The sequence below is a fragment of the Corynebacterium sp. KPL2680 genome, assembly GCF_040225675.1.
Classification (GTDB): domain Bacteria; phylum Actinomycetota; class Actinomycetes; order Mycobacteriales; family Mycobacteriaceae; genus Corynebacterium; species Corynebacterium rhinophilum.
The window spans coordinates 1-57102 of record NZ_JBEHFM010000016.1 but is presented as its reverse complement, the minus strand read 5'-3'; the positions used below and the strand labels follow the sequence as shown (position 1 = coordinate 57102).

At 59.8% G+C, this 57102-nt stretch carries 55 protein-coding genes, 3 tRNA genes and 1 pseudogene; 18 read left to right on the top strand and 41 right to left on the bottom strand.

Features of this window, described 5'->3' with window-relative positions; all coding sequences use genetic code 11:
* From ABRP66_RS08900 to ABRP66_RS08890, 3 genes are all read right to left on the bottom strand, one after another.
* Positions 1-825 (bottom strand): IS481 family transposase (locus ABRP66_RS08900; protein WP_349838593.1); only part of this gene is annotated, 825 nt, incomplete at its 3' end.
* A gap of 189 nt (positions 826-1014) precedes the next feature.
* Positions 1015-1959: an MsnO8 family LLM class oxidoreductase gene (locus ABRP66_RS08895; RefSeq protein WP_349838592.1), complete on the bottom strand. Its 945-nt coding sequence runs from the start codon at positions 1957-1959 to the stop codon at positions 1015-1017.
* Positions 1960-1979: 20 nt separating this feature from the next.
* Entirely contained in the window at positions 1980-3185 is a 1206-nt protein-coding gene (locus tag ABRP66_RS08890) for a L,D-transpeptidase (protein WP_284771066.1), read from the bottom strand.
* 210 nt (positions 3186-3395) lie between these two features.
* Between ABRP66_RS08890 and ABRP66_RS08885 the strand changes: the two genes are divergently transcribed.
* Positions 3396-3468, top strand: a tRNA-Lys gene (locus ABRP66_RS08885).
* 104 nt (positions 3469-3572) lie between these two features.
* Here the strand turns inward: ABRP66_RS08885 and ABRP66_RS08880 are convergent.
* The 5 genes from ABRP66_RS08880 to ABRP66_RS08860 all read right to left on the bottom strand — a co-directional run bounded on the left by ABRP66_RS08880 (position 3573) and on the right by ABRP66_RS08860 (position 8259).
* Positions 3573-4340 carry an ABC transporter ATP-binding protein gene (locus ABRP66_RS08880; protein WP_349838591.1) on the bottom strand — a complete coding sequence of 256 codons (768 nt, stop codon included), beginning with the start codon at positions 4338-4340 and terminating at the stop codon, positions 3573-3575.
* Positions 4331-5383 (bottom strand): FecCD family ABC transporter permease, encoded by a 1053-nt coding sequence (locus tag ABRP66_RS08875; protein ID WP_349838590.1) that lies wholly within the window; start codon positions 5381-5383, stop codon positions 4331-4333. Before ABRP66_RS08875 ends, ABRP66_RS08880 begins: the two co-directional genes overlap by 10 nt.
* On the bottom strand, positions 5383-6561 hold the full coding sequence (locus ABRP66_RS08870; RefSeq protein WP_349838589.1) for an ABC transporter substrate-binding protein: 1179 nt from the start codon (positions 6559-6561) through the stop codon (positions 5383-5385). Before ABRP66_RS08870 ends, ABRP66_RS08875 begins: the two co-directional genes overlap by 1 nt.
* Before the next feature lie 83 nt (positions 6562-6644).
* Positions 6645-7922: a glutaminase gene (locus ABRP66_RS08865; protein WP_005277820.1), complete on the bottom strand. Its 1278-nt coding sequence runs from the start codon at positions 7920-7922 to the stop codon at positions 6645-6647.
* A 58-nt stretch (positions 7923-7980) separates the two neighbouring features.
* A complete protein-coding gene (locus tag ABRP66_RS08860) occupies positions 7981-8259 on the bottom strand; it encodes a DUF3618 domain-containing protein (RefSeq protein ID WP_005277817.1) in 279 nt (92 codons plus the stop codon).
* Positions 8260-8356: 97 nt separating this feature from the next.
* Between ABRP66_RS08860 and bcp the strand changes: the two genes are divergently transcribed.
* The 3 genes from bcp to ABRP66_RS08845 all read left to right on the top strand — a co-directional run bounded on the left by bcp (position 8357) and on the right by ABRP66_RS08845 (position 10517).
* A complete protein-coding gene (gene bcp, locus ABRP66_RS08855; RefSeq protein ID WP_349838588.1) occupies positions 8357-8824 on the top strand; it encodes a thioredoxin-dependent thiol peroxidase in 468 nt (155 codons plus the stop codon).
* A 4-nt stretch (positions 8825-8828) separates the two neighbouring features.
* On the top strand, positions 8829-9446 hold the full coding sequence (locus ABRP66_RS08850; RefSeq protein WP_284771061.1) for a TetR/AcrR family transcriptional regulator: 618 nt from the start codon (positions 8829-8831) through the stop codon (positions 9444-9446).
* Between the two features lie 84 nt (positions 9447-9530).
* A complete protein-coding gene (locus ABRP66_RS08845; RefSeq protein ID WP_349838585.1) occupies positions 9531-10517 on the top strand; it encodes an HNH endonuclease signature motif containing protein in 987 nt (328 codons plus the stop codon).
* 21 nt (positions 10518-10538) lie between these two features.
* Here ABRP66_RS08845 and bioD read toward each other — a convergent pair whose 3' ends face one another.
* Positions 10539-11213, bottom strand: coding sequence for a dethiobiotin synthase (bioD, locus tag ABRP66_RS08840; protein ID WP_349838584.1), 675 nt, complete (start codon positions 11211-11213; stop codon positions 10539-10541).
* Positions 11210-12484, bottom strand: a complete 1275-nt coding sequence (locus ABRP66_RS08835) for an adenosylmethionine--8-amino-7-oxononanoate transaminase (RefSeq protein ID WP_284785583.1) — start codon at positions 12482-12484, stop codon at positions 11210-11212. Before ABRP66_RS08835 ends, bioD begins: the two co-directional genes overlap by 4 nt.
* A 41-nt stretch (positions 12485-12525) precedes the next feature.
* Between ABRP66_RS08835 and ABRP66_RS08830 the strand changes: the two genes are divergently transcribed.
* Positions 12526-13920: a peptide MFS transporter gene (locus tag ABRP66_RS08830; protein ID WP_349838583.1), complete on the top strand. Its 1395-nt coding sequence runs from the start codon at positions 12526-12528 to the stop codon at positions 13918-13920.
* Between the two features lie 4 nt (positions 13921-13924).
* Here ABRP66_RS08830 and ABRP66_RS08825 read toward each other — a convergent pair whose 3' ends face one another.
* The 5 genes and pseudogenes from ABRP66_RS08825 to pflB all read right to left on the bottom strand — a co-directional run bounded on the left by ABRP66_RS08825 (position 13925) and on the right by pflB (position 19370).
* Entirely contained in the window at positions 13925-14830 is a 906-nt protein-coding gene (locus ABRP66_RS08825; RefSeq protein ID WP_284771057.1) for an SPFH domain-containing protein, read from the bottom strand.
* Positions 14831-14886: 56 nt separating this feature from the next.
* Positions 14887-16124: pseudogene (locus ABRP66_RS08820) on the bottom strand (alpha/beta fold hydrolase).
* A gap of 11 nt (positions 16125-16135) precedes the next feature.
* Positions 16136-17005: a pyruvate formate-lyase-activating protein gene (gene pflA, locus ABRP66_RS08815; RefSeq protein ID WP_005277788.1), complete on the bottom strand. Its 870-nt coding sequence runs from the start codon at positions 17003-17005 to the stop codon at positions 16136-16138.
* A gap of 2 nt (positions 17006-17007) precedes the next feature.
* Positions 17008-17259 carry an autonomous glycyl radical cofactor GrcA2 gene (gene grcA2, locus ABRP66_RS08810; protein WP_255716700.1) on the bottom strand — a complete coding sequence of 84 codons (252 nt, stop codon included), beginning with the start codon at positions 17257-17259 and terminating at the stop codon, positions 17008-17010.
* Positions 17260-17282: 23 nt separating this feature from the next.
* Positions 17283-19370 carry a formate C-acetyltransferase gene (pflB, locus tag ABRP66_RS08805; protein WP_284850420.1) on the bottom strand — a complete coding sequence of 696 codons (2088 nt, stop codon included), beginning with the start codon at positions 19368-19370 and terminating at the stop codon, positions 17283-17285.
* Positions 19371-19680: 310 nt separating this feature from the next.
* On the opposite strand from pflB, the gene ABRP66_RS08800 reads away from it, so the two are divergent.
* Complete coding sequence (locus ABRP66_RS08800; protein WP_284771054.1) at positions 19681-21588, top strand: solute carrier family 23 protein; 1908 nt, start codon at positions 19681-19683, stop codon at positions 21586-21588.
* Between the two features lie 52 nt (positions 21589-21640).
* Here ABRP66_RS08800 and ABRP66_RS08795 read toward each other — a convergent pair.
* Positions 21641-21722 (bottom strand) — tRNA-Leu (locus tag ABRP66_RS08795).
* 96 nt (positions 21723-21818) lie between these two features.
* Between ABRP66_RS08795 and ABRP66_RS08790 the strand changes: the two genes are divergently transcribed.
* Together ABRP66_RS08790 and ABRP66_RS08785 are read left to right on the top strand one after the other, a co-directional pair.
* Positions 21819-22331: an MreC domain-containing protein gene (locus ABRP66_RS08790; protein WP_284783362.1), complete on the top strand. Its 513-nt coding sequence runs from the start codon at positions 21819-21821 to the stop codon at positions 22329-22331.
* Between the two features lie 3 nt (positions 22332-22334).
* A complete protein-coding gene (locus ABRP66_RS08785) occupies positions 22335-22685 on the top strand; it encodes a DUF3817 domain-containing protein (protein ID WP_284783350.1) in 351 nt (116 codons plus the stop codon).
* Here the strand turns inward: ABRP66_RS08785 and rdgB are convergent, their stop codons facing one another.
* The 8 genes from rdgB to clpS all read right to left on the bottom strand — a co-directional run bounded on the left by rdgB (position 22686) and on the right by clpS (position 28039).
* On the bottom strand, positions 22686-23288 hold the full coding sequence (gene rdgB / locus ABRP66_RS08780; RefSeq protein WP_284864796.1) for an RdgB/HAM1 family non-canonical purine NTP pyrophosphatase: 603 nt from the start codon (positions 23286-23288) through the stop codon (positions 22686-22688).
* Entirely contained in the window at positions 23282-24010 is a 729-nt protein-coding gene (rph, locus tag ABRP66_RS08775) for a ribonuclease PH (protein WP_237801525.1), read from the bottom strand. Before rph ends, rdgB begins: the two co-directional genes overlap by 7 nt.
* Before the next feature lie 15 nt (positions 24011-24025).
* Entirely contained in the window at positions 24026-24787 is a 762-nt protein-coding gene (locus tag ABRP66_RS08770; protein WP_349836060.1) for an MBL fold metallo-hydrolase, read from the bottom strand.
* Positions 24788-24859: 72 nt separating this feature from the next.
* The gene (gene murI / locus ABRP66_RS08765) at positions 24860-25639 is read right to left on the bottom strand and encodes a glutamate racemase (RefSeq protein WP_284852508.1); all 780 of its coding nucleotides are present in this window, start codon (positions 25637-25639) and stop codon (positions 24860-24862) included.
* Complete coding sequence (locus ABRP66_RS08760; RefSeq protein ID WP_284852507.1) at positions 25639-26271, bottom strand: rhomboid family intramembrane serine protease; 633 nt, start codon at positions 26269-26271, stop codon at positions 25639-25641. Before ABRP66_RS08760 ends, murI begins: the two co-directional genes overlap by 1 nt.
* A gap of 13 nt (positions 26272-26284) precedes the next feature.
* Positions 26285-27199, bottom strand: coding sequence for a P1 family peptidase (locus tag ABRP66_RS08755; RefSeq protein WP_284852506.1), 915 nt, complete (start codon positions 27197-27199; stop codon positions 26285-26287).
* Entirely contained in the window at positions 27199-27735 is a 537-nt protein-coding gene (locus tag ABRP66_RS08750; RefSeq protein WP_284783340.1) for a DUF2017 domain-containing protein, read from the bottom strand. The genes ABRP66_RS08755 and ABRP66_RS08750 overlap by 1 nt, the downstream gene beginning before the upstream one ends.
* A gap of 4 nt (positions 27736-27739) precedes the next feature.
* Positions 27740-28039, bottom strand: a complete 300-nt coding sequence (gene clpS, locus ABRP66_RS08745) for an ATP-dependent Clp protease adapter ClpS (protein WP_034654354.1) — start codon at positions 28037-28039, stop codon at positions 27740-27742.
* 143 nt (positions 28040-28182) lie between these two features.
* Between clpS and ABRP66_RS08740 the strand changes: the two genes are divergently transcribed.
* Together ABRP66_RS08740 and ABRP66_RS08735 are read left to right on the top strand one after the other, a co-directional pair.
* Positions 28183-29511, top strand: a complete 1329-nt coding sequence (locus ABRP66_RS08740) for a nicotinate phosphoribosyltransferase (RefSeq protein WP_284783339.1) — start codon at positions 28183-28185, stop codon at positions 29509-29511.
* A gap of 18 nt (positions 29512-29529) precedes the next feature.
* Positions 29530-31494: an ATP-dependent DNA helicase gene (locus ABRP66_RS08735; protein WP_284785549.1), complete on the top strand. Its 1965-nt coding sequence runs from the start codon at positions 29530-29532 to the stop codon at positions 31492-31494.
* On the opposite strand, the gene ABRP66_RS08730 is transcribed toward ABRP66_RS08735, so the two are convergent.
* The 4 genes from ABRP66_RS08730 to nrdF all read right to left on the bottom strand — a co-directional run bounded on the left by ABRP66_RS08730 (position 31460) and on the right by nrdF (position 36391).
* On the bottom strand, positions 31460-32182 hold the full coding sequence (locus tag ABRP66_RS08730) for a peptidyl-tRNA hydrolase (protein ID WP_349838580.1): 723 nt from the start codon (positions 32180-32182) through the stop codon (positions 31460-31462). The two genes, ABRP66_RS08735 and ABRP66_RS08730, sit on opposite strands and share 35 nt — an antisense overlap.
* Positions 32175-33296, bottom strand: a complete 1122-nt coding sequence (gene serB, locus ABRP66_RS08725) for a phosphoserine phosphatase SerB (RefSeq protein ID WP_349838579.1) — start codon at positions 33294-33296, stop codon at positions 32175-32177. Before serB ends, ABRP66_RS08730 begins: the two co-directional genes overlap by 8 nt.
* Positions 33297-33377: 81 nt before the next feature.
* Complete coding sequence (gene ctaD / locus ABRP66_RS08720; protein ID WP_349838578.1) at positions 33378-35072, bottom strand: aa3-type cytochrome oxidase subunit I; 1695 nt, start codon at positions 35070-35072, stop codon at positions 33378-33380.
* A gap of 329 nt (positions 35073-35401) precedes the next feature.
* Entirely contained in the window at positions 35402-36391 is a 990-nt protein-coding gene (nrdF, locus tag ABRP66_RS08715) for a class 1b ribonucleoside-diphosphate reductase subunit beta (RefSeq protein ID WP_239269910.1), read from the bottom strand.
* 130 nt (positions 36392-36521) lie between these two features.
* On the opposite strand from nrdF, the gene ABRP66_RS08710 reads away from it, so the two are divergent.
* A complete protein-coding gene (locus ABRP66_RS08710) occupies positions 36522-37208 on the top strand; it encodes a FadR/GntR family transcriptional regulator (RefSeq protein ID WP_284771046.1) in 687 nt (228 codons plus the stop codon).
* Here ABRP66_RS08710 and nrdE read toward each other — a convergent pair.
* From nrdE to ABRP66_RS08685, 5 genes are all read right to left on the bottom strand, one after another.
* Positions 37205-39367 carry a class 1b ribonucleoside-diphosphate reductase subunit alpha gene (nrdE, locus tag ABRP66_RS08705; RefSeq protein WP_284771045.1) on the bottom strand — a complete coding sequence of 721 codons (2163 nt, stop codon included), beginning with the start codon at positions 39365-39367 and terminating at the stop codon, positions 37205-37207. The genes ABRP66_RS08710 and nrdE overlap by 4 nt on opposite strands.
* Positions 39368-39421: 54 nt before the next feature.
* Complete coding sequence (gene nrdI / locus ABRP66_RS08700; RefSeq protein WP_284771044.1) at positions 39422-39853, bottom strand: class Ib ribonucleoside-diphosphate reductase assembly flavoprotein NrdI; 432 nt, start codon at positions 39851-39853, stop codon at positions 39422-39424.
* A 24-nt stretch (positions 39854-39877) separates the two neighbouring features.
* Complete coding sequence (gene nrdH, locus ABRP66_RS08695; protein WP_284771043.1) at positions 39878-40117, bottom strand: glutaredoxin-like protein NrdH; 240 nt, start codon at positions 40115-40117, stop codon at positions 39878-39880.
* A 369-nt stretch (positions 40118-40486) separates the two neighbouring features.
* The gene (ykgO, locus tag ABRP66_RS08690) at positions 40487-40609 is read right to left on the bottom strand and encodes a type B 50S ribosomal protein L36 (RefSeq protein WP_003847162.1); all 123 of its coding nucleotides are present in this window, start codon (positions 40607-40609) and stop codon (positions 40487-40489) included.
* A 127-nt stretch (positions 40610-40736) separates the two neighbouring features.
* The gene (locus ABRP66_RS08685; protein WP_349838577.1) at positions 40737-42086 is read right to left on the bottom strand and encodes a sugar porter family MFS transporter; all 1350 of its coding nucleotides are present in this window, start codon (positions 42084-42086) and stop codon (positions 40737-40739) included.
* Positions 42087-42113: 27 nt separating this feature from the next.
* Here ABRP66_RS08685 and nadE point away from each other — a divergent pair, with 27 nt between their 5' ends.
* On the top strand, positions 42114-42935 hold the full coding sequence (gene nadE / locus ABRP66_RS08680) for an NAD(+) synthase (protein WP_284771041.1): 822 nt from the start codon (positions 42114-42116) through the stop codon (positions 42933-42935).
* On the opposite strand, the gene ABRP66_RS08675 is transcribed toward nadE, so the two are convergent.
* Positions 42932-43669, bottom strand: a complete 738-nt coding sequence (locus ABRP66_RS08675) for a fructosamine kinase family protein (protein WP_284771040.1) — start codon at positions 43667-43669, stop codon at positions 42932-42934. The two genes, nadE and ABRP66_RS08675, sit on opposite strands and share 4 nt — an antisense overlap.
* Positions 43670-43836: 167 nt before the next feature.
* Between ABRP66_RS08675 and ABRP66_RS08670 the strand changes: the two genes are divergently transcribed.
* Positions 43837-44682: a GDSL-type esterase/lipase family protein gene (locus ABRP66_RS08670; RefSeq protein ID WP_284771039.1), complete on the top strand. Its 846-nt coding sequence runs from the start codon at positions 43837-43839 to the stop codon at positions 44680-44682.
* 44 nt (positions 44683-44726) lie between these two features.
* Positions 44727-45524: a GDSL-type esterase/lipase family protein gene (locus tag ABRP66_RS08665; RefSeq protein ID WP_349838576.1), complete on the top strand. Its 798-nt coding sequence runs from the start codon at positions 44727-44729 to the stop codon at positions 45522-45524.
* 61 nt (positions 45525-45585) lie between these two features.
* Here the strand turns inward: ABRP66_RS08665 and ABRP66_RS08660 are convergent, their stop codons facing one another.
* The 4 genes from ABRP66_RS08660 to ABRP66_RS08645 all read right to left on the bottom strand — a co-directional run bounded on the left by ABRP66_RS08660 (position 45586) and on the right by ABRP66_RS08645 (position 47949).
* On the bottom strand, positions 45586-46410 hold the full coding sequence (locus ABRP66_RS08660; RefSeq protein WP_284854035.1) for a cutinase family protein: 825 nt from the start codon (positions 46408-46410) through the stop codon (positions 45586-45588).
* A gap of 173 nt (positions 46411-46583) precedes the next feature.
* A tRNA-Ala gene (locus tag ABRP66_RS08655) sits at positions 46584-46656 on the bottom strand.
* A 76-nt stretch (positions 46657-46732) separates the two neighbouring features.
* The gene (locus tag ABRP66_RS08650) at positions 46733-47449 is read right to left on the bottom strand and encodes a DsbA family protein (RefSeq protein WP_284771036.1); all 717 of its coding nucleotides are present in this window, start codon (positions 47447-47449) and stop codon (positions 46733-46735) included.
* Between the two features lie 53 nt (positions 47450-47502).
* A complete protein-coding gene (locus ABRP66_RS08645; RefSeq protein ID WP_284771035.1) occupies positions 47503-47949 on the bottom strand; it encodes a MauE/DoxX family redox-associated membrane protein in 447 nt (148 codons plus the stop codon).
* Positions 47950-48034: 85 nt separating this feature from the next.
* Here ABRP66_RS08645 and ABRP66_RS08640 point away from each other — a divergent pair, with 85 nt between their 5' ends.
* The 4 genes from ABRP66_RS08640 to ABRP66_RS08625 all read left to right on the top strand — a co-directional run bounded on the left by ABRP66_RS08640 (position 48035) and on the right by ABRP66_RS08625 (position 52077).
* Positions 48035-48337, top strand: a complete 303-nt coding sequence (locus ABRP66_RS08640) for a fluoride efflux transporter family protein (RefSeq protein WP_239270137.1) — start codon at positions 48035-48037, stop codon at positions 48335-48337.
* A complete protein-coding gene (locus ABRP66_RS08635; protein ID WP_239270136.1) occupies positions 48334-48693 on the top strand; it encodes a fluoride efflux transporter FluC in 360 nt (119 codons plus the stop codon). The genes ABRP66_RS08640 and ABRP66_RS08635 overlap by 4 nt, the downstream gene beginning before the upstream one ends.
* 62 nt (positions 48694-48755) lie before the next feature.
* Positions 48756-49955 carry an alpha/beta hydrolase gene (locus tag ABRP66_RS08630; protein WP_284771034.1) on the top strand — a complete coding sequence of 400 codons (1200 nt, stop codon included), beginning with the start codon at positions 48756-48758 and terminating at the stop codon, positions 49953-49955.
* A complete protein-coding gene (locus ABRP66_RS08625; RefSeq protein WP_284771033.1) occupies positions 49942-52077 on the top strand; it encodes a bifunctional lysylphosphatidylglycerol flippase/synthetase MprF in 2136 nt (711 codons plus the stop codon). Before ABRP66_RS08630 ends, ABRP66_RS08625 begins: the two co-directional genes overlap by 14 nt.
* Here ABRP66_RS08625 and ABRP66_RS08620 read toward each other — a convergent pair.
* The 3 genes from ABRP66_RS08620 to ABRP66_RS08610 all read right to left on the bottom strand — a co-directional run bounded on the left by ABRP66_RS08620 (position 52074) and on the right by ABRP66_RS08610 (position 56442).
* On the bottom strand, positions 52074-54617 hold the full coding sequence (locus tag ABRP66_RS08620; RefSeq protein WP_349838573.1) for an ABC transporter permease: 2544 nt from the start codon (positions 54615-54617) through the stop codon (positions 52074-52076). The two genes, ABRP66_RS08625 and ABRP66_RS08620, sit on opposite strands and share 4 nt — an antisense overlap.
* Positions 54618-55346, bottom strand: a complete 729-nt coding sequence (locus tag ABRP66_RS08615; RefSeq protein WP_349838571.1) for an ABC transporter ATP-binding protein — start codon at positions 55344-55346, stop codon at positions 54618-54620. It lies immediately after the preceding gene.
* Between the two features lie 124 nt (positions 55347-55470).
* Entirely contained in the window at positions 55471-56442 is a 972-nt protein-coding gene (locus tag ABRP66_RS08610) for an HNH endonuclease signature motif containing protein (RefSeq protein ID WP_349838570.1), read from the bottom strand.
* Positions 56443-57102: the final 660 nt, after the last annotated feature.

Genomic DNA, 57102 nt, shown 5'->3' with positions numbered 1-57102 from the left:
GAGGAGTTGTTGCAGTTCAGCAATGGTATGGGCGGCTGGTCGTGCGGCGAGCCATTTTTTAAGGGTTTGGTGGAATCGCTCAATTTTTCCTTGGGTTTGCGGGTGTCCTGGCCGTCCGTTTTTCTGTTGGATTTTGTGTGTGGTCAGGACTTTTTCAAAGGCATTTCTCCCGCCTTTGCGCCCGGCTAGCCGGGCAGTAAATACTAAGCCATTATCGGTGAGAGTGGATGCTGGCGGGCCGTATGTGTTGATCAGGCGGGTTAATTCTTGTGCTACCTGTGGGCCGCTAAAGCCGGCTCGTGCGGTAATAGATAGCAGGTAGCGGGAGTGATCGTCGAGGAAATCCAGCACGTCGACGCGGGTGTTATCTGCCAGATAGATGTAGGTGATATCAGCCTGCCAGCATTCATTGGGCATGGCGGCTTCAAAGCGGACAAATGAGCTTTTAGGCTTCTTCTTCGGTGCTGGGGTGATAAGGCCTTCAGCGTTGAGGATGCGGCGGATTGTTGATGTTGATGGGCTGCGGTGGCCGTCTTTTTCTAGGTGGAAGGAAATGGTGTCTGGCCCGGCATCGAGCCCGTGGCGAGTTAATTGCTTGCGGATAGCGATGATTTCTTTACGCAGCTTGTCAGGCACTGCCTGTGGATGGGTATGCGGGGCACGAGAGCGAGGCGCGATGGCGTCGGCGCCGCCGGCGTCAAAGGCGTTGAGGATCTGATAGACGCGCTGGCGGGAGATTCCAAAACGCTGGGCGACTTTAGAGGGGCTGCGGCCCTGTTTGCGGACTGCCTTGACGATGGCCATGTTGCGGTTGGGACTATTCATAGTGTCAAACATGTCGCGACTGATGAGTAAAACATCACCCGACACGGCCAGGTAACCCTAAGCGTCAACTATGTCGCGACTGACCTGTCAACCATCACGACCACTTACCCAGGAACAGACTGTCAAATAAGTCATGAATTCGGACACCGTCAGCCACCCCAACGTCCCGAGCCTCGCGCTCGGGATTTTTTATATCTCCACCACCATTTCCTCCGAGCGGGCCCTGCCAGCGAGATCCGGCATATCTCCGGTAATCAGGAACTCATCGACACCCAGCTGCTTGCCGATGTCCCTTAGTTCCTCCCCCACGTCCTCCACCGTCCCCCAAACATCGTGGCTCAGGGACTCGTCGATGCGGCGCTGTTGCTGACTCGTCAGGCCCTCTAGATCCAATTCGCGGGCCGGGCGCAGCGGCGCGAATTCCCCGGTGGACTGGGCCATGACCTTTGCATAGGACTCCGGCAGCAAAAGGTCGCGCGCTTGGTCCGCGGTATCGGCGACGGCGATATTGAGGGAGGAGATGATAGGTGGGGCATCGGCAAGCGCATGCTCGCGGTAGAGCCGCGCCGCCTTTTCCTGCATCTCTACGGGCCCGCCCAGGATGACGCCCAATCCCAGCCGCGCGGCCACCGTAACCGACCGGAAGCCGGCGAGGATATAGAGGGGCGTGCCCGCGTACTCGGGCCGCACCGTCACCGCCTCCTCGCCGTGCAGGTAGCGCAGCAGGGTCTCGACCTCGTTCTCGAACTGCGGCTTGAGATCTAGCGGATCGCCCTGGCGCAGCGCCTTGCGCACCGGCTCCGTAAAGCCCACCGAGGAGCCCAACCCAATATCAATCCTGCCCGGGTATAGAGCTTCCAAGAGGTTGATTTGTTCCGCGACCAGAAACGGCGGATGGTTGAACACCATGATGCCTGCGGTACCCACGCGAATGCGTTGCGTGCGCGCCGCCACGTGCGCAGCCAACATGCCCGGCTGGCCCGCGGGGATGCCCGGCACCCCGTGGTGCTCGGCGAGGAAAAACCTGTGAAAACCCAGCCGCTCCACATGCTGCGCATGCTCGGCTACCCCATCGAGTGTGCCTGCCGCTCCGCGGTCCAAAATAGAAAAGCGCATGGCCACCACTGTAGCCATGCGCCTAAAAATTGTACGGATTATTGGTTAGCGTCCGCGTTGCCCTTAGACCATTCCTCCCAGGACATATTCCAATCGCCCAAGCCGTCCATAGGGTTGAGCGTCTCGCCATAAGTATTAAATACGTGGACGATATCGCCGCGCTTGACGGTGTTCTGGAACCACTGCGCAGCCTCTGGCGTGACGTTGATGCAGCCGTGGGAGGTATTGGAGTTACCCTGCGCCCACACGGACCACGGTGCAGCGTGCACGTAGATGCCCGAATAAGACATTTGGGTAGCCCAGTCCACCTCGGTGCTGTACCCGCCCGCCTCGTGCGGCAACCCGAAGGTCTCAGAATCCATCAGCAGCGACTGGTGTTGATCACCAATGACGTAACGCCCATTCGGGGTGTCAAATTGGTAATCGCGCCCCAGCGATACCGGAATGGTGCGCAAGAGCTCCTTGTTCTTGTAGACCTTCATGGTCTTGGTGGCATTATCCACCAGCGTGACGGTGCGATCCCCGATGGTGAAATCCGTCCCGGTATTTTCCCCACCGTAGATTCCGCCACCGAGATCCTTGCCGTACTGATCGACCTTGACCTCAACCTTGGTGCCCGGCTCCCAATACTCCTTGGGGCGCCACCGCACCTCTTGGTTGTTCACCCAGTAGAACGCGCCTTCCACCTCCGGGTTGGTCTTGACCGTAATCGTGTCCTCTGCCGCCTTGCGGTCGGTGATATAGGTACCGAAATTGACGCCGATTACCTGGCCCACGCCCACCTCGGAGCCCGGGATAGGCGTCATCGCCACCTGGGCGACACCTGCCGCCTGGGAGGTGGAAAAGCTCAAGTTCTTCTTATTTCCATCCTTATCAGTGGCCACGATGGAATAGGTGTGGTTATAGCCAAGATCCTCGGCCGTGGTCCACTTCTTGCCGTCCTCAGAGAGTTTTTCTTCAACTTCCACGCCCAGCTCATTGGTCATGGTCACGCTCTTGAGCTCGGTGGTGGATTCCACGGTGACGGGCTTGGATGGATCGACGTCTTCTGCTCCATCCTTCACGGAGGCGGAAAGCTTCGACTTTTCTTTCTGCTCAGATTTCTCTGCTGAGCTCGAAGTAGTTTCCTTTTCCTCCGGGCGGTTTTCGGCGGCGGAATCAACGGAACACGAGGCTACTACCAGGGAAATGCACGCAATGCTCGCAGCAGCAATGCGGCGGGAATTAGAGAGGGAGTTAATCACTAAGTAGACCTTAGAAAACACAGTAGTTCGTTCAAGACCAATCCAGACTATCGCCTTGCCACCCCAAATACCAGAAACAAGCGCACCATTGTCCAAACTGTTATACTCCCCCGAAAACACGCTATGACCAGTCGATTTTACAGTTTTTCAACCGGGGTGCTAGAGTTTCTACTCGTTGCACAGAGAGCCACACGGCAGGACGTCAACACTGCGCCATTAGCTCAATTGGCAGAGCAACTGACTCTTAATCAGTGGGTTCGGGGTTCGATTCCCTGATGGCGCACAACAGCGAAATCGCGAGGTATATTCCTCGCGATTTTTTCGTTTTCAAAGTTCGCTTTCAAAGCTAGCAAAAAGGCCGAGCATTTCGCTCGGCCTTTGCTTATCTTACTGCTTATTTACGCGCTGGGGCGCGACGACGGGAACACCGCGGTGCTCCACGATGTCCGCCTCTACCCCATAGACGCTTTCCACCAGCTCGCACGTGAGCACGTCTCCAGGCGCGCCCTGGGCGCGGATATGGCCCGATTTGAGCACCACCAGTTGGTCACACATACGCGCGGCCAGGTTGATGTCGTGAATGGCCACCAACCCCAGGCTGCCCTCGCGCCTAGCCTTCTCGCGCACCTCCTCGAGGACGAAGAACTGGCGATGCAGATCGAGCGCAGACGTCGGCTCGTCCAAGAGCATCAGGCCAGGATTTCCCACCAGCATCTGCGCCACGGCCACGAGCTGGCGCTGGCCGCTAGATAGCTCGTTGAGGTAGCGCGAGGCAATGGCATCCAGCCCCATCGCGTGCAGCACCTCGCCGCTGCGGGTGATGGGATCCTCGCATGCTTCCCGACGCGCCGCGATCAGCACCGTCTCAAACGCCCGCAGCGCCGCGGTGCTGGGCAGATCCTGCGGGACGTAGCCGATGAGCTGGCGGCGGTGCTTGCCCCGCGGGCTTTCGCCATCCACCAGAAAATCCACCTCGCCTTTGTACCCGCGGTGCACGCCGGCAAGGGACTTGATCAGCGTGGTCTTGCCGGAGGCGTTGGGCCCTAGCAGGCCAACCAACTGGCCGCCTTGCAGCGTATCCACGTCGACCGCTTCGAGCACGGTGTGCTTGCCGTAGGCTGCGCTAATACCGCGCAGGGTGAGTTCTACGTCCACAGCGCCCTCCTTCGAGTCATCACGATGGCAATAAAGAACGGCACTCCCAAGAGCGAAGTCACAATGCCGATCGGAATAGCCAGCCCAGGCTTAATCATCAGGCTCGCCGCGTGCGCCGCGCACATCACGGCCGCACCGGCAGCCATGGAAGCAGGCACGAAGTAGCGCTGATCCTCGCCCACCAGCATGCGGGCGATGTGCGGGCCCACGAGGCCGATAAAGCCGATGATGCCGGCGAAGGCCACCGTCGTTGCCGCCACGAGGGAGACTACGATGAGCACCACCACGCGCAGCCGCGCGGTATTAATGCCCATGGCGGCGGCGCGGGCATCGCCAAGCCGCAAGGCGGTAAGCCGCCAAGACAGCGCCCACAAAATGGGCAGGGCAACCAGCAGCACGCCCGCCAGCACGCCGTTGGCGACCCAGTTGGCGCGCGTAAGCGAACCCATGGACCAAAAGACGATCTGCTGCAGCGCCTCGGCCGAAGACTGGTATTGGATGAGCGCGAGCATGGCCTGGAAGAAGACCAAACCAATGCCGAGCAGCACCATCGTCTCTGCCTTCGCACCGCGGATAATGGCAGCCACGACGATGATCGCCGTCGCCACCGCCGCCGACAGCCACGCCACCAACGCCAGGTTGAACTGCGGCTGGGTCAGCAGCTGCCACTTCAGCACGATGGAACTAGCACCACCGAAGGCCGCCGCGGCGGAAATGCCGAGCGTAAACGGCTCCGCCAGCGGGTTATTCAAGATGGTCTGCATCTCCGCGCCGGCCAGCGAGAGGCTGACGCCGATGAGCAGGGCCATGACGGCCATCGGCAAGCGCAGCTTCCACAGCACCGTATGCGTCTGGTCATCCAGGCTCGAGGGCTTCACGATGCCCCTGATGACCTCGCCGGGGCTGATGTCGATGGCACCGACGAAGTTGCTGACCACAAACGCCACCGCCGCGATAAGACACAGGCCCGCGACGATGCTAATGCGCTGCCAGGTGAGCTTTTTGTGTTGCTGCGTAAGGGCAGCTACCTCCGCGCTCACCATTAATTCGTGCTAAAGAAGGTTCCCTCGCCAGCAACCGGCGAGTACTTTTCTTGCGCTTGCATCCACTGCTTGTCGATGTCCATATCCTCATACGCCTCCGGGTTGATCCACTTCGCGATCTGCAGCAGCGCTAGGTAGTTGAACGGCGAGTTGTAGAATTGGTGCCACATGCTGTGCAGGTTGTGGTCCTTGACCGCGCGCAGGTTCTCGAATCCTGGCTGGTTGCTCGGCAGCTTGGCGATGCTCGCCTCCGCTTCATCTTCGCCGATGCCATAGCCCACCGCAGCGTAGCCGACGGGGTTGCCCTCATCGTCCTTCTTATCGGACCAGTCGCCGCCGGTCGCAATCACCATGTCTGGATCCGATTCGAGGACCTTTTCTGGGGTCACGGCACCGGATTCGCCCGGGATGATGCCGTCGGCCACGTTTTCGCCGCCGGCCTCGTTGACCAGCTGCGAGATATTGGAGTTATTCCAGGAGCCACAGCAGTCCATGACGCCGGCCGCGCGCCAGACGAAGGTCTTGGGCTTATCCTTTACCTTGTCCGCGCGCTCCTTGACCAGATCCACGGTCTTTTGCCACTCTTTGTTGAATTCCTCGGCGCGCTCTTCTTTGCCGAAGATCTCACCGAAGATTTCCATGGACTTGGTGGTGTTTTCCAGCGGCTTGGCGCGGAAATCGGTCACGGCGTACTTAAGGCCCGCCTGGTCCATCTTTTCGGTCAATCCCGCCTCTTGCGAAGCGTCATACTGGTCCTTGGACAGCACGATGAGGTCTGGGTCCAGGCTCACCAGGTTTTCCACGGTGACATCGCCCTTGCTGATGGCGCCGACTTCCGGCAGTTCAGTGACCTTGGGCAGCTTTTCTTCCAAGACGTTGTAGTAGTCCGGTACGTTTTTCTTCAGATCGGATCCGATGCCCACGACTTTATCCAGCGGGTCTTCAGTGTTGAGAATGCCGGTGGCGAAGATGGAGCGGCCCTCGCCCAATAGAACGCGCTCGGGGGCCTTGTCGAGTTCTACGTCGCGGCCCGCGAGGTCGGTGAAGGACAGGGCGGCATCGTCGCTGCCGCTGCTGCTGTTGGTGTTGTTGGTGGTTTCTTCGGCGGCGCTGCAGCCTGCCAGTACGGTGGCGGAGGCCGCTACCACGGCCAATACCCTGGGGAATCTATATGCCATTTTGAGTCCTTGGTCGATCGGGATCCTCGATACGAGGATAAGGGCGAACCTATCCTAGCCTAACCAGGTAAGGTGACCCAAACCTAAACTGCTTCCTCGGCAATTGCGTAGTCTTCCGGCTCGCCCTTGGGCACCTCGGTGCCGTCCGCCATGGTGCGATCTTCCAATTCGCCATCCGGATCCACGATGGCGATATCGAAGCCGGCCTCGCGGATGCGCCGGAGGCCTTCCTTCAGCATGCGCCGGCCCATCCGGTTGGATCCGGTGATATGAGATAGCTCCAGCACCACCGTGCCCTCGCCGAATTCGCATTCGGTGAGCTGATGCAAGATGGTCTCCGCTGCGTTGAAATTGATAAGCCCCTGCAGGAAGATCACCGTGAGGTCGTCCTCGGTTTCCATCCTGCGCACCGGGTGCACGCCGTAGCGCTCATCGGTGGACATCAAGTGCAGTCCCATGTCCTTCGATAGCAAGGTCAAGGCATCCACGCCGCGGACGGAGTTGCCCTCCTTATTGAGCCGCGGCGAGAAGGTCGCCACCCCCAATTGGCCGGGCAGGGTACCCAGCAGGCCGCCCGAAACGCCGGACTTCGCTGGGATTCCGACCTCGGCCATCCAGCGCCCAGCGCCGTCGTACATGCCCGCAGAGCTCATGACAGAAAGCGTCAGGCGGCAGACATCGGCATCAAGGATCTTCTCCCCCGTCACCGGCTGCGTGCCACCATTGGCCAGGGTGGCAGACATCACGGCGAGGTCGCGCACCGTGACCTTAATCGAGCACTGCTCCACGTAAGTCGAGACGGCATCGTGGGCCTCGTCCTGGATGATGTCGTAATTGCGCAACATGTGCGCCAAAGACAGGTTCCTATCGGAGACCTGCAGCTCGGAATCGCGCACCTTTTCATCAATCTTCAACTCGCGGCCCGCCAGCCGCGAAAAGTAGCTGCGCAACTGTTCTACGCGCTCGGCCGGATCCGAATCCACGCCGTTAATCAGCTGCGTTACTGCAATCGCGCCCGCATTGATCATCGGGTTCACCGGCCGGTGGTCATAGCGGTTCAGCGAAAGTTCGTTGAAGGCCTCGCCAGACGGCTCCATACCAACGATCTCACGCACCGCATCCAAGCCGAGCTCCTGCAGCGCTAGAGCATACGCAAAGGGCTTCGACACGGACTGCAAGGTAAATTCCACCTCTGCATCGCCAGCGGAATACACGTGCCCCGTCGTGGTGCAGATGGCCACGCCGAGGTAGTCCGGTTCCGCCTTCGCGAGCTCGGGAATATAGTCCGCCACCGCGCCGCTGCGGTTTCCTCGCACCTGGGTCAAAATTTCCTGCAAATAAAAAGGAATTGGAGTTTTCATCGCAACTTAGCATACGAAAAAAGCCCCCACGGCGCGCGTGGGGGTAAGGCGGGGAAAATTAGTGGCGCTCAGACAGCAAGCGCTGCAATTCCTTCAGGTCGCTCTTGCGACGACGCGAGCGGAACACGGAATAGGCAATCAGCCCAGCAACGGCCGCGCCGACGCCACCGAGCACCAACTGAACGTTGCGGTCCTGCAACTTTTCGGTGGCGGCGTTCTTGGCGTCATCGACGAGGTTTTGCGGCTTGCTGCGATCCGCAATTTCATCCAGGGTGCTAGCCAGCTGGCGCCGGGTGCGTTCGATATCGCGTTGAATATCTTCAATATTGCGTGCCACGGAATTCTCCTCTTAGCTTAAGTTTCGCTCTTAACGAGCTTATCTTACCGTGCAGGGCCTCCCCCGCGCAGGCCGGGGAGCACGTAAAGTAGGTCCCATGACTGAAACTCGTTTGAACGTAGGAGATACTGCCCCCGCTTTTGCGCTTGCCGATGCCACCGGCAACACCGTTTCCCTTTCCGATTACGCAGGCCAGCGCGTGCTTGTGTACTTCTACCCGCGCGCCAATACCCCAGGCTGCACCAAGGAAGCCTGCGATTTTCGCGATTCCTTAGAAGAGCTCAATGACCTCAATATCGCGGTGGTAGGCATCTCCCCCGATAAGCCCGAGGCGCTGGCGAAGTTCCGCGACGATCACGATCTCAACTTCCCGCTGCTTTCTGATCCAGATAAGTCCATCATGACCGCGTATGGCACCTTCGGGGAGAAGAAGAACTACGGCAAGGTGGTCCAGGGCGTTATCCGTTCCACCTTCCTCGTGGAGCCGGATGGCACCATCGGCCAGACCCACTACAACGTGAAGGCCACCGGGCACGTCGCGCGCGTGATGAAGGGCCTCGAGTAAGCCGGTGGAGGAAATCCTCGTCCCGCGGCGTCGGCCAGCGCAGGCGCGCAGCCGGGAGCGCTTTGCACGCATCGTACAGGCGGCGCGCGCCGTGCTTGTCGATGTCGGCTTCGAATCCTTCACCTTCGATGAAGTAGCCCACCGCGCCGAGGTTCCGATCGGCACGCTGTATCAATTCTTTGCCAATAAATACGTGCTCATCTGCGAGCTCGACCGGCAAGATACCGCCACCAGCCTGGCCGAAATCGAGCGCTTTTCGCGCCTCGTGCCAGCCCCACAGTGGCCGGATGTCTTGGATGAATTCATCGACCACCTCGCGCGGATGTGGCGCGAGGACCCCTCCCGGCGCGCCGTTTGGCACGCCATCCAGTCCACCCCAGCGACGCGGGCCACGGCGGCCGATACCGAGCTGCAGCTCTTGGAGCCGCTTGCCGAGATCCTCCGCCCCCTTGCCACCGAGCACAGCGATGCGCAACGCATTGAGCTGGCGCGCTTCCTTATCCACACCGTGGTCTCGCTGCTTAATTACGCCATTTCGGGCGATCCCGACAAGTTCGATTCCGTGGTCATGGAGCTAAAGCGCATGCTGATTTCGTATCTCTTTGCGGTGGCCGCGGGATAAGTTTGTAGACGTTTATACAAGTTATCCACAGGCGGGCGCTGGGCGCGATTGGCGCCGCGGCAGCGCGCGCCTAGATTTGCAGGCATGAACGCACTGCAGGCCTATGCCACCCAGATTTCCTCGGCGATGGATATCCTCGCCGAGGCCCACGGCATGCCTGAACGCGACCTCATCGAGCTCGGCCTGCCGGATGTCGAGGCCCGCGAACTGCTCACGCTGGCTGAAGTTTATTTCGGCACCACCTCCTTTAGCCGCAAGCAGCGCCTTGCCGCCGCGGGCGCGCGCCACCACGATCTGGTGACGCTGAAGCTCATCGAGAAGTACGCCACCCGCGCGGCCACCAAGCGCGCCGCGTGGAACCTGCGTGTAGAGCTGTGCCGGCAACACGGACCGGCTTCTGAGATCGCCCGGCTCGCTAAGAAGCGCCTGCGCGAATGGCGCCCGCGCCGCCGGCCGCCGCGCGAGGGCGTACAACTCCTGCGCCGCCCGGAAGGCCCGTGGACGATGCGCATTACCGCGCCCTCATCCTTCCTCGCGGATCTTGATTCCGCCCTCGACCCCGATGACCCACTCGCGTCTTTCCGCGAGCTCCTCCGCGGCGAGGGCGCTGCCACGGTACAGACCACGACGAACGTGATTATCCCGCTCAACGCGCTGGACCAAATACTGGAAGGCGATGGCGACGAGGTCACGCTTCGGCTCACCAACGGCTCGACCATTACCGGCGCGCAGCTTGTAGAGCGCACCTTCAGCGAACACGGCCTAGCCACGCTCATCCACCCGGTGAAGGGCCCGGTCAACCTGTATCGGACCTCGCGCTTTGCCTCGGAAAAGCAGCGGCTGATGGCTGCCGCCGAAAACCCCACCTGCCCGTGGCCGCCGTGCAATCACCCGGCGGATAAGTCTCAGATCCACCACCTGCAGGCGTGGAAGCACGGTGGGATGACCAACGCGGACAACCTCACGGTGTGCTGCCCGTATCACAACGGGGTGAACCAAGACGATCCCAATGCCCCTCCCCTGCGCGGTCGCCTTGCCCGGGTAAACGGCAAGGTCCGCTGGGTCCGCTAGCGCTGCCTCATCGAGGTAGCGCTACTCGGCGTGCGCAAGCAGCTGTGCGCACATATCAGCGGGAAAGTGCGCCCCAGCCATCAGGGTGAAGTCCTCTCGGCCGAGCGCACCCGCCCCCTCTGGCACGCTGCCCCACAACCGGCAGCCCGTGACGGCCGGAAGCTCGTCCACGTTCAGCCTCGTCGCCAAGTCCGGCTTCTCGGGCAAACTGCCACCGATAAGCCCCAGCACGTTAATCCCGCGCCGCTGTGCTTCCCGGACGGTGAGCTCTGCAGCGTTGAGGCTGCCGAGTCCGAGGGAGGTGACGATGAGGAGATTGGTGGCAACATCGGCAAGCGTGTAATCATCGGCCAAACGCACTAGCAGCCCGCCGGCGCCTTCCACCAGCACTACGCGGCCTAGTGCGTCCAACCCCGCCACCCAGTCCCTGAGCTCCTCTTTAGTCGGCGGAGTCATGCCCGCCCGGCGCGCCGAGAGGTTCGGTGCTAGCGGTTCGGGAAAGCGCGCCATCTCCGTGATCTCGACCCCGGCCAGGTCCCGCACCGTCGCCGCATCGCCGCTCTTGTCCGACTCGCCGGTCTGCAGGGGCTTGGCATAGACGACCTCGCGCCCGCTCTGGGCAAAGGCGCTGGCGAGCGCCGCCGTGGCCACCGTCTTTCCCACGTCGGTATTGGTGCCGGTGACAAAGATAATCATCGCTTTCCTCCTACCACCGCCGCGCGCACCCCGCGGCAAATCTGCGCGACCTCGTCCTCGGTGCTGATAAACGGCGGCATGGTGTAGATGAGGCGGCCAAACGGGCGCAGCCACACGCCCTGCTCCATCGCCGCATCCGTGGCGCCTGCCATATCGACATCGCGCTCCATCTCCACCACGCCAATAGCGCCCAGCACGCGCACGTCTGCCACGCCCGGCTCATCCTCCAGCCCGGCAAGCCCCGTACACAACTGCTTCTCGATGCTCCCAACCTGCCCCCGCCACGTTCCTTCCAGGATCATGGCGGTAGCCTCGGCCGATACCGCGCAGGCCAGGGGGTTGGCCATAAAGGTAGGGCCGTGCATCAGCGCGCGCGGGTGCATGCCCTCGGCAACGCGGGCGGTAGCAAGCGTGGCCGCCATCGTCATGAATCCACCGGTCATTGCCTTGCCCACGCACATGATATCCGGAACCACACCGGCCGCCTGGGTGGTAAAAAGCTCCCCGGTGCGGCCAAATCCCGTGGCGATTTCATCCGCGATCAGGACGATTCCGTGGCGGTCACAGATTTCGCGCGCCCCGCGCACCAACTCGTGATCGTGGAAACGCATGCCGCCGGCGCCTTGGACGACGGGCTCGATGATCAAGGCCGCGACCTCGTTCGTAATGCAGCCTTCCAACTCCCGCAGGTAATCCGCGCGCATCTTCTCGCTCGCCCCGCGCGTGGGCGGTGCCGGGGCGAAAATCTGCTGCGCCAGGGTGCCGGTCCACATCGAGTGCATGCCGCCATCGGGATCGCACACGCTCATCGCGGCAAACGTATCGCCGTGATAGCCCGAGCGCCACGTCAACATCTTCGTGCGCTCTGGGTGGCCGATCCCCTGCTGGTATTGCAGGGCCATCTTGATGGCGACCTCCACCGAGACCGATCCCGAATCCGCATAAAAGACCTGCGCGAAGTCGTGGCGCGTGAGCTCCATGAGATTGGCCGTCAGCCGCGCAGCCGGTTCGTGCGTAAGCCCGCCGAACATCACGTGGCTCATGCGGTCGATCTGTTCCTTGGCAGCGGCGGTAAGCCGCGGGTGGCTGTGGCCATGGGCGGCGGCCCACCAGGAGGACATGGCGTCGATGAGCTGGGTGCCATCGGCAAGCGTGAGGTGGACGCCCGCGGCAGACTCGACCACGCGCGTGGGCGCGCCAGGTTCGGCGTAGGGGTGCCAGATGTGGTGGGCATCGATTGTCGCTATGTCTTTAGTAGAAATATCCACCAAATTAGATCTAGCACACACTCTCGGCCGCTATAGTCCTTTTTATGAAAGTTCTTGAACGGCGTTCAATTCGCCGCTTACCCGTGGTTTTGCCGGCAATTGCGGGCATCGAAATGTGGGAGCGCTTCAGCTTTTATGGCATGCAAGCCATCCTCGCGTACTACCTCTACTCCACCTCCGGTGGGCTCGGCATGGCGCAAACGCAGGCCACCGCGCTCGTCGGCGCGTACGGCAGCCTGCTCTACCTCTTTACGTTTGTGGGCGGCTGGGTTAGCGACCGGCTCTTGGGCGCCAAGCGCACCCTACTTACCGGCGCCGGGCTGTTGGTGTGCGGGCACTTTGCCCTCTCGCTCGTCCCCGGCACGGCGGGGCTCATCATCGGGCTTTTGCCGCTCGCTCTCGGCTCGGGGCTGCTCAAGACCGCCGCGATTACGATTCTGGGCGCCGCTTTTCCCGCCGAGGCCGGCGCGCGCGACGGGGCCTTCCAGATTTTCTACCTCGGCATCAATGTCGGCGCGCTCTTTGGCCCCATGCTCACTGGGTGGCTGGCCGAGGAATACGGCTACCACGCCGGATTCTTCGCCGCAGCGGTGCTCATGTGCTGCGGCTGCGCCGCCTACGGCGCACTGCGGAAAAAGATAGACGTTCCGTCGCGCCCACCACACCCCACCCAGGCCCCGGGTAAGGCGGGGCTGATCGCGCTGGCGGCGCTTGTAGCCGACGTGCTGCTCGTCATCACCGTCTCCCCAGGCACGCTGACCGTGCTGCTTCTTATCGCCACGGTAGCGGCTGCGGCCGGGATTTTTGCCAGCATGCTGCGATCCCCGCAGGTCACCGCGGATGAGCGGCGCCGCATCCTGGATTTCATTCCGCTCTTCGCCTGCTCGACAGCCTACTGGACCCTGCAACCACAAATCTACGGCGTGCTTGCGGTCTATTCGGATCAGCGCCTCAACCGAACCATCGGCGGATTCGAGATCCCACCGGCTTGGACGCAATCGCTCAACCCGCTATTTATCCTGCTGCTCTCGCTGCCCTTGGCCGCGGGCATGACGCGCTGGGCCAACTCGCGGCGCGCGCTCATGGGCTGCGGCATCATCTTCGCCGGTGCAGGCATGTTCCTCCTGCTGCCCTTTGTGGGCGGCGGAGAAAATTCCACGCCGTTTTTGGTACTAGCGGGCACCATCTTTTTGATGTCACTCGGTGAGCTCTTCATCGGCCCAGTGGGCATGGCCGCATCCGCCGCCCACGCACCGCGGGCCTATGCCACTCGCTCTTCCGCGCTGTACTTCCTCACCATGGCCATCGGCACCTCGCTGGCCGGATCGATGTCGCAGCTGTACGATCCCACCTCGGCATCCGCCGAAACGACCTACCTCCTCATCATGGGCGGCGTCCCCATCATCTTGGGGCTAATGCTCCTCCTGCGGCGCAGGTAGGCCCTTAATGCCCGGCGGACTCATCCAGGGCGCGGTCCGCCATCAGCACGTCACGCATACCGCTGAATAGATCGCCCATTCCCTGCGGGTTGGACGGCATGTAGAGCACGGAGGCTTGGCCGTTATTCGAGACATCGACCATCGCGTCGAGGTACTGCGATACCAGCATGAGGACTTCGGGAGATTCCTGCACCCCGGCATCACGCAGGAGCTCGTATTGCTGGGCGATGCCCTCCACAATCTCCTTGCGCTGCTCGGCAACACCCCTACCCTGCAGCTTCTTCGCTTCTGCAGCGCCCTCGGCTTCTTTGACCACGCGGATCTTTTCCGCCTCCGCCTGGGCGATGGCCGCCTCGCGCTCGCGCTGCGCCGCGTTAATGGAGTTCATGGACTCGCGCACGCGGGAATCCGGGCGGATATCGGTCACCAGCGTATTGACGAAGTTCCAGCCGTATTCGGCCATATTATCCCGCAGTGAGGCCGCCACGTTCTGCGCGATGGTGTCCTTAGAGGAAAAGGACTCGTCCAAGCCCATATTCGCCACCGACGAGCGCACATTATCTTGCACATAGGCCACGATCTGCTGCTCGTGGTTGGAGAGCATATAAAAGGCCTCGCGTTCGCGGCCTTCTACCACCTCGTACTGCACCGCGACCGGAATTTGGACGAAGACATTGTCCTTCGTCTTGGTTTCCACCATTACGTCCAGTTGGCGCACCTGCAGCGAAATCTTATCGCGCACGCGGTCAATCCAAGGCATCTTGAAGTGCAACCCCGCGTGGGCGACTGTCTGGAATTTACCCAACCGTTCCAAGATGGCCGCCTCGCGGGTACGCACGATGTAGTAGCCATCAAATACGGTGGCGAGGACCAGCAAGATGATGATTCCGATGATGATTAAGCTAAACATTCCCTCTCCCTAACTACGAGTGTGAAATTAATTTTCGCACAGGCAGAAAGCATTCGCTAGTGGTCATCGATAAGCGCAAAGAGCTTGCCCATCACCTCCGCGCCGTTCTCGCCGATGCCATTGTGCTGGTACTCATTCGTCACCCACGGGCGCACATCGCCCAAATGTGCCGCGGTGGCCAAGGATTCCTCCAGCGGAACGAAGATATCGTCGAGGTAGATGGCGGCGGCGGAGGTGGGGGCATCGGCAAGCGCATAAGGCGCCGTAAATTCCCGCTCCGCCAGCCCCTGCGCTCCCTCCTTGAAGGCCTGCAGCGCCGGATCCTCATCAAACTGCCACGGGAAAATGTGCTCACCGGTCAGCCAGGTGCCGGACTCGGCAAATTCCGGGAACTCCTCCCGCACGCGGTGCGCCGACCACTGCGTCGCCGCCTGCCCGCCGCTGCCGGCATAAATGGACTCGTGGATAGCCGCATAAAGCGGCGCCTCCGCAAAGCTCACGCGCTCGCCGATGCCCCACAGGAAATCATCCCGCAGCACCTTCTCTCCCCGCACGGTGCGGAAGGGCTCTTCCAGGAGGTAGGCCAATCCGTCGAAGCCCGTGCCCCGCCCCAAATCGGTGCCGATGGTGCGAAAGCGCAGCGAGGACAGCCGCTCGCCGGTGTGCAGGCGCTCATCGGAATTATCAAGGTGGGCGATGATTTCCTCGACGCGCCGCTGCACCCAAGGGAACTCGCGGAAGAAACGCTCCTGGCGGGCTTTGAGCTTGCTAAAAGTCGCGCGGTAAAGGTGATCCGCGCCCTGCAGCGTGGGGATGCCGCCGGTGAAAACGCGTGCTTGACGGACTCGGGCGCCTGAGATAGGTACGCAGTGATGCAAAAGCCGCCAAAAGACTGGCCAAATAGGGACCAAGTCTCCAGCCCCAGGTGTTCGCGCAGGCGCTCGGCATCGCGCACGATATTGTCCTGGCGCAGCAAGGCCAGGTGTTCTGCGCTGCGCTCTTCTGCGGGGCTCAGCCTATCGATGCGGTGCGAACGCCCCGTGCCGCGCTGGTCGAGGAGGATGACGCGATAGCGCTCGAGCGCCTTGCCGATAAGCCCCGTCGGTTTGACTGGCCGCGGGGCCGGAAAGCCAGGGCCACCCTGCAGATACAACAGCGCCGGCAGGTCCTCGCCGCCGGGCGGGATTATTTCGCGGGCATAGAGAGCAAAAGTCCCGCGCGGATTGTCATAATCCCACGGGACTTCCAGGGTGTGTTCAATAATATCGTGGCCGAAGCGGCGGTAGTGAGTCATGCCCACCCAGGTTAGTAAACCTCTAGGCCCTTCGCGCGGAAAACGTCGCGGACTTTTTCCACGTCCTCCGGTTTCGGTGGCTTGGTATCTGCCAAGTGGTAGGTCATATCGAGCCCCTCCCACTTGTCCTTGCCCATATTGTGGAAGGGCAGGACCTCGACGCGCTCCACATTGGATTTCCACCGCGCCACGATGGAGGCGACGTTTTCGACGTTCTCGGCCGAATCCGTCAGGCCCGGTACGACGACGAAGCGAATCCACACCGGCTTGCCTATCGCGTTGAGGCGGTCACCAAAATCGAGCGTGGGCTGCAACTGCCGCCTCGTTACGCGCTGATAGGTTTCCTCATCGCCCGACTTCACGTCCAGTAGCACCAGGTCGATATTGTCTAGATCCTCATCGCGCAGGCGCGAGCCTAAGAAACCGGAGGTATCGATGGTGGTGTGGATGCCGGCGTCGTGGACTTCCTTGAGGACGCGGCGAGTAAAGGCAATCTGGAAGAGGGGCTCACCACCAGAGATGGTCAGGCCGCCACCGGAAGCTTGGAAGATGGGCTTATAGCGCTTAATACGTTTGACCACATCGTCGACCCGCTCCAAGGTGCCGGTCTTCATCTCCATGGTGTCCGGGTTATGGCAATACTGGCAGCGCAGGGGGCAGCCGGACATGAACATGGTCATGCGGGTGCCCGGGCCGTCGACGGCGGTTACCAGCTCCCAAGAGTGCACGAGGGCAATATCGCCGGTGCGGCGCGCCTCCATGAGCTCGGGGCGGGTAATCTCATCGAGTTCGTGGTCGGTTCCCAGGCCCGCGGCAACACCGCGAACGCGCTCGCCGGATTCCGGCGACAGGGTGACCACACCAGTAATGCCATCAGCCATGATTATGAACCCTGGTGGAAGGTGCGGGAGATGACGTCAAGCTGCTGCTCCTTGGTGAGCTTGACAAAGTTGACCGCGTAGCCAGAGACGCGAACGGTGAGGTTCGGGTACTTCTCTGGGTGCTCGACGGCATCTTCCAGCGTGGACTTATCCAACACGTTGATATTGGCGTGGTACAGGCCAGAGTTCATCTTGTGCTCGTCGCGGCTGGCCTTCATGTCTGAAAGGCGTTCTGCAAAGGTTGGGGTTGCCATAATGGTTCTCCTTGTCGTGATTCTTATTGTTCCATGATGAAGCCGGCATCCAGCACGCCGACTAGGTTGGTGATGCGCTCTTCTGGGGTGCGGCCCAATCCGGACGGGGTGATGGTATTGGTCAGCGAGATGCCGTCCAGGGCATCCTTGTAATCCAGCTTGCCCACCGACAGCATGGAGGCGACCATGCCGTGGTTATCCGCACCGTTTTCGGGGTTAGCCCCCGGGGAGAAGGGAGTGCCGGCCTTGTGGCCTGACGGGAAGGAACCTGTTGCCTTGCCGTAGACCACGTTAGAGGTAATGGTCAGCACGGACTGGGTGGGGATGGCATTGCGATACATCGGGATGGCCTTAATCTTTTCCATCACGGTGTGCACGATGGTGGCAGCGATGTCATCGGCGCGGTCATCGTCGTTGCCGTAGAACGGGAACTCGCCCTCAGTGATGTAATCCGTAATCAGTCCGGTCCCATCGCGGACCGGGGTGACCTTGGCGTACTTGATGGCAGAAAGCGAATCGGCAACGATGGATAGTCCCGCGATGCCGCAGCCCATGGAGCGGATGATATTGGAATCATGCAGCGCCATCTCCACGGCCTCGTAGGCGTACTTATCGTGCGAGTAGTGGATGATGTTCAGGGCCTCGACGTAGGTGCCAACCACCCAGTCCAGCATCTCCTCGTACTTTTGCCAGACCTCGTCGAAATCCAACGGGCCATCGCCCTGAATCGGCTCATAGCCTTCGACGACTTGCTTGCCGGAGACCTCATCCCGGCCGCCGTTCATGGCGTAGAGCAGAGCCTTGGCGGCATTGACGCGGGCGCCGAAGAACTGCATCTGCTTGCCCACTTCCATCGGGGACACGCAGCAGGCAATCGCCGCGTCATCGCCCCACTCGTCGCGAATCTGGCGGTCAGACTCGTACTGGATGGAGGAGGTTTCGATGGAGATGTGCGCGCAGAATTCCTTGTAGCCTGCAGGCAGCTCCGGATCCCAGAAAATGGTGATATTCGGCTCCGGTGATGGCCCCAGGTTGATCAGGGTCTGCAGGAGGCGGAAGGAAGTCTTGGTGACCATGTGGCGGCCATCGCTGCCGAAGCCGGCATCGGACCAGGTGGCCCAGTACGGGTCGCCGGAGAAAATCTGGTCATAGTCGATGGTGCGCAGGAAGCGGACGATGCGCAGCTTCAGCACGAGCGCGTCGATGATTTCCTGTGCCTGCTCCTCGGTGATGATGCCAGCGGCCAAGTCGCGCTCGAAGTAGCAGTCGAAGAACGCAGACAGGCGGCCGATGGACATGGCGGCACCATCCTGCGACTTGATGGAGGCGAGGTAGCCAAAGTAGGTCCACTGCACGGCCTCGTGGGCGGTGCGCGCCGGCTCGGAGATGTCAAAACCGTAGGACTCGGCCATCGCCTTGAGCTTCTTCAGGGCCTTGATCTGCTCGGAGTGCTCCTCGCGGTAGCGGGCCCAGTGCTCGGAAAAGCCGGCATCGGCAATGGCATCGCGGGCCTTAATCTTTTCCTGGATGAGGTAGTCCACGCCGTACAGCGCCACGCGGCGGTAATCGCCGATGATGCGGCCGCGGCCATAGGCATCGGGCAAGCCGGTGATGATGTGTGATGAACGGGCGGCGCGAATGCGCGGGGTGTAGATATCGAAGACCGCATCATTGTGGGTCTTGCGGTAGCGGGTGAAGATCTTCTCCACCTCGGGGTCTACCTCTTTGCCCGCCTCGCCGATGGCCTGCTTGACCATGCGCCAGCCGCCGAACGGCATCATAGCGCGCTTGAGCGGCGTATCGGTTTGCAGGCCGACGATGACGTCATCGTCTTCTGAGATATAGCCAGCCGGGAAGGCATCGATATCGGTCGGGGTGTGCGTATCGACGTCATAAATGCGCTTTTCGCGCTCGACCGACAGGTAGTTCTTTTCCAGGGTGTCCCACACGCGCAGCGTCTTATCGGTGGGTCCAGCGAGGAAGCTGGAATCGCCGTTAAAAGGCGTGTAGTTGCGCTGAATGAAATCGCGGACATTGATGCCCTCGGTCCAAGGGCCGGGCGCAAAACCTTCCCACCCTTGATACTGCTGGGGCTTAGTTGCGGTAGTCATAATTCCCTTCTTCTGGGTCAAATTTCCCGGGGCACATGCCGCCTTTTCATCCCGCAGCATCAAGCCCCGTCACCTCTTCATTGTCGGCTCGATTCGCGAAATTAACAACCATAAACATTGCCGTGAGCACCAGTTATAAACCGGTCATCATGCTTTGCTGGTAGCTCGATTCATATAAACCACCCGTACGTTTTTGTTCGGGGGCAATCCAGCCCCGATCGTGGCTTTGCTCACGTACACTTTGGCGCCGACTTGTGTCTACCTCTACTGTTAAGGCGGTCAGCTTCGCTTCCGTAACAAGGAGGACTTCGTGGCGTCCCAGCCCAAGCACCCCGTAGACATCGTTCCCCCCGCGCCGAAACTCGCCGCCCTTGGGCTGCAGCACGTCCTCGCGTTTTATGCCGGGGCGGTCATCGTCCCGCTGCTCATCGCCAGCTCGTTGAACCTGGATGCGGAAACGACCATCCACCTCATCAATGCCGACCTTTTAACCTGCGGTATTGCGACGATTATTCAGTCGGTGGGCATCGGCAAGCATATTGGCGTGCGCCTGCCCATCGTGCAGGGCGTGACCACGACGGCGGTATCGCCCATCATCGCGATTGGCCTCGGCGCCACCGATGGCGAGGGCGGGGTGGCTTCGCTGCCCACGATTTACGGCGCCATCATCGTCGCAGGCCTTTTTACCTTCTTCGCCGCGCCGGTCTTTGGCAAGGTGCTGCGTTTCTTCCCACCGGTGGTTACCGGTTCAGTGCTGCTGGTGATGGGTACTTCGCTGCTGGCGGTATCGGCCAATGACTTTGTCAATTATGCCGAGGGCGTGCCGGCCACGCGCGATTTGCTCTATGGCTTTGGCACGCTCGCGGTCATCATTTTGGTGCAGCGTTTTTCCTCCGGCTTCGTGGGTACGTTAGCGGTGCTCATCGGCTTGGTGCTGGGCACGGGCGTGGCGCTCGCGCTTGGCGATGCCTCCTTTAGCGAAGTCTCCTCCTCCCCCGCCCTCGGCATTACCACGCCGTTTTATTTCGGCATGCCGCAATTCGACCTCGTGGCGATTTTCTCGCTGATTATCGTCATGATCATCACCATGGTGGAAACGACCGGCGATGTGTTTGCCACCGGTGAAATCGTCAAAAAGCGCATCCGCCGCGATGACGTGGTGCGCGCCATCCGCGCCGATGGTGTTTCCACCCTGGTAGGCGGCGTGATGAATTCGTTCCCCTATACCTGCTTTGCGCAAAACGTTGGCCTGGTGCGCTTGACCAACGTGAAATCGCGCTGGGTGGCCGTGGCGGCTGCGGGGTTCATGATTGTGCTGGGCCTTTTGCCGAAGGCCGGCGCGGTCGTTGCCGCGATTCCGTCGCCGGTGCTCGGCGGCGCATCGCTAGCACTTTTTGCCAACGTGGCGTGGGTGGGCCTGCAGACTATCGCAAAATCGGATCTCAGCGATGGCCGCAACTCCGTCATCGTCACCTCCGCGCTGGGCCTGGCCATGCTGGTGACCTTCAAGCCGGAGGTAGCCAGTGCCTTCCCGGAGTGGGCGCAGACCTTCGTTTCTTCTGGCATGTCCATCGGCGCGATTACCGCAATCGTGCTCAACTTGTTGTTCTTCCACACCGGCAGCGCGAGCGCGCAGGTCTCGCGCGCCGATGGCAAGGGCGTGAGCCTTAACGAGCTTAATGAGGCCTCGCGTGAGGAGTTTACCGCCGCGCTGCGCCCGCTATTCAATAATGAAACCTGGCCGCTCGAGCTGGCCTGGCAGTCCCGGCCGTTTAGCGATGTCAACGAGCTGCGCGCCGCCGTCCAGGTCGCCGTGCTGACCGCGGATGCGGACCGGCGCGATGCGCTCATCCACGACTACCCGGCCATGGACGAGCTGCTACTGGCCTCGTCTGATGAGGCAGCGAATATTTCCGCTGACCGCGGATCGCTCGGGCTGAGCGAGCTCGACGACGTGCAAACCGAACGCATTACCGAGCTGTCCGCCGCCTACCGCGAGCGCTTTGGCATGCCGTTCGTCGCGTACCTCGATACCAATGACACGGTGGAGCGTGTGATCGACGCCGGCGTGCGGCGCCTCGCTAATTCCGATGCGCAGGAATACCGCATTGCGTTAAGTGAAATCGTCGAGATCGCCAATGACCGCTTCGATATCCTGCTTGCCGATGCCAACCCCGTCCGCTCCTCCTGGGACCGCAAGTTCACCGAGGTAGATTAGGATCCACAAAAGCACCGCAGTCCTTAGAACAAGTACTGCGGTGCTTTTCTTGTGCGCCCGGTGAGACTTGAACTCACACGTCATAAGACACTAGAACCTAAATCTAGCGCGTCTGCCAATTCCGCCACGGGCGCAAGCAACGTTGAATAGTGTACACGGCGCGTCGATAAACGAGAAACCAGGGTCATTCCGTATTGCGGCGGTGGATAGGTAGGGTGGGTGAAGTGAGTATGCAAGAGGAACAGAAGAAACGGCGCGTGAAGGTGCGGTGGTGGCACATCGCCCTCGTCATATTTTTCGTGGTGCTTTTCCTCTTCCTCGCCTATTGGCAGTGGACGCGCTTCCGCTCCGGCTCGGGCACCTTTCAAAACTTGGGCTACGCCTTTCAGTGGCCTCTATTTGCGGTATTCGTGGTCTATGCTTATCGCACCACCCTGCGCTATGAAAATGAGCGCCTTGCCGCAGAAAACGAAGCCCGGGAGATGGATTCGCTGCAGGCCTCAGAAAACGCCCCTGAAAATATCGGCGAAACCGCCAGCGCAGGATCTGATTCGCCCGATGGTTCTGAGGTGAGGGGCTCGGCAGCTAGCTCGGCGGAGAAAACCGCCATCGATGAGGATTTCTTGCCGCAGCGCCCGCAGCTGAATGTGGAAGAGTTTAATGCGTTGAATCAGCCTCGGCGCCGCCGCGGTTCCCCCGCAGAGGGTCGCGACGAGGGCCCAACAGATAAAAGGAGAAACTAAATCATGACAAACCAGGTACACCCAGACCGCAAGGCGCGCATCCGCGGCCCGCTGAAGTTCTTTTCCATCGCGGCCACGGTGACCGGTATCTTCCTGATCATCCTGGTCATCCGCATGTTCTTCCAGTACGTCTTGGGCGCGGAGATTCCGGAGTGGGCGACCTACATCGCCATCGTGCACGGCATCGCGTACATGGCCTACCTACTGTCCATCCTGATTTTGGGCCCGCGCGCGCTGTGGCCAGCCGGAAAGCTGATTACCACCGCGCTGGCCGGCGTGGTGCCTTTCCTCTCGTTCTGGATGGAGCACAAGCGCCGCAAGGAAATCGAGGAGCAATTCCAGCTCAACGCTTAATTAGCCGGCCAGCTCCGCGATGAACGGGGCCAGCTGGGAAAGGGCGCGGCCGCGGTGCGAGACCGCGTTCTTTTCTGCGGGCGACATTTCCGCCGCAGAACGCGACTCGCCCTCTGGCTGGAAGAGCGGGTCGTATCCAAAACCATTGGCACCGCGCGGCTCGCGCAGTAGCTGGCCTTCCCAGCGGCCCTCGGCCACGCGCTCGGTGCCCTCGGGGGTGACGAGGGCACACACGGAGACGAAGGCGGCGGCACGCCGTTCGTCCGGCACATCGATCATCTGCGCCAAGACCAGGTCATTATTGGCCTGGTCATTGCCATGTTCGCCTGACCAGCGGGCCGAGAGTACGCCTGGCATGCCGTTGAGCTCCTCGATGGCCAGCCCGGAATCATCCGCGATAGTCACCAGACCCGTGGCGGCGGCGCCGGCGCGGGCCTTGATGAGCGCGTTATCGGCAAAGGTGCGGCCATCTTCGACGGGCTCGGGGTAGGGTTCGACCTCGGAAAGCAGGCGCAGATCCACGCCCTCGATGCCCGCCTCGGACAAGATGCGATCGAGCTCGGCCAACTTCTTCGGATTACCGGAGGCGACGAGGATTACCATCCCAGCGCCGCTTTCTGCGCCGCGATGAGCTCGCTGCAGCCCTTCTGGGCCACATCTAGCATGCCGTTGAGCTGCTCGCGGCCGAAGAGGCCGTGCTCGCCGGTGCCCTGGATTTCTACGAAGTCGCCGGATTCCTGCATCACCACGTTGAGATCCACCTCGGCGCGGGAGTCTTCCTCATAGGGCAAATCCAGGCAGATTTCGCCGTCGATGATGCCCACGGAGACCGCAGCGATGGGATCGAGCAGCGGCTCGCCGGGGACAACACCTTCGGACTTGAGGTGGGCGATAGCATCGGCAAGCGCAACGTAGGCGCCCGTGATGGAGGCGGTGCGGGTGCCACCATCGGCCTGCAGCACATCACAGTCGAGCTGGATGGTGTTTTCTCCTAGCTGCTCCAAGTCCACAGCGGCGCGCAGGGAGCGGCCAACCAGGCGGGAAATCTCGTGGGTGCGGCCCTTCACCTTGCCACGCATGGATTCGCGCGGCATGCGGTCGTGGGTGGCGGATGGCAGCATGGCGTACTCGGCGGTCAGCCAACCCTCGCCGGAATCGCGCTTGAAACGCGGCACTCCGAGTTCGACGGAGGCGGTGCACATCACGCGGGTATTGCCAAATTCCACCAAGACGGATCCAGCCGGGTTGGTGGTGAAATTGCGGGTAATGCGGACGCTGCGCATTTGGTCGAGCGCGCGCCCATCGGCACGAGTAAATTCAGTCATGCCCTCCAGCGTAACTTAGAACTGCATGCCCGCAGTACCCAGCACGATCTCGCCGTCGAATTCCTCCCGCGCCGCCGCCACGGTGGCCTCCGCATCGCCCCAGGGCTGGATGTGAATTAACACCAGCGTACGAACGCCGGCTTCCCGCGCCGCGCGCCCCGCTTCCGCGCCCGACATGTGCATGCCAGGTGCCATACCCTCGGAGGAAGCACCCCAGGTGGCCTCGCAGAGGAAGAGATCGGCGCCCCGGGCGGCATCGACAAGCGCGGGCGTATAGGACGTATCGCCGGAATAGGTAATGGTCTTGCCGGTCTTCGCGTGCTCGATGCGCAGCGCATAGGCCTCTACCGGGTGATTAACGGGGAAGGGGGTGATAAAGACGTCATCGACAAGCTGGCGCTCCCCCGCCACCCACGGGCTAAACGCCAAGGTATCGGACATATCGTCGATCCCATCCACTTCGTCCGAAGACAGGCGGCCCAAGTGCGTCGGCGTGGCAGACGGGCCGAAGCAGAAGTTGCGCGAGGCAGCCGGAGCGATGGGATGGAAGCGGCGCCACACCATGAGGGAAGGAAAATCCGCACAGTGATCCGCGTGCAGGTGGCTAAAGGCCACGTGGGCATCGCACGGATCCTGCAGTTTAGCTAGCTGGCCCAGCGTGCCCGATCCCATATCCAGGATGATGGACGGTGCATTATCGAAGGACACGACATAGCCGGAGGCAGGATTGTCTGCGGTGGGTACGCTACCGGAGCAGCCTAGGATGGTCAGCTTCATGGAACCAATAGTTCCATGAATCCGGCCCAAATGCTGGTACCGCGCGCAAAAGGGGGAGGAATTTCGGCCGTCTTAGCCGATCTGCGGGCCCAAAAAGCGCGTGGCCAGCTGGGCGAAGACCTCAGGATCGCCGGTGGATTCGAAGGAATGGACCGGTTGGTTGCCCTCCGGGGCGAGCATGTCAGTTTCCGTAAGCAGGCGCATGACGTCCTTTGTGGTCTCCTCTGAGGAGGTCACCAGGGAAACGTTTTCGCCCATGGCGAGCTGGATAATTCCGGTAAGCAGCGGGTAGTGCGTACAACCCAGCACCAAGGTGTCCACACCTTGCGCCTGCAGGGGCGCGAGGTACCCCTCGGCGACGCCGAGGATCTGGCGGCCCGCGGTAATCCCGCGCTCGACAAAGGGCACGAAGTCCGGGCAGGCGGCGGCTACCGCCTCTACATTGGGGTTGAGCGCGAAAAGATCCTGGTAAGCGCCGGATTTGATGGTGCCCTCGGTGCCGATGACGCCGATTTTGCCATTGCGCGTGGTGGACATGGCGCGGCGCACGGCGGGGCGGATGACCTCCACGATGGGGATATCGTAGCGCTCGCGGGCATCGTGCAGGAATGCCGCGGTGGCGGTATTACAGGCGATGACTAGCATCTTGCAACCGCGTTCTACCAGCTTATCGGCGATGTCCTGGGAAAAAGCGCGCACCTGCGAGATGGGTCGCGGCCCGTAGGGGCCGTGGGCGGTATCGCCCATATATATAACGGATTCTTGCGGTAGCTGCTCCATCACCGCGCGGGCCACGGTCAGCCCGCCGACGCCCGAGTCAAAGATGCCGATGGGAGATGATGCGTTAGGCATTATTTCCTCCCTGCCTTTGCCGGATCATCGGAGGTGATGAACATGCCGGCCAGTACGCCGCCCAGGGCGCCGAAGAGGTGGCCTTGCCAGCTGATGCCCTCCGCGACGGGCAGCACGCCCCAAATCAATCCGGAATAGGAAAAACCCAGGATAATACCCAAGAGGATCTGCAGCAGGGAGCGATTGAATACGCCGCGCACCACGAGGTAGGCCAGCCAGCCATAAACCAGCCCGGACGCGCCGATATGCGAGGTTCCGGCCCCGCCCAGGAACCACGTGCCAAAGCCCGCTACCACGGTGGTGATCAAGGTGACCTCCCACCACACCCGGCGCCCAGACAAACCGATCAGGAAGCAAAACAGGGCGCCCGGCAGCGAGTTGGACATCAAGTGCTCCAGGTTGCCGTGCAGCAACGGCGCCGTGATAATGCCCCACAGGCCATCCACGTCGAGCGGGCGGATGCCGTAGTTAGAAAGCCCGCCGCCGAAGACGACGGCGTTAATCAGGTGGACCGACCACTCCACCGCCAGGAACCCCAGGGCCAGGGATAGGCCGGTGCTGACGCGGCCGCGGCCGCGGTTGGTCGTACTTGTCGGCGCCGGCTGATTACGCGAAGTTCCACCCATAGTCATAATGGGCAATATCTTAGCCGAGCAATTCGCGATACGCGCGAAGCCCCAGGCCAGGGCGTGCGGCGGTGACCGCGGTGACGATGGCTTCCTCCACCACATCGGCCGCCGCACCGCACAGCTGGACCATATCCACCTCACCCGGTTCCTGCGCCGTCGACAGGGCGAAAATGGTATCGCCATCCAGCGGTGAATGCGCGGGGCGAACGGCGCGCGCAATGCCATCGTGGGCCGTCATGGCGAGGCGTTGGACCTGGGCGGTGGTTACTGGGGCATCGGTAAGCACGGCGCCAATCGTCGTATTCAGCTTCGCCGCAGGGTGCGGCAGGTCGCGGTAGGTGTCCGCGTTAACCGGCGTGCGGCCCGGCGCGCCGTAGAGGCGGCCTGTGTGCGGGTCGATGACCTCGCCCACGGGATTGGCCACCATTGCGGCGCTGACCTCGTAGTTTCCCACTTTGCGGGTAGCCAGGCCGAAGCCGCCGCGCAGCTTACCCGCCGTGGCGCCGACGCCCGCGCCGACAGTGCCAACCGTCTCGTCGTGGCCGGCCATGGCCGCCCGCAGCGCCGCCGCGCCGTCTTCCGGTCCGGGGCGAGAGGGGCCCGCCAGCAGATCGAAAATCACCGCCGCAGGCACGATGGGCACGCGCGGGCCGGGCTTATCCTCGCCAAAGACGGGGAAACCGACCCCGTGCGCTTCCAATTCGCGCATGACGCCATCCGCAGCGGCCAGGCCAAAGGCGGACCCTCCCGCAAGCACGATGGCGTGGACGCGTTCCACGGTATTGTGCGGCTGCAACAGATCGGTCTCGCGCGTGCCTGGCCCGCCGCCACGCACATCCACGCTGGCTAGCGCACCCTTCGGCCCGCAGTACAGCACAGTGGCGCCGGTATCTTCGCCGGAAAAATGGCCGATGCTAATTCCGTCAATCATTAATCCATCAACACTTCCAGCAAGGAATCCTGGCAATAGGCCAGCCATTCCACCAAGGTATCGCGGTCCGTCATGAGGTTTTCGTCGGTCGCGTCCCCGGCCGCGACGTATAAGCGCAGGTCATTGAGCCCCGCCACGAAGGCCTGGGCTTCCTGCTCCGAAATGGAGACCTCTACCCCGCCGGTGGGGCCGAGCGCATTGCCGATGACCTGCAGGTTCCGCAGCTTGGCCCGCGCGATGTCATTTTCGTGCAGCGAGCGCAAAAGGGAGGCATCGCCGTCGTATTCCTCATCGCCGGGCTTTTGGAAGTCTGGGAATAACCGCGCCAAAGAGGGATCCTCTGGGGCTTCGGTATGGCCGGTGGGCATGTCCAGCATTTCCGCCAGCTCGTCTTTCGGCGCAGACTGGGCGCGGCCGATGATCGCCTCAGAGACAGTGGCGGTGAGGTTGCCAATGACCTCGCGCTCCATGGGCTCGAATACCGCCGTGATTTTGGGCCCGCGCATGAGCGATTTCTTCTTTTTCCACGGTTTCATCTATCTACCCTGCCTGTTGCATCGTCGCCCACAGACCCGCGATCTGGAGCTTTTTTACATCCGCCTCGACCTTGTCCTTCTCGCCGCTGGACACGGCGGCTTTACCTTCTGTGTGGACCTGCATCATCAGCTCGTTGGCCCGCTTTTTGTCGTAGCCCAAAACGGTTTGGAATACGTAGGACACGTAGCTCATCAGGTTGACGGGATCGTCCCAAACGATGCACATCCACGGCAGGTTCTCACTCGCGGCCACATCAACTTCGATTCCTTCATCCAAGTCGGGCGTGGCCATGGGAGAGCTCATACGGACTTCGGGGTGTTGCGGCTTCATGCCTTATAGCCTAATCATTTTTCGCTGGCATTTTGGGCATAGGGTCGCCCCGCAGCTCACCAAGGTGGTGGCTAGGTATGCTGAAAGCTTCTTAAGCTGTGAGTAGTATCAGGCTCATGAATGACATAGCACGCCCTATCGATCGCTCCACCGCCTTGCTCACGGATAAATACGAGCTCACCATGCTGCAAGCCGCGCTTCGCGATGGCACCGCCCACCGCAACGTGACCTGCGAGGTCTTTTCCCGCCGCCTGCCCAATGAGCGTCGCTACGGCGTCGTCGCCGGCACAGACCGCGTGCTGCGCGCCGTGGAAGATTTCCGCTTCTCCCCTGAGCAGCTAGAACAGATGGATTTCCTGGATGAAGATACCCGTCAGTACCTGCGCGACTGGCGCTTTTCCGGGCAGATCGATGGCTACCGCGAGGGCGAGCTGTACTTTCCCAACTCACCCATTTTGACGGTGCGCGGCACCTTTGGTGAGTGCGTGGTGCTAGAAACCATCGTGCTGTCCATCTTGAATGCCGATTCCGCCGTCGCCTCTGCCGCATCCCGCATGGTCACTGCCGCCGACGGCCGTCCCATTTTGGAGATGGGTAGCCGCCGCACCCACGAGTACGCCGCTGTGACCGCCGCTCGCGCCGCCTACCTCGCCGGTTTTACCGCCACCTCCAATTTGGAGGCAGGCTTCCGCTACGGCATCCCGGTATCTGGCACCGCCGCCCACGCCTGGACCTTGGCGCACACGAACCCGGATGGCACGAGCAATGAGGAGGCGGCCTTCCGCGCGCAAATCGATACCCTGGGCATCGATACCACCCTGCTGGTGGATACGTATGACATCACCAAGGGCGTCGAAACCGCGGTCAAGGTCGGCGGACCAGAGCTTGGCGGGGTGCGCATCGATTCCGGTGACCTAGGCGCGGTGACCCGCCGCGTGCGCAAGCAGCTCGATGAGCTGGGCAATCACAATACCAATATCGTGGTTTCCTCCGATTTGGATGAGTTCGCCATCGCGGGCCTGCGCGGTGATCCCGTTGATGTCTACGGCGTAGGTACCTCCGTGGTCACCGGCTCAGGTGCCCCAACCGCGGGCATGGTCTACAAGGTCGTTGAGGTTGACGGCGTGCCGGTGGCCAAGCGCTCGTCGTCCAAGCAATCGGTGGGCGGGGCAAAGCGCGCGCTGCGCACCTACCGGTCTTCCGGCGTGGCGGTCGAGGAAGTCGTCTACCCCTTTGCCGCAGACGCGCCGGATACAGGCCAGCTCACCACCCGCGAATTGACCATTCCCTTGATGCGCGATGGGCACATCGTGGAGGACCTGCCGGATTTGGAGGCCTCTCGCACCTACTTGGACGAGGCCCGCAAGACCCTGCCGTGGGAGGGACTGGCGCTTTCGCGCGATGACGCCGCCGTGCCCACGCGAATGGTGGGCTTTAAGGACTAGGTCGCTAGACTGTGTGGGGTGAGTGACCCCGCAGATGAGCCCCTAAACCACGACACGGAAACGCTGCTAAGCGCGGCGGTGGACGCGCTCGGCGGCTCCCGCCGCGAGGGCCAGGTTCGCATGGCCAACGCGGTATCTAAGGCCTTAGAAAAGGAGCGCCACCTCGCCGTCCAGGCGGGCACGGGTACGGGTAAATCCCTGGCCTACCTGGTTCCGGCCATCCGGCATGCGATGAACTCGGGTTCCACCGTCGTCGTCTCCACGGCCACGCTGGCGCTGCAGCGCCAGTTGGTGGAGCGCGACCTCCCGCGGCTAACGGAGGCGCTAGCCGATGTCATGGAGCGCACCCCCACCTTCGCCATCATGAAGGGCCGCAATAATTACGTATGCCTGAATAAGATTGCGGCTACCCCGGATGACCCGGAGGCTCTTATCGATGAATCCGATATCTCCTACCGCGGCAAGGCCGTGCGCCGCATCCACGACTGGGCGCAGGAGACCGAGACCGGCGACAGGGACGATTTAGAGCCCGGCGTTCCGGATCTGGTGTGGCGGGCGGTATCGGTGACCTCAAATGAATGCTTGGGAGCCGGGCGCTGCCCGCATGGTGCGGATTGCTTCGCCGAAGAGGCCCGCAGGGCTGCTGCCGATGTCGATATCATCGTCACCAACCACGCCATGCTCGCCATCGATGCCATCTCTGAGGCCAGTATCCTGCCCGAACATGATGTGGCGATCATCGATGAGGCACACGAGCTCGATGGGCGCATTACCTCCGTTTCCACCGCGGAGATTACCTCCCGCGCCATTAAAATGGCGGCGAACCGCGCAAAGTCACTGGGCAATGCCGGAAACCTAGCGGAGTTGGCCGATGAATTCGATGATCTGCTGCGCGTCCAGGAGCCCGGCCGGTGGACGGATTTGGATGAGACCTCCCAGGCGCACTTGCGCGCGCTTGCCGATGAGTTCTTGCGCGTTAAATCCCTCATCTCCCGCGCCCCAGAAGGCGAGGCCAACGATGACCCCGAAAAGAACGCCGAGCGCCAAAATTTAAGTAATCACCTCACGGACTTGGCCGAGGCGATCCGGCGGATCCTGGAAGTCTTCGCCACCGACGACCCCGCCGCGCAAGACGATGTGGTGTGGCTGGAAGGCACCGATACCCTCGCCGTCGCGCCGCTGTCTATCGCGCATATGCTGCGCGAGAACCTATTTGGGGAACAAACGGTGGTGCTTACCTCGGCCACGCTGGCGCTGGGCGGGCGTTTCGACGCCATGGCGGCACAATGGGGCCTGCCGTCCGGTACGTATGACACGCTCGATGCAGGAACGCCCTTTGACCCGGCGAAGGCCGGCATCTTGTATACCGCGAAACACCTCCCCGCGCCGGGGCGGGATGGCCTGTCCTCCGAAACCTTGGAAGAAATATACGAGCTCATCATGGCCGCCGGCGGGCGCACGCTGGGGTTATTCTCCTCGCGCCGGGCGGCGGAAGAGGCCGCGGAGGCCCTGGCGCCGCGTTTGCCGTTTGACCTGTATGTGCAGGGCGAAGACGCCATCGGCACGCTGGTAGATAAGTTCTCCACGAAGGAGAACTCCTGTCTCTTTGGCACCTTGACGCTTTGGCAAGGCGTGGATGTGCCGGGGCCATCGTGCTCGCTAGTCCTCATTGACCGCATCCCCTTTCCGCGGCCCGATAACCCACTGCTGCAGGCCCGCTCCCAGGCAGCCGACGCCGCCGGGCGCTCCGGGTTCATGGAGGTCTCCGCCAATCACGCGGCGCTCCTCATGGCGCAGGGATCCGGGCGGCTATTGCGCCACGTAACGGACCGCGGGGTCGTCGCCGTGCTGGATAACCGACTGGAATACAAGCGCTACGGCGCATTCCTCAAGGCCTCGATGCCGCGGTTCTGGCAAACCACGAACCCGGAAACGGTACGCGGTGCCCTTAAGCGATTGGTCGCCGCAGCGCACACACGGTAGCCGAATCCGGGGCGATCTCAGTAAACCCGGCATCGATGATGACTACCGCGTCCTCCTGCGCGCAGGCGGTGCGAAAAGTCTCTGCGTCCACCTCGCAGACAGAGAGCGGAAAACCTTCTGCCGCCCAAGCCGCAGCCTCCTCTTGGCTCATGGCGGCGGCGAGCATCATCGAGCCGTGGCCCACTTGGGCGGCGGCCTTGCCCGCGGTCATGGCGAGGCTGCGGTCGACGTAGATAATGGGGGCATCGGCAAGCGGAGGCCCTGACTCGTCCATCGCGAGGTCGGTGTGGCCGATCTGCAGCTTGCTAATGAGCGGGTCCACCTCCCCCACCGCTGAAGGTGCAAAGGCACGCGCGCGGTCATCCACGGTGACACCAGGCAGCAGCTGCACATCGCGCCACGCCTTATTGCGCGCCCGGCGGGCGATCTTGCGGATGCGGTGGCCGTACCACTGCGCGAGCGCCGCGGCGAAGGCACCGTCCTCGCCGGCGCGGTCATCTAGACAAGCGGCCACCACGGCGCGGGCTGCCGCAGTAAGCACCTCGCTGCGCGCCGGGGGATCCTGCTTGGGGAGGTGGAGGGCTATCTGCATCGCCTGCACGGTAGACGGATCCGCGGGGTCCTCGTGGGAATCCCGAGCGGTACAGGCGGCAACGAGGCGTTGGTGCGCTATCTCGAACTTAGACATTGGCAATTCCCAACATCGGTAGGACGGCGTCGAGGCGGCGCGGTGTGATGCAGGCATCGGCGGCCTCGCGCAGCGCCGGCTTCGCATCAAAAGCGACGCCCAGCCCGGCGGCGGTGACCATGGCGATGTCATTGGCGCCATCGCCTACCGCGACTGTGGACTCCATCCCGATTCCGGAATCCGCGGCGAATTCGCGAAGGAAGTCTTCCTTGGCCTGGCGGTCGACCACCTTCCCAATGACCTTGCCGGTCAACTTACCATCGCGGATTTCCAAGGTATTGGCCCGCACGTAGTCGAGCTGGAGGTCTGTGGCTAGGCCCTCGAGAACTTGAATAAAGCCACCCGAAACCACGGCGGTGCGGTGGCCCAGACGGTGGAGGGTTCCGATCGCTTCCTTAGCGCCGGGTGTCAGCTCGATATCGCGGGCGACCTCATCGATAATCGAAACGTCTAGGCCTTCCAGCACCGCGACGCGCTCGCGCAGGGACTCCTCAAAGTCCAATTCGCCGCGCATGGCTCGCTCGGTTACGGCGGCCACTTCTGCTTCCTTGCCTGCGTGGGCGGCGAGCATCTCGATGACCTCCCCTTCAATCAGGGTCGAATCGCAGTCGAAGCACACCAAGCGCTTGCCGCGATTGCCTAGGCCCTCGAGGGAGATATCTATACCGCGTTCAGCGGCAATCTCCCGCAGAGCCCGCCGCGCCGCGGCGGCATCTTCTAGTGCCACGGTAAGTTCCACGGCGAAAAGGGAATCCAGCGCTATCCGGCGCATGCGGACCGTCTCCCCATTCACGGCGCTCTGCACCGCGCTAATATCCCCCGCGTTTATCTCCTCACCAATAATGGCAACAGCATAGCTTTGTGCAATAGACACCTCATGCTCGAACGGCGCCATGGCCTCGCGCACGCGATCCCCTAGTGCTGCGGTATCGGTGCTGGACAGATCGCACTGCGCGGTGAGGGCGAGGTGGTTGGAGGCGGTGGCGAGGTGGACATCGGCAAGCGGGACGGGAAAATCAGCCAACGCAGTAAAGAAAGCGGCGGCCGCTCCGGGAGCGTCTGGTCCGAGACTAGTAATGGTCGTGGTGTCAGCTTGAGTATTCACAACGACCATTATCCCACACGCGCCAAAGCCGCCCTCCCTACCTCTAAGAGGCTGGGGAAGGCGGCTGTAGTCAGGAGTTAAAGTGCGGCCTTAGTGCTTGCCCACGTGAGCTTCCTCGCGCATGCGCTCAACCATGTGCGGGTAGTGCAGCTCGAATGCCGGACGCTCGGAACGGATGCGTGGCAAGGAGGTGAAGTTGTGGCCCGGAGGCGGGCAGGAGGTTGCCCACTCCAGAGAGTTGCCGTAGCCCCATGGGTCATCCACGGTAACGACCTCACCGTAGCGCCAGGACTTGAAGACGTTCCAGACCAGCGGGATAACGGAAGCGCCGAGGACGAAGGAGAAGATGGTGGAAATCTGGTTGAAGACCGCGAAGCCATCGGACTCCAGGTAGTCGGCGTAGCGACGCGGCATACCCATGTTGCCGACCCAGTGCTGAATCAGGAAGGTGCCGTGGAAGCCGATGAAGGTCAGCCAGAAGTGAATCTTGCCCAAGCGCTCGTCCAGCATGCGGCCGGTCATCTTCGGGAACCAGAAGTACAGGCCACCGAAGGCGGAGAACACAACCGTACCGAACAGGGTGTAGTGGAAGTGCGCAATCAGGAAGTAGGACTCAGCCAAGTGGAAGTCCAGCGCCGGAGAAGCGAGCATAACACCGGTCATACCACCGAAAAGGAAGGTAGCCATGAAGCCCATGACCCAAATCATCGGGGTATCCCAGGTGATGTGGCCCTTCCACATGGTGCCGACCCAGTTGAAGAACTTCACACCGGTAGGCACCGCAATAAGGAACGTCATGAACGAGAAGAACGGCAGCAGGATGGCGCCGGTGACGAACAGGTGGTGTGCCCACACGGCCATGGACAGCGAGCCGATGGCCAGAATGGCGAAGACCAAGCCGATGTAGCCGAAGACCGGCTTGCGGGAGAAGACCGGAACGATTTCGGAGACAACGCCGAAGAACGGCAGTGCGAGGACGTAGACCTCAGGGTGGCCGAAGAACCAAAACAGGTGCTGCCACAGGATGGCACCGCCGTTAGCTGAATCGTAGATGTGGCCGCCCAGCTTGCGGTCATACAGCACGCCCAAGGCGGCTGCGGTCAGCAGCGGGAAGATCATCAGCACGATGGCGGAGGCGGTGAAGATGCCCCAGCAGAAGACCGGCATGCGGAACATGGTCATGCCCGGTGCGCGCAGGGTCAAGATGGTGGTGATCATGTTGATGGCGGAGGCAATGGTACCGACACCGGTAGCGCCCACACCGACGATCCACATATCGGCGCCGATGCCGGGGGTGTGTACGCCATCGGCAAGCGGCATGTACATGGTCCAGCCGAAGTCAGCCGCACCACCAGGAGTGATAAAGCCCAGCAGCATGACGACACCGCCGAGCAGGGTTACCCAGAAACCAAAGGAGTTCAGACGTGGGAAGGCCACGTCCGGCGCGCCGATCTGCAGAGGCAGGATGTAGTTACCAAAGCCCCAAACAACTGGCGTAGCGAACAGCAGCAGCATCACGGTGCCGTGCATAGTGAACAGCTGGTTGAACTGCTCATTGGACAGGAACTGCAGACCCGGGGTGAAAAGCTCCGCACGGATCAGCAATGCCATAAAGCCACCAAGGAAGAAGAAGCTGAAGGCCATGATCAAGTACATGATGCCGAGCTGCTTGTGGTCGGTGGTGGTTAAAAATACCCAAGCCTTTGAACCGGTCTTTTCCCTACCGGTTGGCTCTGGACGTGTGGGAGCGACGTAATCGTCGACCCGTGGCGCCACAGCGGTCATAGAATCCTCCTGAATAACAAAGTGTCAGCGGACTGGGTCCACCTACACCTAGGTTTACTTCGATTATATTAGGACATTTTCCCCCGTTCTTGCCAGCTTCTCTTAATGGTCCTCCAGCTTGGGGGTATTCCCTCAATAACCACAACCGTCACATACCCCCTGCACGTGGGGCGGGCACGATTTAAGGTTTAAATTCTTTAGGGCAGGCAGGGGTGTCATATGTCACAACGCCTGCGAGATGTGCAGGTCAAAAACCGAAAAACGCACCCCCGCTCGTTATCAACCTTTCGGTTGAGTCCGAAGCGAAGGTGCGCGGGGACTAAGAACGGCTAGAAGTCCCAGTCATCGTCCGTGGTGTCCTCGGCCTTGCCAATGACATAGGACGAACCCGAGCCCGAGAAGAAGTCGTGGTTCTCGTCGGCGTTGGGAGAAAGAGAGGACAGGATAGCCGGCGAGACGCGGGTCTCATCGGCTGGGAAGAGGCCCTCAAAGCCCAAGTTATTCAGGGCCTTATTGGCGTTATAGCGCAAGAAGCGCTTGACGTCTTCGGTCCAGCCCAGCTCGTCGTAGAGGTCCTCGGTGTAGTCGATCTCGTTGTCATAGAGCTCAAAGGCCAGATCAAAGGTGTAGTCCTTCAATTCTTCCTGGCGCTTTTCATCCAGCTTCTTGTATTCCTGCTGGAACTTATAGCCAATGTAATACCCGTGCACGGCCTCATCGCGGATGATCAGGCGGATGATATCGGCAGTATTGGTCAGCTTCGCCCGGGAAGAGAAGTACATCGGCAGATAGAAGCCGGAGTAGAACAAGAAGGACTCCAGCAGCGTAGAGGCCACCTTCTTCTTCAACGGATCATCACCGTTGTAGTAGGCCAAGATGATCTTCGCCTTCTTCTGCAGGTTCTCGTTTTCCTCGGACCAGCGGAAGGCATCATTGATCATCGGGGTGGAAGCCAAGGTCATAAAGATATTGGAATAGGACTTGGCGTGCACCGACTCCATGAAGGCGATATTGGTATACACCGCCTCCTCGTGCAGGGTCTGCGAATCCGGAAGCAGGGAGATCGCACCGACCGTGCCCTGGATGGTATCCAGCAACGTCAGGCCAGTAAAGACCCGCATGGTGGTTTCTTTTTCCTTTTCCGTCAGCGTCTTCCAGCTGGGGAGATCATTAGAGACTGGGACCTTTTCCGGGAGCCAGAAGTTACCGGTCAACCGCTCCCATACCTCGAGGTCTTTGTCATCGGGGATGGTATTCCAGTTGATAGCTTTTACCGGGCTGTCATGACTAGCAACGTAGTCATCGTATTCGTGCGACACGCGATGTCACTCCAATGCTTCACTGTGTAGAATTTCGAGTCCCAGCATACCCAATGCCAACCCGCATCATCCCGCCGCACCGCACCTATAATAAAAGCGCAGTACACAGCCAGGAAAGGACGCCCGCGCCATGGCAGAAACCACTCCCCTTTTAGGCCCTGTAGTAGACCAGCTGGGCACGGATATCGTCAGCGGGGAAATGGCGGAGGGCACGCGGTTTCGCCTTGGGGACATCGAAAAGCGCTTTGGCATCTCCCGCACCGTAGCGCGCGAGGCCATGCGTACCCTCGAGCATCTGGGGATGGTTTCCTCCGGGCGCCGAGTGGGGCTCAAGGTGCTGCCGCGCAGCAGTTGGGCGGTCTATGATCCCGCCGTTATTTCGTGGCGGCTGGCGCACGATAAGACGCGCGCGGAACAGGTGGCGCGACTCAACGAGCTGCGCCTTGGTATCGAGCCGGTGGCGGCGCAGCTTGCCGCGCGCAATGCCAGCCCACAGCAGCGCCGCGAATTGCTGCGACTGGCGGGCCGGCTCAGCGAGCTCGAGACCACCCCTTCCCCCCGGGTAGGCGAAGAACTCGAAACCGACCTGCAATTTCATACCCTTATCTTGGAGGCCTCCGGCAATGAGATGATCGCGGCGCTGGCACCGGCGTTGCTGACTATCTTGAAGGGCAAATCCGTTTTTGGCTCCCGCAAACGGGATCCAATTCGCGGCACCACTCAGCTACATATGGATTTAGCGCGGGAGATTGACGCCGGCGAGGCCGAAGCCGCCGAGCGCACCTCCCGCGCTATCCTGGACCGCGCCCGCGCTTAGAGCATGCAGGAAACGCAGCCCTCGATCTCGGTGCCTTCCAGCGCCATCTGGCGCACGCGGATGTAGTACAAGGTCTTAATGCCCTTGCGCCAAGCGTAAATCTGCGCCTTATTCACATCGCGGGTGGTAGCGGTGTCCTTGAAGAACAGCGTCAGCGATAGCCCCTGGTCCACGTACTTGGTGGCCTCAGCATAGGTATCAACGATCTTCTCGTAACCAATTTCGTACGAGTCCTTGAAGTACTCCAAGTTGTCGTTATCCATATGCGCAGCCGGGTAGTATACGCGGCCGATCTTGCCTTCCTTGCGGATTTCAATCTTGGAGGCAATCGGGTGAATGGACGAGGTGGAATTGTTGATATAGGAAATCGAGCCCGTCGGCGGCACCGCCTGCAGGTTGCGGTTGTAGAGGCCGTGCTTGGCAACGTCCTCCTTCAACTCCGCCCAGTCCTCTGCGGTGGGAGTGTAGATGGAGGAGGCATCGAAAAGAGCCTTGACCTTCTCCGTGCGCGGCTGGAACTCCGCCGGATCGTAGGAGTCAAAGAACTCGCCACTGGCGTAATCGGATTCGGGGAACTCGGTAAAGGTCGTGCCGCGCTCGCGGGCAATCTTATTGGAGGCGCGCAGGGCTGCGTACATGATGGCGGCGAAGTAGGCGTTGGTGAAGTCCAACCCCTCCTCGGATCCGTACTCGATGTTCTCGCGACCCAAGTAACCGTGCAGGTTCATCTGGCCCAAGCCGATGGCGTGTGAGTCATCGTTGCCCTTGCGCACGGATGGAACGGAATCGATGGAGGTCTTATCCGCCACCGAGGTCAGCCCCCGAATCGCGGTCTCCACCGTTTGGGAGAAGTCCGGCGAGTCCATGGTCATGGCGATATTCAGCGAACCCAGGTTGCAGGAAATATCGTTGCCCACCTGGTCATAAGAAAGATCCGCGTTGAGCTCGGAAGCGGAGTTGACCTGCAATATCTCCGAGCACAGGTTGGACATATTGATGCGGGAGGTCTTGACCGGGTTGGCGCGGTTTACCGTATCTTCATACATGATGTACGGGTAGCCGGACTCGAACTGCAGCTCCGCCACGGTTTGGAAGAAGTGGCGCGCGTTGATCTTCTTCTTCCGGATGCGCGGATCCTCCACCATTTCTTCGTAATGCTCGGTAACGGAGATATCGCCGAAGGCCTTGCCGTAGACGCGCTCGACGTCGTACGGCGAGAACAGGTACATGTCGTCGTTGTTCTTGGCCAGCTCGAAGGTGATATCCGGGATCACCACGCCCAAGGACAGGGTCTTAATGCGGATCTTTTCATCCGCGTTCTCGCGCTTGGTGTCGAGGAAGTTCATGATGTCCGGGTGGTGGGCGTTGAGGTACACCGCGCCCGCACCCTGGCGCGCACCGAGCTGGTTAGCGTAGGAGAATGCATCCTCCAGCATCTTCATCACAGGGATGACGCCAGAAGACTGGTTCTCAATGTGCTTAATCGGCGCGCCGGATTCGCGGATATTGGACAGCAGCAGGGCCACGCCGCCGCCGCGCTTGGACAGTTGCAGCGCGGAGTTGATGGAACGACCGATGGATTCCATATTGTCTTCGATGCGGAGCAGGAAGCAGGAAACCAATTCGCCGCGCTGCTGCTTGCCGGCATTCAGGAAGGTTGGCGTAGCCGGCTGGAAGCGGCCGGTCATGATCTCATCGACGAGGCGCTCTGCCAGCTCACCATCGCCATCACCAAGGAAAAGCGCCGTCATGGAGACGCGGTCCTCAAAGCGCTCCAGGTACCGGCGGCCGTCGAAGGTCTTCAGCGTATAGCTGGTGTAGTACTTATAGGCGCCAAGGAAGGACTTGAAGCGGAACTTATAAGAGTAGGCGCGCTTGAATAGGGACTTGATGAACTCGAAGTCATAAGCCTCAATGACCGCTGGGTCATAGTACTTATTGCGCACCAGGTAATCGATCTTCTCTTCCAAGTCGTGGAAGTAGACCGTGTTCTGATTAACGTGCTGCAAGAAGAACTGATTGGCGGCCTCGCGGTCCTTATCAAATTGAATCTTGCCGTCTCCGTCGTAGAGATTCAGCATTGCGTTGAGCGCGTGGTAATCCAGCTGCTCTTCCTGCGATACTGGCTCTGCTACGGTCTTTCCCAATTGCGTACTCACAGCTGACGCGACCTTTCTTAAAATCAGGATTCTATTAGGTGTGTCGCACCGCGGCTAGGCTGCCCCATCCAGTCCCAACTGGGAAGCATTAGCCAGCAGGCCTTCGCGACAAATTTTTATATCTTCATCGTTTCCGAGCAATTCGAAACGATATACATAGGGCACCTTACATTTGGCGCTGATGACGTCACCAGCCTTGCCAAAATCGGCGCCGAAGTTGCTATTTCCTCCGGCGATAACCGCCCGAATAAAACTGCGGTTGTGCTCATTATTAAGGAATCTAATTACCTGCACCGGTACGGGCCGGGAGTTTTGGTGGCTAATGGAAGCTCCTCCGCCGTAGGTGGGACACACCAAGACGAAAGGCTCGTTGACCACTAGCGGCTCATCGGTGCGGCGCAGGGGGATTCGCGCGCTAGGGAAACCTAGCTTCTGCACGAACCGGTGCGTATTTTCCGTAGTAGAGGAAAAATACACGACCAACATGACGGCACCTCCCTCCTCGGCTACTTACGCAGAGGCGGCTAGCTCGGCAAGGTTCTTGATGCGGTCGGGGCGGAAGCCGGACCAGTGCCCGCCGTTGGCTTCTACGACGGGTGCTTGGACGTAGCCCAGAGCCATAATGTAGTCACGGGCCTCATCGTCCACGGTGACATCTACCACGTTGTAATCCAGACCCGCGCGGTCAAGGGCCTTCTTGGTGGCATTGCACTGAACGCAAGCAGGCTTGGTGTAGACGGTGATAGACATAATAACTCCCTAAAATCCTTTTGCGAGATAGCTTTTGCTCGTAGAAAGCGGAGGTTCTGACCCCTTTTCAGGCCACTTCCTGCACCGCTCTGAGCGACACCAACGACACTATACTTTGGGGGAATTGACCGCAACTAACACAACATATAGTAGTTACACCCATGATATTCCCAGGAGGGCCAGGGGCGAGACCCCACATGTTGACCGCCCCGGCACCCAACCGTGAAACTACACGCCTGACATTCCTGCGGGTTTACCTTCTATTCACCTAAACATGTGGCAAAGTTCACATTCTGGCGTCGAAGCGTAGAAATAAAAAATCCGCCCCGCTCCAAATTCTCGGAGGAGGCGGACTTTCTTAAGTTTCAATTAGCCCTGACGGGCCTTGAAACGGGGATCCTTCTTGTTGATCACGAAGACCTTACCGTGGCGGCGAATAACCTGGGCGCCCGGCTTCTTCTTCAGCGACCGAAGGGACTTACGGACCTTCATCGGGCGCTCCTTTCGTTATGCGCAATCTACATGCGGTTGAGTAAATAAAGCACGGACTGGGAATCCCCAGCCATGACACGAGGAATAATTTTACCTCACGCGGCCATTAAGACCAAAACACTAGGACTTAATGGGGTGCGGATTCCCGCGAGTAGCGGGATTTCATCTCCTCGCCTACCTCATCCAGGCTACGTCCCATGGTCTCTGGTACCAAAATGCGGGTGTAGCCGATGGCGATGAGCCCCAGCACGCCAAAGACTCCAAAGGCCACCGGGCCGGTGAGCCACTCCACCAGCGGCAGGAAGTACTGGGCCACGGCCCAGTTGGTGGCCCACAGCGAGAGCCCGGCGATGCCCATGCCCAAGCCGCGTACCTGCAGGGGCACGAGCTCCGAGATGAGCAGCCAGGTCGTCGGCGAGACCGCTGCTTGCTGGAAGGCAATGAACGAGGCCATGAATACCAGTGAGACCATCGCCATCGTGGTGGAATCGGCTGCGTGCGAGTACGCCACGGACAAGATGAATAGCGAAATCACGTTGCCGGTCAGGCCGATAAGCAGCAGGCGCTTGCGGCCAATACGGTCGACCACCTTGAGGCCCACCCAGCAGGCGATGACGGAGACCACACCAATGACAATCGAGGTATAGACCGAGTTGGTGGTGGAAATTCCTACCTGGCTCATCATGGTGGGCGCGAAGTAGACGATGGCATTAACGCCAGTAATCTGCTGGGTCAGGCCCATCAGCATGGCGAGCAATACCGTCACTTGCATCCAGCGATTGGCCTTCAGCGCCTTCCACTCGGAGCCGCTGGAACGACGCGCCGTCTCCTGGGAGGTAAGCTCCGCCAGATCCATCCCGGCGCGGCTTGCGACCTCGCGGGCCCGCGACATCTTATTGTGCGTGGCCAACCAGACTGGGGTTTCTGGCAAGAAGATCATCCCCACAGCCAGGGCCGCACCCGGTACGGCCGCAAGTCCCAGCGTCCATTCCCAGCTTTCAGTGGGCGCGAGGGCCGAGTTCACCAGGTAGGCCAGCAACTGGCCTACCACGATCAACAGGGTATTCAGGGAGACCATGCGTCCGCGGATCTTGGCTGGCACCATCTCCGAGATATACATGGGCGAAACAATGGATACCGCACCGACGGCAAAGCCCAGGAAGGTACGGGCCGTGGCTAGCATGGTCACCGAGCCCGCCAGTGCACACCAGATGGAGCCCAAAACAAAGATGATGCCGCCGGCAATCAGCGTAAAGCGGCGGCCAAACCGGTCCGCAATGCGGCCTGCGGTCAAAGCACCTACCGCGGCACCTACCAGCAGCATGGAGGTCACCCACCCCTCTTGGTGGGCTGTCATATTAAATTCCGGGGTGATATACAGCAAAGCACCGGACATCACGCCGGTGTCGTATCCAAATAATAAACCGCCAAGGGCGGCAATTGCTGCAACTACCTTGACATAACTTTCTTTATTCACAGCACGCAATTGTGTCAGGAGACTACGATGAACGTCATGTCACCCGATGCCGAAAACTTGCAACAATCCATCATAAAACAGCTGGATGTACGCCCCTTTATCGATCCAGAAGAGGAAGTTGCCCGCCGCGTAGATTTCCTCGTGGAATACTTGGAACTGACCCGTGCCAAAGGCTACGTGCTAGGCATTTCCGGCGGCCAGGATTCCACCTTGGCGGGAAAGCTCGCCCAGATGGCAGTAGAGCGGGTAGAAGGCGCCGATTTTTGGGCCGTACGCCTGCCCCACGGCACGCAGGCCGATGAGGACGATGCCCAGATCGCCCTTGATTTCATCCACCCCGATCACCGGGTCACCGTTGATATTCAGCCGGCCACCGCGGCGCTGAGCCAAGAAGTGGCGCGCGCGGTGAACCAAGATTCCTTGAATGATTTCAATCGCGGCAATGCCAAGGCGCGCCTGCGCATGACCGCGCAATATGCCATCGCCGGCGAGGTGGGCGCGCTGGTTGTAGGTACGGATCACGCAGCCGAAAACGTCACCGCGTTCTATACCAAGTGGGGCGATGGCGCAGCGGATCTCCTCCCTTTGGCCGGGCTAAATAAGCGCCAAGGCGCGGCATTGCTCAAGCACTTAGGTGCGCCAGAGTCCACGTGGTCCAAGGTCCCTACCGCGGATTTGGAAGACGATAAACCGCAGCTTCCCGATGAAGAGGCGCTCGGCGTCACCTACGCCCACATCGATGACTACTTAGAGGGCAAGGCGGTTCCCGATGCCTCCCGCGAACGCATCGAAACCTTGTGGCACCGAGGTGGCCATAAGCGCCAGATGCCACAGGGTCCAACCAGCTAAGCCAGCGCCTCTAGCGTGGCGAGCGCCGCGCGCTCTAGCGGCCGGTTATACGCCGAGCCGTGGGTGAGCGCGTGTACTGCCAGTGGGTGCAGTTGGTGCATGGGAATCCAGGTCTCAATATCCTGCGGCGCCCCATAGCCGCGGAAGATTTCCTCTATATAGGGCGCGCCGAATAGCGCCAACATGCCCAAATCCGTGTGGGGATGTCCGCCGTGAGCGGCGGGGTCGATCATGATGCCACCCTGGGCATCGAAAAGCAGGTTGCCCGCCCACAGGTCACCGTGGATGCGTGCGGGGGCCACATCCCAGCTGCGGGCGGCGATCGCATCGCAAGCGCGCTTAACCAAGTCCCTTTGCGCGGTACTTATTCCGGCCGGCTCCGCAAAGGGCAGCACGCGCTGCTGGGCATAGAATTCACCCCAGTTATCGGTGGGCGTGCACTCCTGCTCGATGGTGCCGATGAAGTTTTTGCCTTCCCACCCCTCCGGCGCACTGCCAAAGGCCGGCGCCCCAGCGCGGTGCACGCGCGCGAGCTCTGCACCAAATTTTCGCGCGGCCTCTGAAGTGGGCACTACCTCGTTGATGCGTTCTGTAACGATTTCCTTGTCGTCGGCGCTAATTACTGTGGCTACCGCATCCGTGGCTTCACCCAACCACCGGAGGCCGGCAGCCTCAGCACCAGCTTGGTCTTTATCGCTTACTTGCTTCGCAAAGGTCTGCATATTGACCAGCATAACCGCTTCAGTAGCACACCAGGTTAGGACGGAAAAGTGATTACATATCCCACACCCTAATTGACAGCTTTTACCATTTAGTTTATTGGCCTACGGCGCACTAAGATGCTGCATATAAAGCATTTACCGAATGGTAAATTGTCTCTCTCGAATTGAAAAGGATAACTATGATCGGAATTAACAGTATTAAAAAGAAGATCGCCGGTGGTCTCCTCGCACTTGGTGCCGCCTTGACGATGGCCCAGTCTGCCAACGCAGCAGAGCCCCACGGAAAGGAAATGGTCACTTTCGGCGACTCTTTTTCCGCTAACGGCGGCGCCCCTGGGGACCGCGCAGCAGTCAGCCCCTTCTCTATCCCTGGTATTCCAGTCCACACGTGTGGCAATGACACCCACAACTGGCCACACCAAACCGCCCGGAATCTCGGCCACAGCCTTGCGGACTACACATGCAACGGAACCAGTTATTGGGTAGCTGCCCACGTCGAACACGCGATCCGTACCGGAAATATCGGCCCCGATACGAAAGAAGTCGCCTTCATGTATGGCGGCTTACAGCCTGGCTCCTATGTCGATGCACTGGCTAACGCCGCCGCCCCAAATATCCCTAAGGGCTCAACCTACCGCGGATTACTGACCGCACAATTCGATAAAATTCGGTCCGTCGCCCCGAATGCCCGCATCACAATGGTCAACTACATCCCGATGACGGTTAATGACACCCTCTGTGTGATCAATGACGACCGGATGCAGCTGCCACTGTCCATCCCTGGTGTTACTGGCGCCGAAGAAGAGTTCAACCGCGAAATCGGACGTGCCGCAGACTCCCTTGGCGTGAACTTCATCGATCTACACAACCAAGCGAAAACGCACGATCCTTGCCAGCCGGATACCAACCACCGGTGGGCTGTCATTGCTAAGACCCCCACGGCTCCTTCCGTGATGCCTATGCACCCAACTGATGTAGGGCACACAGGAATGGCAGGTATTATTACCAATGGTCTAAGGAACTAGGCCCTACCCCTCCCCTATTCCCAGAAAATAAACGCGGAGTAAAAGTGAAGCGTATTAATAAGCTCGCCGCAGCTGCTACTTTCATCACAGCGCTTGTGGGCACGAGTACCGTTGGCACAGCTGCAGTCCCAGGAACCACTGTTCTCGTTGGTGACAGTATTGTAGCCAACCCAACCTTCACCGACCATGCACTGAACAAGGCACATAAGAAGGCCAATACCGGAGTAGGTTGCGTTACCGATAACGCCATTGCCACTGAGATGAACAATGTTTCCGGTGCACACGTTGACCAGTACCAATGCGCAGGTGCCTCTTTAGCCACTGGCGGTATTCACGTCGATAATTCTCTCCGAAAGGCAGCAGAAGACGGCAACCTCAACCACGAGACCAAAAATGTCGTCATCGTTGCCGGCGCAAATGACACTTACCCCTACAAATCGGATATCGAGGCTTCCGACCGTGCGATTCGCGGTGGTCTCCGCAGTGCACTCGATATAGCCCACCAACATGCGCCAAATGCCAAGGTGACTGTCGTAGGTTACCCGCACATTACCCGGGAGAACACCACTTGCCTGACCTCTTCGATCATTCCCCTGCCTATCGCAGCCGTCTCTGATACAGAGCAGCGCCTGCAAAACACCCTGCGCGAAGTGTCCGAGCAAAACGGCGCAACATTCTTAGATGCACAGCCCATATCTGAAGGACATGACATGTGCTCCCCAGACCGCTGGTGGGTTAACCTCGTTGACCCAGTACCACCAGCTCCCGGCAACCTACCACTGCACCTTAATGCCCACGGCACCGCAGCTTATGGCCAGTTCATCGGCCACGCTCTGCAGTAAGTAGGAAGAAAATATCCCGCATAGTTTTGAACTATGCGGGATATTTTTATGAGTTTTCTGGTTAGTGGTTATTGATCCAATCGATGCCTGCCTGAAATTCAGCACCACCGTACTGCAGGTGCGCAAGTTGTCCGCGCAACAGGTTTATATTATCCATTGGGCCATGCTGCGCAGCCTCACCTACGATCTGCTGCAGAGGAAGCTTGCCGTGTACCGCGTCCACTTCCATGGACGGGGATACCAATCCCAGATATTCCTGTGGGTAGTTACAAATAATATCCTGCGGGTTGCAAACCTCAAGCACGTCAGCCCCCAGTTCGCCGTACCCACCGTCGAGGTGGCCTAGCGCGCCGGTCGCATTGGACATGTCATCGTGATACTGCGCAGCACCATTACCGCCTTGATACGGGTTGGCATAGAGGGCTGCAGATGCAAACCTATCTTTATCAAGTGGTCCGCGCCCGTGCGCTGCATCGTTGATGATGCGTGCGGAAATATCTGCTCCCTCGGAGTAGCCGACCAAGGAAATCTTACTATTCGGGCAATCATTCTGGATTTGCTGGATCTTAGCTGCCGTGCGGTTATATCCTTCGTTAGAAGAGTCAGAATATTTCGACACAGCAAATGGGAAGGCCTGGTAGCCCACAAAGGTGGCGTTCGTATCCGGCTGGAGTCCGAGCTTTACGCCCATCTGTCCGGTAATCAGACCGTGCGGAACATCCGAAGGTGCTGACGGAATAGTATTCGCTCCGCCAGGAACAAAAACGACCTGCTGATTAGCACACGTCGGAGCAGACATTGGGTTCCCAGGAATCGCCGCAGTGGCGGCGGGAGCAGAAAGTGCAAGTGCGGCTGCAGAGATTGCGCCAGCAGCCGCAGCTTTCACAGTAAGATCCATATGATTTCCCATTTTCAAAAAGGTTCCAACGGTTTACACGGGTTACATTACATGATTCTTTGCTAACAGGCGACACCACCAACACACGGTGAACCAGACGTGTTTTCGCATAAAAAATCCCGAGTCACCGTTCTTCAACGATGCCTCGGGACACTATATTGTGGAGCTAACGGGATTCGAACCCGTGACCCCCACACTGCCAGTGTGGTGCGCTACCAGCTGCGCCATAGCCCCATATACGAGGTGCAACCCTGTGGGCCGCAACTCGTATGAATATACATGGCGAGTATTTAACTCACCAAATCGCCTGCTACTTGGTGGCGACGTCTACCCAGTCATTCAAAGACTGACCAGAATCCTTATCCGGAATATCCTTGCCGTTTTGGACAACGCGCGGCGAGGAAACGGAGTCGGTTTCCTTTTTCAGCTTGTCTGAGTTTGCCTTGCCAACCTTATTACCTTGCTCGATATCCACGTTCTTGATGGAATCAACCACGGCATCCTCGGCGCCGAGCTCCTTCGCTTGGTCAGCGATGTCCTCGATGTCCCACTTGGTGGCAACGCTCTGCTGGTTCTGCATCATGTAGTCGCGCAAATTCCAGTAGGTCTTCACATCGCCGGACTTAGCTAGTTCCGACAAGGCTGCCGCAGCCTTAGTGGAGTAGCCATCATTGTTTTCATCACGCACCTTGTCCAAGAAATTCAGTGTGCGCACGTGGACGACCAGCTTGCCATCCTCAATCGCCTGCTTCATCTCCTCATCGGTGCTTTCCGCCAACTCCGCGCAGTGGGGGCAGGAGAAGTCTTCGTAGAGATCTACTTCTGGAGTATCGTCATTGGCCGCATCGGACTTCAGGGTAATCGCGTTGTCCTTATAGTCCATGGACATATTGACCTCGATTTCATTGGCTTGCTTGCCATTCCACACGATGTAGCCAATGACCACGGCGATAATAACGAGGAGGACGCCGACGCCCCAGATGAAACCATTGCCAGACTTGGCATTTGGGTCACTTACTTTGCTCATTTAAACCTTGCCTGTTGATACTTTCGGACTCTTTCAACCTACTGTGCCCACCACTACGGGTGGAGCGCAAATTTCGTGAACGGGCGTTTGATGGTCCATGCGGTAAGGGCGAGGAAGGCGGCATCGCGAAGCAGCGTCAGCCCGTAGTTCATGCCGGGCTCCGCAGCAGCATCACCAGCACCAAAGCACCCGCAATCGATGTCCAGCCCACGCAGCCATGCCTGGAGAATGCCGACCATGAAAAGCACCATGACCACGGCCGCAACTTTGGAGGACTCGCGGAGGAAAATCCCCAGCAGAAGGAGCATTCCGCCCACCAGCTCTAGCGGGCCAATGAGCTGGACCAAATACCCAGACCATTCGGGCGTGAAAATCTCATAGGCCTCGATAGATTGCATGGTGTCCAGCGGGTGGGCCATCTTCTCTACGCCGGCGATGATCCACACCGCGGCCATGCCAAAGCGAGCAATAAAGCTCACCACATCAAACGTCTTGTTCACGCCGATTAGTTTAGCGTTTAACCTCCCTTTTTCAGATACAATGCCCTGTGCTTTTCCTGAGACTTCGCCCACTATGATGGGCCCCATGCCGCACTTCCTCATCGCCGGGTCCGGTGCCGCGCTCGGCGCCGGTGCCCGCTATCTCTTAACTATCGCGCTCGGCGGCGGGCTGATCCCGCTGCTTATCCTCAACATCGTCGGCAGCGCGCTGATGGGATATACCCGCCCCGGGCCTTTCTGGGGCACCGGATTCTTGGGCGGTTTTACCAGCTTTGCTGGCTTTGCTTTCTTCACCGCAGATTCCCACTGGAGCATCGCCCTGGCCTATGTCGCGGCCACGCTCGTGGGCTGCACCGCCGCCTACCTCGCTGGGGATAAGCTGCGATGAACCTGCTCTTCGTCCTTATCGGCGGTTTTCTCGGCGGCGCGGCGCGCTACGGTTTTACCCGCCTGCTGCCCTCGCCGTATTGCACCTTCGTATCCAATATCCTGGGCTCCTTGGTTTTTGGCTTGGCGGTGGGCTTTTCGCAGCTTGCCGATGCCCCCTTCACCCATCCCCTCTTCGCCCTCGGCCTCGCCGGTGGACTTTCCACCTGGTCCACCATGGCGAAAGAGCTAGGGGAAATGGTCAAACAGCGGCAATGGTGGCCCCTATGCAAATACCTCTTTTGGACCATCGGGATCGGAGTGGTTTTAGCCTGGCGCGGGGTGATGTGGGCTGGACTTATCTATCACGGGATCTAGGTACGCAATTCCCAGCTCGCTCCTAGATAGATTGGACCAGCGCAGGCCTACGATTTCTCTGTGTGAACTTCTTTATGAACCTGCCATTGGCCGAGCCCGTCAACGGCGTCATATTCCTCCTCATCCTCGCGGTAGCGGCGATCGTTGTTATCACCCAAAAGAAAATCTGGCCGATACTTTTCGCCCTCGTCCTCTGCGCCATTGGGTGGTTCTTCCTCCGGCACTGGGAAGTACCCTGGCACATCTATCTAGCCGCGGTAGTTCCCTTGGCCGCACTCCTGCGCAGGCCCAAGGTGATCACGGTCGTGGTGGGAATCTTTTCCCTCTTGGCCACCGTCGGGCTAGTCAATATGGAATATCAAACCTATCCAGACGTCGGCTCCCTCGACCCGCGCCCTGTGGCGAAGGAAATGGACTATGACGAGTTCACCACCACCCATTCCGGCGCCGCCCTCGTCCACGTCGATCTGCCCAGCGCAACGTCCCACTTCTCCGCGCGCACCGCCACCGCGTATATCCCGCCCGCATACTGGACGGATCACAACCTCCCGGTTCTGGTCCTTCTCCACGGCAACCCCGGCGGCCCGGATCAATGGTTTGGTTCGGGCGAAGCGGACGAAACCGCCGATCAATTCCAAGCGGCCAATGGCGGGCGCAGCCCCATCGTCATCGCCGTCGATGCCACCGGTTCCGAGACCGCGAACCCCATCTGCGCCGATAGCGATGTCGCCCAAGTCATGACCTACCTCACCCGCGATGTTCCCAAAGATATAAAGTCAAAGTTCCAAGTCAACAACGATCAGCACACCTGGACCGTTGGCGGGCTAAGTTACGGCGGCACCTGCGCGCTGCAAATAGCTACCACCCATCCGAATGCCTACGGCTCCGTTATCGATATCTCCGGCGAGGCCGAGCCGACCATTGGCAACCATTCCGCCACCGTTAATAAGTTTTTCCACGGCGATGAATCCGCCTATAACAACCAAGACCCCGCCTACCTCTTGGAGCGCAACCGCTACGACAACCTTCAGGCCATCTTCATCGCCGGTGATGACGATGCCGCATCCGTCAACGCCCTGCGCTCGCTATCAGATAAAGCTCGGGCAGCCGGAATGAAAACCTATTACGGCACGCGGCCGGGTGGGCACTCCTTCCAGGTCTGGCGCCCCGCGCTACGCGAATCCTTTGCTTGGGCCGCTGCCCGCGGCGGCATCAAGGTAGAAACAGATCCGTTCGATGGGATTAACAATGTCCATTCTTAAAAAGCTTCCCGTTTCCATCGCTCTGCTGGCCATCATGTGGTCGCTACACCTCGTCGATTTTCCCCTCAAACCGTGGCTTGCGCTCACCACCGCTCACCCGGGTGCTTCCATCATCATTACCGTGCTCATCGCCACCTGGCTCGCCCCGGCCGAGTGGCTCCTCGGTTCCACCTATACCCTCACCACCGGGCTGGCGGCGACGGCGATTGGAGTGCCGATAACGCTGGGCATCGCCAAGCACTGGCCCAATAGCACCGACTTCCTCAGTCCGATTGGATTCATCGTAGGCGCGGCCGGGTTCGCCTCCGCGTTCATGCCCCGCCTGTGGCGCCGCCGCCTCCGAATTTCCATTCTTTCCCTGACCGCCACGTACGTGCTGTACGCGGGCGCGCTTTCCGATGTCCTCGGTATCACTACCGCCGCCCTATCCATCGCCGCCGGCCAGCTGCTCGCCAAACCCGCACCCGGTACGCCGACCGTCCGCGAACAACGCGTGCTCATCGCCGTCTGCGTCGCCTGCGTTGCGATAGGCCCCGCCTTCATCGCCCTGGATCCGTTGGCGCAAGGCCCATTTTCCGATGTCACGCGCCTGCTCTGGCAAGATAGCCGCGGAATCGGGCCCGTGGTAGCCAACCTGTTGCCACTCATCCTGCAACTCGTCTTTTGCTTCGGCCTCGTGCGCGGGCGCATCACCGCCTGGAGGCTCGCGGTCTTATCGCAGGTAGCGGCCCTTGCCCTGCTTGCCTATAGGCTTTCTTTCCTCCCCGAGCTCATCCCTGTCACGCTGCCTTGGCTTAGCGTGCTCGCAATCCTGCTCATTAACCGGCGGCTGTTTCCCACCCACGAAAACCGCGCCTATCTCCTGCGCACCGCTCTGTTAAGCGCTGGCATCGCCGCATGCGGTTCGGTGCTCTGGATTCTCATCGCGCAGCTGCACGCCCCGCTGCCGAACGTGCTCGCTGAAACCCCGTTGCGCTTCCTGCCCACCGTGGTGGCCCTGATACTTCCCCACCACGTAATCCCCACGTCCTCCCTTACCTGGTTTCTCTACGAGTGGATAGGAAATGCCTTTTGGATCTTCGTGGCCTTCCGCCTCTATCGCGGCTTCTCCCGGCCCACCGATCCAGCAAACGCGGCAGATATCCGCACCGCGCGCCGCCTGCTCGAATCCGGCACGGGCGACCACCTCTCCTTTATGACCCTGTGGAAATCCAACCGCTACTTCTTCCACGGCGATTCCTACGTGGCCTACCGCGTCTCCAACGGCGTCGCCCTCACCCTAGGCACACCCGTGGGCCGCGATATCAGCACCGAATTCGCCACCTTCGCCTCCAACCAGGGTTGGTCCGTGGCTTGGTATTCCGTCAACGCGGACTTCGCCGCCGCCCACCCAGAACTCAAGCGCGTCCACGTTGCCGAAGAGGCCGTCTTGCCCTGCCGCACAGAGTTCAAGGGAAAGAAATTCCAGAACGTGCGCACCGCCCGCAATAAAGCAACCAAGGAAGGAATTCGCACCCGCTGGACCAGTTGGGCTGAACTCGACCTGACCACCATCGCCAAGATCACCGCGCTCAGCGAGGAATGGGTAGCAGAAAAGGCGCTGCCCGAAATGGGATTTACCTTAGGCGGGCTAGAAGAGATGAAGGTCCCCGGCACTCGCCTGCTGCTTGCCGAAGCCCAGGACGGCACCCTCCACGGCGTCACCAGCTGGATGCCTGTCTTCGAAAACGGCTCCATCGCGGGCTATACCCTCGACGTCATGCGCCGCAACGAGCACGGTTTCAAGGGAGTTATGGAACTGCTCATCTCAGAAGCCTTGCTCATCGCACACTCCGAGGGCTCTACCTGGATCTCCTTATCCGGCGCCCCTCTGGCCGGGCAAGCACCGTCGCCCTCCTGGCTCGACAATCTCTTGCAGCGCCTAGGCAATGAGGTCGAGCCCTTCTACGGATTCCACAGCCTGGCGGCAAGCAAAAAGAAGTTCCAGCCCGAAGAGCACCCATGGTTCCTGTGCTACGACGACGAGCTGAAACTTCCTAATATCGGTCTAGCGACGATGCACGCCTACCTTCCAGACCTCAAGACCACGGATGCGGTCAAGGCCTGGATATCCAGGCATTAATCCGCAATCGCCTCCAGCGGCGGCGTCTTTGCCGCGCGTTGCGATGGCCATACCGCTGCAATGATGCCCACAACTGCGGATCCCAGCAGCATGGTTACCAACATGCCCCACGGAACCTCGGCGCCGCCAAGGCCCTGATCATTCAAGATCTCAATGAAGGACCACCCCAAGCCGAGGCCAATGAGAATGCCCATGATTGCGCCGAAAAGCGAAATCTGGACCGACTCCAGAGTGATCATCCTGCGAATTTGGCGGCGCTGCGTACCCACCGCACGCAACATGCCGATCTCCTGGCGGCGCTCGATAACGCCCAAGGTCAAGGTATTGACAATGCCCAGTACCGCGATGATCACGGCTAGTGCAAGAAGACCGTAGAGAATGGCCAGCATCTGGTCAATGAAGCCAGCAGCCTGACCCGCATATTCCTTACCGGTATTGACCTGTACCACCACGAGATCCTTGACAGCATCCTCGAGGTTCTGGCGCAACTCTTCCTTGTCATAGCCTTCTTGGCCTAATACGCCCACCATCTGCACGGAGAATTCACCGTCAGCGGCGACCTGTTCTGCCACGTCCTGCGAAACCACCATATTTTGAATGGTCTCGATGGGCTCAAAGGTACCGACCAGTTTCGCTTCCGCGGTCTTGCCTGGTTCGCTTCCGGTGACCTCGTAGGTTTCTCCTACCTTCCAGCCATTTTCTTTGGCGAAGTCTTCTGTGGCGGCAAAGCCACCTTCAATATTGGCATCGCCTTCCACCATGTTCATCGCCAGCATCGCGGTCGGGTCAGCATCTACCGTCACGGTGAACAAACCGCCGGCGCCAAAGTCCAAGGAGGCCTGACCGTCCACGGCAACCGGGGCCGAGCCAACGGTAATGACCTTATCCACACCGTCTGCCTCTGCGGCACGCGCACCGGTTTCCTTCGGCGTCGGGAAGCTTCCGGAGCTTGGACCGAACAAAATATAGTCCGATGTAATAGTTTGGTCCACCGTATCCGAGATGGAAGCCTTCATCGTCTGCCCCAGCATGCCGATGCTCGTGACCAATGCCACACCCAGGGTTAGGGCAAAGGCCGTAGCGGCGGTGCGGCGCGGGTTACGCCGCGAGTTAGTAGCAGCCAGCTTGCCGATGGACCCGAAAGGCGCACCAATAGCCTTGCCCAGTGTTGGCACCAGTGGCAAAGAGAGCGCGGGCCCAGCCAGGAAGAAACCAATAATTACTCCGACGGCGCCGAGGCCGACGAGAATGGCGCGGACGTTCGTTTCGGCATCGCTAAGCACGCCCGCAAACGCCGCAATAATACCGCCGATCATGAGGATCGCACCGAAAATCGTGCGGACCTTTAAAGAAGAGCCGGAGGCAGACTCCGTCGTGCGCATCGCCTCGACCGGTTCCACAGCACCCGCGCGCCGCGCAGGAGCCCACGCGGAGACCACGGTGACAATCGTGCCCAAAATAATGGGGACCACCACGGCCGCAACACTCAAGCCCAAGCCGCCGCCGATGTCCATACCGTTGGCGCCCATAATTGCCTTGATAACAGCGACTAATCCCACGCCGGCAAGAACACCGACGATGGAACCCAGTACGCCAACGATGACAGATTCCACCACAACAGAATTGGTGATCTGGCGACGCGAAGCGCCCAAAGCGCGCAGCAGAGCAAACTCCTTAATGCGCTGGGCCACGATCATGGAAAACGTATTGGCAATAATAAAGGTACCCACCAACAAGGCGATAAGACCAAAGGCAACGAGGAAGTAGTTCACAAACTTCAAGGCCTCAGTCATTGCTTCACTGGTTTGCTCTGCCAGACGCTCGCCGGACTCGGCTTTGATGTCGAACTTGTCATTGAGGTCATCGACAAGCGCATTCGCATCTACGCCATCAGCGGCAGAGACCTTCAGCTGGGAGGGATCACCAAATCGTCCTAGGTAATCAACCTCGCCCATCCGCAGCTCGATGCTATCGCCCTGCTCCACCGGCGGCTCCACGATGCCTGTGACCCTAACCTCATCCTGGCTATCCGGATGAACCACCAAAAGCTTCTGGCCAACGGAAATATCGTATTTCTCCGCAGCAGAGGAATTGATCGTTACCTCATCTATGGCTTTTGGCTCATCGCCTTCAACCAGCTCACTAGATCCACCGACGGTTTTATCCGCGGGGTAATACGGCACAAGGCTCGCAGTACCACTTTGGGTTTGGAAAGCCTCCGAATTTTCATCGGCAACAACCACGGTCTGCGAGTCAGCGACGTTGATGTTTTTAACCGCGGGATCATCAAGCAGCTGTTGGCGCAGCACTTCATCCAGCTTCTGGTCACTATCATCGTTCTCACTAACTACTGCGTCTACACCGCGGAATTGGTTATCCACCGCGGAATCAAAAGTAGCCTTCAAAGAGTTAGTGAACATGAAAGAGCCAGCAATAAAGGCGGTGCCTAAAACCACCGCCAAAATTGTCAGCCCAAGGCGCAACTTATGCGCCAAAATATTGCGCACGGACACCCTGCGCATTGCGTTTCCGCGTGCCATTTAACCCTCAATCTCTGCCATTACATTGTGAATGGCCTCCATCATCGGATCCTGCAGTTCGTTAACGAGCTTGCCGTCAGCAAGGAAAACTACGCGATCAGCATAAGACGCCGCCTTGGCATCATGCGTCACAATGACCACAGTCTGGTCATCCTGATCCACCGCAGTGCGCAGAATATCCAGCACCTCAGCCGAAGAATTGGAGTCCAAGTTACCCGTAGGCTCATCTCCAAAAATAATCTCCGGCCGCGACACTAAAGCGCGAGCACATGCCACACGCTGCTGCTGACCACCAGACAATTCCGCCGGACGGTGCTCCAAACGCTCCGCCAGCCCCAAGCGGCGGGTGACTTCTTCAAACCATTGCTTGTCGACGTCCTTACCTGCAATGTCCGTCGGCAGCGAAATGTTTTCCGCAGCCGTCAAGGTAGGAACCAAGTTGAAAGACTGGAAAATGAATCCCAGGCGATCACGGCGCAGCGCCGTAATGTCTTTGTCATTGAGATGAGACATATCGGTATCCCCGATGAACGCCGAACCAGAAGTAGCAGAGTCTAAGCCTGCCATCGTGTGCATCAACGTCGACTTGCCCGAACCCGAGGGGCCCATAATGGCCGTGAATTGGTTCTTTCCAAACTCGATGGACACGTGATCAAGGGCGATAACGGCTGTGTCATCGCTTCCGTATTGTTTAAACAAGTCAACGGCGCGTGCCGCGGCATCAGTCATAAAGCGTGTTCTCCTTGTAAATGGGAAATTACCTTTCTACATAGTAACCCGCTCATTCGCTGCGTCCCATCATCCCATGGGCTGAATTGGGCGCACTGGTGTGGTGGTGCTGGGGTGGTGGTTCTTATTTTTTGTTGTTGTGTTTGTTTCTTTTGTGTGTGAGGAATTGTTTCCAGGTGTAGTGCCAGTGTGTGTTTGTGGTGGCTAGTGGTCCTTTCGGGTGGTCTGTTTGGTAGGTTCCGTCGGTGTGTAGCCAGGCGATGGTGCCGGTTATTGGGTCCATGATGTAGTGGACTCGTTTGTCGGTTTTGATGTTGTGGTGGTGTTGGCACAGGGTGACGAGGTTGTCGGGGCTGGTGGGTCCGCCGTTGTTGTATTCGATGCGGTGGTCGAGTTGGCATTTGTGTGCTGGTGTGGTGCAGCCGGGCCAGCGGCAGGTGAGGTCTCTGCCTTGTGTGTAGGCGCGGATGTGGCTGGTGGGCTGGTAGCCCGGGGTTTCTTCTGGTTTAAGTTGTCGGGTGAAGGTGTCGATGTTTTCTAGGTTGGTGATGCTGGACCAGCCGTAGCCTGGGAAATACACTTTCGCCTCACCAGCACCAGCACCAGCACCGGCACCGGCGGCGTTATTGTCGCCGGTGGTGTCGGTGGTGAAGGTATTAATCGCGACTTTGGTATGCGTGTTGTCCAGGATGAGTTGAATTAAGGCTTCACCGGCACCGCACCTGTTGTTGTCTGCTTGGGTGTCGATATGGCGGGCGATGATGGCAGCAGTAGCTTTATCACACGTCAAACTAATCGTGGCCCGGTTATTATGCACAGCTACGTTAAGGGCAGGCTCGACCTCGTCAGTATCGTCGACTGCTAGCTGATGGGTGTCGATGAAGTCTCGGATAAACCGGCGGATTTCCGCCACAGTGGGCACATGCTGGCTGGGTGCTGTCGGTGTGAGAAAATCTGCCAGGGCGGCATCGACTAGGCCTATGTGTTCGTGGTTGTCGCCTACACGTTCTATTTCCCGGTCGATAACCCTAAGGCGTGGTGTATCTAGTATCCATTGCTGCCTGTTGGTGGCTGTAACCAGCGGTAGTTCCTGCATGCGGAAGTGTGCCCTAATAATGCCAGATAGGATGCTATAGGTTAGGCCTAGGTCTTTAGCCAAGCTGGTCAGTGTCAGATCCACGTCATCATCTAAGTCCGGAAGTAGTGATTGGTAGAACAACCAGGAGTTCTTCCTAGCCTTAACTCCAGCTGCAGCAATAGGGTTATGTGGTGTGTTGGTGGCATAAAAGACTACCGGTACATCTGCCTCACCATCAGTAGCGGTGTTGTAGTCTAGTGACTCGCCGGCTGGACGGGTATCCCCCGTTATGATGTCGCCTACTGGATCGTGGCCTGTTGTGGTGGGTGGTGGTGTGCTACTTGTCATCGTGTTAGTACCCCGATTACTCCACATGAATGGTCGAATGTGCTTTCGTCTAACTAGGCATCAGACTACCCACCCGAAAAGACACCAGGGGTAAAACCCACACACCCGACACGCATAACCCCTGTTCGGCAGAGTACACGTCGCAAATATCAGCGGGGGTAAAACGACGGAAAGTCCCCGAAACACCAACCACCCACAATTATTCGGGGTGGTGGTCTTTCGGGGACTACCAGAATCGATATGGAATTATCTTTTTGTTGTTTGGTGTCGGCGGTGACTTACTCTCCCACAACCTCCCGGTTGCAGTACCATCAGCGTGTACAGGCTTAG

Bases quoted from the DNA above. Each gene is read 5' to 3' on its own strand.
- ABRP66_RS08895 (WP_349838592.1), bottom strand. From the start codon at position 1,959: ATGGCTACAGTGGTGGCCATGCGCTTTTCTATTTTGGACCGCGGAGCG.
- ABRP66_RS08875 (WP_349838590.1), bottom strand. From the start codon at position 5,383: ATGGTGAGCGCGGAGGTAGCTGCCCTTACGCAGCAACACAAAAAGCTC.
- ABRP66_RS08870 (WP_349838589.1), bottom strand. From the start codon at position 6,561: ATGGCATATAGATTCCCCAGGGTATTGGCCGTGGTAGCGGCCTCCGCC.
- ABRP66_RS08865 (WP_005277820.1), bottom strand. From the start codon at position 7,922: ATGAAAACTCCAATTCCTTTTTATTTGCAGGAAATTTTGACCCAGGTG.
- bcp (WP_349838588.1), top strand. From the start codon at position 8,357: ATGACTGAAACTCGTTTGAACGTAGGAGATACTGCCCCCGCTTTTGCG.
- ABRP66_RS08845 (WP_349838585.1), top strand. From the start codon at position 9,531: ATGAACGCACTGCAGGCCTATGCCACCCAGATTTCCTCGGCGATGGAT.
- bioD (WP_349838584.1), bottom strand. From the start codon at position 11,213: ATGATTATCTTTGTCACCGGCACCAATACCGACGTGGGAAAGACGGTG.
- ABRP66_RS08830 (WP_349838583.1), top strand. From the start codon at position 12,526: ATGAAAGTTCTTGAACGGCGTTCAATTCGCCGCTTACCCGTGGTTTTG.
- ABRP66_RS08825 (WP_284771057.1), bottom strand. From the start codon at position 14,830: ATGTTTAGCTTAATCATCATCGGAATCATCATCTTGCTGGTCCTCGCC.
- pflA (WP_005277788.1), bottom strand. From the start codon at position 17,005: ATGGCTGATGGCATTACTGGTGTGGTCACCCTGTCGCCGGAATCCGGC.
- grcA2 (WP_255716700.1), bottom strand. From the start codon at position 17,259: ATGGCAACCCCAACCTTTGCAGAACGCCTTTCAGACATGAAGGCCAGC.
- pflB (WP_284850420.1), bottom strand. From the start codon at position 19,370: ATGACTACCGCAACTAAGCCCCAGCAGTATCAAGGGTGGGAAGGTTTT.
- ABRP66_RS08790 (WP_284783362.1), top strand. From the start codon at position 21,819: ATGCAAGAGGAACAGAAGAAACGGCGCGTGAAGGTGCGGTGGTGGCAC.
- ABRP66_RS08785 (WP_284783350.1), top strand. From the start codon at position 22,335: ATGACAAACCAGGTACACCCAGACCGCAAGGCGCGCATCCGCGGCCCG.
- rdgB (WP_284864796.1), bottom strand. From the start codon at position 23,288: ATGGTAATCCTCGTCGCCTCCGGTAATCCGAAGAAGTTGGCCGAGCTC.
- rph (WP_237801525.1), bottom strand. From the start codon at position 24,010: ATGACTGAATTTACTCGTGCCGATGGGCGCGCGCTCGACCAAATGCGC.
- ABRP66_RS08770 (WP_349836060.1), bottom strand. From the start codon at position 24,787: ATGAAGCTGACCATCCTAGGCTGCTCCGGTAGCGTACCCACCGCAGAC.
- murI (WP_284852508.1), bottom strand. From the start codon at position 25,639: ATGCCTAACGCATCATCTCCCATCGGCATCTTTGACTCGGGCGTCGGC.
- ABRP66_RS08760 (WP_284852507.1), bottom strand. From the start codon at position 26,271: ATGACTATGGGTGGAACTTCGCGTAATCAGCCGGCGCCGACAAGTACG.
- ABRP66_RS08755 (WP_284852506.1), bottom strand. From the start codon at position 27,199: ATGATTGACGGAATTAGCATCGGCCATTTTTCCGGCGAAGATACCGGC.
- ABRP66_RS08750 (WP_284783340.1), bottom strand. From the start codon at position 27,735: ATGAAACCGTGGAAAAAGAAGAAATCGCTCATGCGCGGGCCCAAAATC.
- clpS (WP_034654354.1), bottom strand. From the start codon at position 28,039: ATGAGCTCTCCCATGGCCACGCCCGACTTGGATGAAGGAATCGAAGTT.
- ABRP66_RS08740 (WP_284783339.1), top strand. From the start codon at position 28,183: ATGAATGACATAGCACGCCCTATCGATCGCTCCACCGCCTTGCTCACG.
- ABRP66_RS08730 (WP_349838580.1), bottom strand. From the start codon at position 32,182: ATGTCTAAGTTCGAGATAGCGCACCAACGCCTCGTTGCCGCCTGTACC.
- serB (WP_349838579.1), bottom strand. From the start codon at position 33,296: ATGGTCGTTGTGAATACTCAAGCTGACACCACGACCATTACTAGTCTC.
- ctaD (WP_349838578.1), bottom strand. From the start codon at position 35,072: ATGACCGCTGTGGCGCCACGGGTCGACGATTACGTCGCTCCCACACGT.
- ABRP66_RS08710 (WP_284771046.1), top strand. From the start codon at position 36,522: ATGGCAGAAACCACTCCCCTTTTAGGCCCTGTAGTAGACCAGCTGGGC.
- nrdI (WP_284771044.1), bottom strand. From the start codon at position 39,853: ATGTTGGTCGTGTATTTTTCCTCTACTACGGAAAATACGCACCGGTTC.
- nrdH (WP_284771043.1), bottom strand. From the start codon at position 40,117: ATGTCTATCACCGTCTACACCAAGCCTGCTTGCGTTCAGTGCAATGCC.
- ykgO (WP_003847162.1), bottom strand. From the start codon at position 40,609: ATGAAGGTCCGTAAGTCCCTTCGGTCGCTGAAGAAGAAGCCGGGCGCC.
- nadE (WP_284771041.1), top strand. From the start codon at position 42,114: ATGAACGTCATGTCACCCGATGCCGAAAACTTGCAACAATCCATCATA.
- ABRP66_RS08675 (WP_284771040.1), bottom strand. From the start codon at position 43,669: ATGCTGGTCAATATGCAGACCTTTGCGAAGCAAGTAAGCGATAAAGAC.
- ABRP66_RS08670 (WP_284771039.1), top strand. From the start codon at position 43,837: ATGATCGGAATTAACAGTATTAAAAAGAAGATCGCCGGTGGTCTCCTC.
- ABRP66_RS08650 (WP_284771036.1), bottom strand. From the start codon at position 47,449: ATGAGCAAAGTAAGTGACCCAAATGCCAAGTCTGGCAATGGTTTCATC.
- ABRP66_RS08640 (WP_239270137.1), top strand. From the start codon at position 48,035: ATGCCGCACTTCCTCATCGCCGGGTCCGGTGCCGCGCTCGGCGCCGGT.
- ABRP66_RS08635 (WP_239270136.1), top strand. From the start codon at position 48,334: ATGAACCTGCTCTTCGTCCTTATCGGCGGTTTTCTCGGCGGCGCGGCG.
- ABRP66_RS08625 (WP_284771033.1), top strand. From the start codon at position 49,942: ATGTCCATTCTTAAAAAGCTTCCCGTTTCCATCGCTCTGCTGGCCATC.
- ABRP66_RS08620 (WP_349838573.1), bottom strand. From the start codon at position 54,617: ATGGCACGCGGAAACGCAATGCGCAGGGTGTCCGTGCGCAATATTTTG.
- ABRP66_RS08615 (WP_349838571.1), bottom strand. From the start codon at position 55,346: ATGACTGATGCCGCGGCACGCGCCGTTGACTTGTTTAAACAATACGGA.
- ABRP66_RS08610 (WP_349838570.1), bottom strand. From the start codon at position 56,442: ATGCAGGAACTACCGCTGGTTACAGCCACCAACAGGCAGCAATGGATA.